The organism is Nonomuraea sp. NPDC059194 (genome assembly GCF_042754765.1).
Lineage (GTDB): Bacteria > Actinomycetota > Actinomycetes > Streptosporangiales > Streptosporangiaceae > Nonomuraea.
In genome coordinates, this window is record NZ_JBHZBH010000028.1 from 55,518 (window position 1) to 110,338 (window position 54,821).

The window sequence follows — 54,821 nt, forward strand, 5'->3', positions numbered from 1 at the left end:
GCGGCGTAGCCCCGCTCGGCGAACAGTTCGCGGGCGGCGGCGAGGATCCTGGTGCGGGTGTCGCGCCCCTGCTCGAGTGTGGTCATCGTGCCGCTTCCACCCCATGCCGCTGCGAATGGTCGCACCATCGTAGTGGGCGGCGGCGCCGTACGGGCTAGAAAACGATCACGGAACGGGCGACGACGCCCTCGCGGACATGGGCGACGGCCTGGTCGATGTCGGTCAGGGGGAGGCGTTCGGTGACCAGCCCGTCGAGGTCGAGCCGGCCGTTGAGGTACTGCGCGGCGAGCATGGGCAGGTCGCGCTGGGGCGCGGCGTCGCCGCCCTGGGTGCCCATGAGGCGGCGGGAGGCGAACAGCAATCCTGGCTCGATGGTCAGCGGGGTTCCGGCCGCGGGGCTGCCGACCATGACGGTGGTGCCGCCGGGCTGGGTGGCGGCGAAGGCCTGGCCGAGGACGCTGGCGACCCCCGTGGCGTCGAAAGCGTAGTCGACGCCGCCGCGGACGATCTCGCCGACCTGCTGGGGGAGGTCGGCGGCCCGCAGGGTGTGGGTGGCGCCGAGGTGGGCGGCGAGCTTGAGCTTCCGTTCGACGACGTCGGCGGCGATGATCGTGGTCGCGCCCGCCAGGACCGCGCCCTGGACGACGTTGAGGCCGACGCCGCCGCAGCCGACGACCAGGACGCTGGAGCCGGGGGTGACCGCGGCGACGTTCAGGACGGCGCCGACGCCGGTGATGACGCCGCAGGCGAGCAGGCACATCGCGGCGAACGGCGCGTCGGGTGCGATCTTCACGCACATCGCCTCGCTGACGACGGCGTACTCGGCGAAGGAGCCGATGCCGATGAACCTGCGGGTCTCCTGGCCGTCCATGGTGACCCTGGGCGCACCGCCCATGATCGCGGTCAGCCTGGCGGGGCCCGAGCACAGATGGAAGCGGCCGGCCCCGCAGTGACGGCACCTGCCGCACGCGCCGCTCATCGCGATGACCACGTGGTCGCCCGGCGCGACCGCCGTCACGCCGTCGCCGACGCTCTCGACGATCCCGGCGCTCTCGTGGCCCAGGATGAACGGCGGCTGCCGCACGACGGGGCTCTTGCCGTCGATCGCCTTGAGGTCGGACCCACACACGCCGGTCGCCTTGACCTGGACGCGCACCTCGCCGGGGCCGGGGTCGGCGATCTCCACCTCGCGGATCTCCATCGGCTGCCGGAAGCCGGTGAGGACGGCGGCGCGCATCAGCATGCGCCACACGCTAGCAAGCACATGCTTGGTTTAGAAGGCGTTGACACACTTTCGGCCCACACCTACTCTGACGCAAAACCAAGCGAGCGCTAGGCCAAAATGCGGAGGCTGGGTTGCGGCGGGAACTCGTGGTGCTGGCAACAGTGGTGGCGCTCGCGGGATGCGCGGCGCAGCAGAAGGCGGCTACTCCCGGCGGGCAGACCCCGGGGGTGACGGACACGACGGTCAGGGTCGGCGGCGTGCTCACCAAGACCAGCGCGAGCGGCTACTCGACCAAAGACGCCGAGATCGGGGCCAGAGCCAGGTTCGAGCGGGCGAACGCGGCCGGCGGCGTCCACGGCAGGAAGATCGAGTTCGTCGGCGCCGAGGACGACACCCAGGACGCCGCCAAGGGCGACGCCGCGGCCAAGAAGCTCGTCCAGAAGGACAAGGTGTTCGCGCTCGTCCCCGTGCACGCCCCCAACTTCGGCGGCGCGGTCTTCCTCGAACAGCAGGGCGTGCCCTGGTTCGGCTGGGCGACCGGCCCGCAGTGGTGCGGCACCAGGACGGGCTTCGGCTACAACGGCTGCCTGGCGCCCAAGCCGGGCGCGGGCTCGCAGACCTGGTGGGGCAACCAGATGGCCGACCTGCTCGGCGGCTCCGGCGGCAAGACCGTCTACGTGCAGACCTCCGACTCCAGCGGCAGCAAGTACGGCGGCAAGACCATCTCCCAGTCCTTCCAGGCCGCCGGATTCCGGCTCGTCGGGCTCAACTCGGCGCTGCCCGGCGCCGCCCCGCCCGCCGACTGGCTGCCGTACGTCGACAAGATCATGACGTCGGACGGCGGCGCGCCACCTGACATCGTCGTGTCGATCATCGCGGGCACCAAGTTCAACGTCGGCCTCTACTCCGCGCTGAAGAAGGCCGGATACAAGGGCGTGCTCAGCGACGCGACCAGCTACGACGCCGCCATCCTCAAGGACGCCGCCACGGCGCAGGCGCTCGAAGGGGTGATCGCGGCGCCGATGTTCGAGCCCTTCGAGTCGAGCGCGCCCGAGATCGCCCAGCTCAAGCAGGACGTGGAGAAGGTCGCCCCCGGCGCCACGCTCACCCAGCACCTGGCGATCGGCTACTGGTCGGCCGACATCTTCCTGACGATGCTGGAGCGGACCGGCAAGGACCTCACCCGCGAGAAACTCCTCGCCACCGGCAACGGCGCGTTCAGCTACGAGAACGCGGGCTTCGGCCGGATCCAGTACCCCAAGGACCACGACGAGCCCAACGGCTGCGGTGCGCTGGTCAAGCTCCAGGGCGGCGCCTACCAGGTCGCCAGGAGCATGAAGTGCTTCGACAACGTGCCGCTCAAGTAGATGCTCGCCTACGTCCTGAGCGGGCTGGTCACCGGCGCCGTCTTCGCGGTGATGGCCTCGGGCCTCACCCTGTCCTACGCGGCCACCGGCGTGTTCAACTTCGCCCACGGGGCGGTCGGTTTCCTGACCGCGCTGGTCTTCTTCGAGCTCAACGTCGGTCTCGGCTGGCCGGGATGGGCCGCGGCCCTGCTCGCCGTCCTGGGCTTCGCCCCACTGCTCGGGTACGGCCTGCACAAGGCGATGTTCAGGGGCCTGGCCCACGCGGGCGAGACCGCGCAGATCGTGGCGACCATCGGGCTGACGATCGCGCTGCCCGCGCTCGGGCTGCTGGTCGCCGACCTGGTCGCCGAGCCGTTCGGGCTGCCCGCGGCGGACGCCACCGCCCTGCCCCACGGCGTGGGGCCCTATCCGGCGGTCGCGGTGGCCTTCGGCTTCGACTCCGACCAGGTCATCACCTTCTGCGTCGCGGCCCTGGTGGCGGCAGGGCTGTGGCTGTTCATGCGGCACACGCCGTACGGGCTGCGGATGCGGGCCGCCGTCGACCGGCGCGGGCTGGCCGCGCTGCGCGGCATCGACGCCGACGCCACCTCGGCGCTGGCCTGGACGCTCGGCTCTGGCCTGGCGGGGCTGGCGGGCGTGCTGGCCGTCCCCGTGGTGGGGCTGGACTCGGGGGCGTTCACCGTGCTGCTGTTCGCCTCGGCGACGGCCTCGGTGTTCGGGCGGCTGCGCTCGATCCCGTGGACGTTCGCCGCGGGGCTCGGGCTCGGCGTGGTGCAGAACCTGGTCGCGGGCTACGCCGACTTCGCCGCCGAGATCACCGGGCTGCGCACCGCCGTACCGATGATCCTGCTGTTCGCCGGGCTGCTGCTGCTGAACAGGTCGCGCGAGCGGGTGGCGGGCAGCGCGGCCCAGGACGCGCCGCCGCCCGACCACCTGGCCGACCTGCCCCTCTGGCGGCGGCGGCTGCCATGGCTGGTCTCGCTGGCGGCGCTGCTGGCGTGGACGTTCACCAGGCCCGCCGACGACTTCGCCGTGGGCGTGGTGGCGCAGGGACTGGTGCTGGCGCTGATCTTCTGCTCGTTCGTGGTCGTGACGGGCATCGGCGGGATGGTGAACCTCGCGCAGGCCGCCTTCGCCGCGATGGCGGCGCTGACCTGCGGGTGGGCGCTGTCGTCCGGCTGGCCGTTGCCCGTCGCGATCCTGCTGGGAGTGCTGGCGGCGGCGGCTGTCGGCGTGCTGGTGGCGCTGCCCGCGTTACGGCTCGGCGGCAGGATCCTCACGCTGGCCACGCTCGCCCTGGCCCTCCTCGCCGACCAGGTGCTCTTCCAGGTCGACGCCTTCAGCAACGGGACCATCGGCTGGCCGCTGCCCGCGCTGTCGTTCGGGTTCGCGGACACCACCGATCCGCGCGTGCGGGTGGTGCTGCTGCTGGCCCTCATCGGGCTGGTCGGGATCATGGTCCGCAACCTGGAGCGGTCGGTGTCCGGCCGGGCGATCCTGGCCGTCAGGTCCGCGCCCGCCGCAGCGGCCACCGTCGGAATGTCGGGGGCGCACACGAAGATCATGCTGTTCGCGCTGGCGTCGGCGATCGCGGGGCTCGGCGGGGTGCTGTACGCGACGTCGAAGGGGTCGATCACGGCGACGGACCTTCCGGCGTTCGCCGGGTTCGTGTGGCTGGCCGTGGTGGTGCTGCAAGGGGTGCGCAGGATCGGCGGGGCGGTGCTCGGCGGGCTGGTCGCGGCTGTCCTCCCCGAGCTGCTGGCGGGGTGGGAGGTCTCGGCGCACGTGGGCGCGATCCTGTTCGGGACCGGCGGGATGATCCTCGCCAAGCACCCCGACGGCGTCCTCGCCCAGCTCGCCGAGGCCCGCCACCGCCGCCGCACCCGTGCCGCCGCGCCCACCCGCACTCCCGTCGACACCCGGTCCGCCCGCCGCTTGGGCAACGTCGCCGAAGTCGAGGGAGAGGGTGCGCGGGGAGCCGCGGACGCGACCCGGTCCGCCCGCCTCCCAGGCAACATTGCCGCAGTCGGGCGGGATACGGCGCTGGAGAACGTCGCCGAAGTCCGGCGGGAGGGGTCGGGCGGGCCTGCGCCGGTGCTCGCCCTCGAAGGGGTCGTGGCCGGATACGGCGACGTGACCGTCCTGCGCGGCGTCGACCTGGCGATCGGTCCTGGCGAGGTGGTCGCCCTCCTCGGCGCGAACGGCGCGGGCAAGTCCACCACCTGCGCGGTCGCCGCCGGGGACGTCCCGGTCACCACGGGAAGGGTGCTGCTCGACGGCCACGACATCACCGGCTGGCCCGCCCACCGGCGGGCCCGCGCGGGCGTGCTCCTGGCTCCCGAGGGGCGGGGCGTCTTCCCCGGGCTGACCGTCGAGGAGAACCTGCTGACCTGGCTGGCCGCGCCCGACCAGGTGTACGAGCGGATGCCGCAGCTGGCCGCCCGCCGTACCGTGCTCGCCGGGGCGCTGTCCGGCGGCGAGCAGCAGCTCCTCACGCTCGCGCCCGCCCTCGTCAGGCCGCCTCGGGTGCTGGTCGCCGACGAGCCGTCGCTTGGGCTGGCCCCGCTGGTCGTCGAGCAGGTCTTCGCCCTGTTCGCCGAGCTGCGCGCGCGAGGGGTGGCGTTGCTGCTGGTGGAGGAGAAGGCCACCGAGGCGCTGGCGGCGGCCGACAGGGTGGCCTTCATGCGGCTCGGTCGCGTCACGTGGACGGGACCCCGCTCCGAGGTGGACGCCGACCGGCTGACCGCCGCCTACCTGGGGGTGTCCTCATGAGCGCGTTGGCCGTGGAGGGGGTGTGCGTGGCCTTCGGCGGGGTTCGTGCCCTGTCCGAGGTCTCGTTCACCGTGCCGGAGGGGCGGGTCTGCGGTGTGATCGGCCCGAACGGCGCGGGCAAGACCACGCTGTTCGACGTCGTCTCCGGCCTGCGCCGCCCGCAGTCGGGGCGCGTGCTGCTCGGGGGCGCGGACCTGACCGGCGTCTCCGCGGTACGGCGGGCACGCGCGGGGCTGCGCCGTACCTTCCAGCGGACGCAGGTCTTCGGCCGTCTCACCGTGGCCGACAACGTCGTGGCGGCGATGGAGTGGCGGGGCGGAGGCGGCGGCGTGCTCGCCGACCTCGCGGGGCTGCCGGGCAGGCGCCGGGTGGAGGCGGCGCGGCGGGAACGGGTCGAGGAGGTCCTCGACCTGTGCGGCCTGCTGCCGTTGCGTGACGCGTACGCCGCCGCCCTTCCCGTGGGACAACGACGGCTGGTCGAGCTGGCCCGCGCGCTCGCCGACCGTCCGGCCGTGCTGCTGCTCGACGAGCCGACCTCGGGGCTGGACGCCGGGCAGACGGACCGGCTGCGCGAGGTCGTCGCGGCGCTCGACACCACGGTGCTGCTGGTCGAGCACGACATGGGCTTCGTCATGGACACCTGTGACGACCTCGTCGTCCTCGACCTCGGCAAGGTCATCGCGACGGGGCCGCCGTCCGCGATCAGATCCGACCCCGTGGTGCGCGCCGCCTACCTCGGCTGATTCCCTCGTGATCTACGGCTGGGCCGGGGTGCGGACGGCGGCGAGTTGCGTGGCCTGGGCGACGAGGCGGCCCTTGGAGTCCCACGCGTGCGCGGTCTCGTCCATCCGCTCGGCCGTCACGTCGGCGGCGGTCATCCGAATCCTGAGTGGTCCCGGCGCGGGCAGCCGCCTGATGTAGGCCGACAGCTGGATCGTGGGCGCCCAGCCGGACACGCCGAGGTCGAAGGAGACCGGCGGGAGCGCGTCCAAGGCGACCAGCAGCGACAGCGGGTCCCAGTCGGAGCCGTCGGCCAGGCGCTGCCAGCCCGCGATGACGCCCTGGCGGGCCGGCTCGCCGAAGGCGAAGGTGAGATGGGCGGGGTTGAGCCGCTGCTCGATGACCTCCATGAGCGACACCCGCATCCCCGCGCCCGGCGGCTCGGTGGGCTGCAGCCAGCACTCCTGCTCGTCGGGCAGCTCCACCGGATCGATCCCCGACCACCACGGGTCGTCCTCGGTGAGACGGCCGAGCGTGATCAGCGCCTCGACGATCGGGGCGCCGTCCTGTGACATGCGGGCGCGCACCTGGGTGACGGCCCTGCCGTTGCGCAGCGTCTCGACGTCGATCCGCACCGCCCCGAACGAGGGCGGCGAGATGAACGAGCCGCTCACGGCGGTCAGGTGCGGGTGGTCCTGCCCCGCGCTCTCGACGGCGGCCCTGCCCATGACGGCCAGCAGGTAGCCGCCGTGCGCCTTGCCGCCGACGCTCCACTTCTCGTCCAGCGTGGCGTCGAAGCCGCCATGCGCGCGGGGGACAACAGCGGTCGCATCCCTAAATGTCGTCATATGGTCAGATTGACGTCGTCAACCTGACGGTGTCAACCTGAGGGTATGAAGCGGGTACGCGCCAATCCTGGTGAAGGGGTACGGCTGCGCGAGGAGATCCTCGCCGCGGCCGAGGAGCTCCTGGTCGAGACGGGGCGCGAGTCGGCGCTGACGCTGCGCGCGGTCGCCGGCCGTACCGGAGTCTCGACCCCGTCGGTCTACCTGCACTTCGCCGGCAAGGAGGAGCTGATCGAGGCCGTCTGCCTGCGCGCGTGGGACGAGCTCGAACGGCGGATGCGCGCGGCCACGCGCGGCGTCGCCGACCCGTTCAGGGCGCTGGGCAGGTGCGGCAGGGTCTACGTGCGGTTCGCGCTCGACCACCCCGCCCAGTACCGGGTGCTGATGATGCGGCAGGGCTCGGGATCGGCGGCCGAGGCATGCTTCGGCTACATGGTGGAGGCGGTCTCGGCGTGCGTGGCGGCGGGCGTGCTGCGCGGCGACCCGCAGACGCTCGCCCTCGGGCTGTGGTCGGCGGCGCACGGCTGCGCGTCGCTGCTGATCAGCCAGCCGTCCTTCCCGTGGCCCGAGGGCCTCGACGCGTTCATCGACGACACCGTCAGGATGGCGGGCTTCGGTACGGCGGTCGCCTCCCGCCTGCCCCGCCACGGCATCTCCACCGAGGTCGTCGCCGAGCTCGACGCCTTCGCCGCCCGGCTCGCCGAGTAGGCGCCGCCCTGGCCCGCCGCCTCCTCGACCGCGACGGTCGGGACCACGTCGAGTGTCAAGGAGGCGACAGTTGCCGGACCCTGCCCGAACCCGAGGGCTACTCGGCAGCCAGCGCCTCCCGCACCGCCTTTGCGGCGGGAGTCGGGTCGTAGCCCTCGGGGACGCCTTCGACCAGGATGATGTCGCCCTCGATGTGCCGCGAGCGCAGCGGTGCGATCTCCCGGTATGCGGGTGAGTCCCACCAGGTGCGCGCCTCGGCGATCCCGGGGAAGCCGAGCATCACGACGGCCCCGGGCCAATTGCCCTCCTTCACCTCGTGCTGCATGGCGTGCACGAGGTAGCGGCCGCCGTACGGCTCGAAGGTAGCGGGGAGGCGCTCGATGTACTCAGCGATCTCCGGATGCGGAGCGGCATCCTGCAAGTGAGCTATGACATAGGCGGTCATGGTTCCTCCTCTGTTATGACGAACCCGCGGGCGCCGCTGTGACCGGCGGCGCCCGAAGGATGATGGCTCATCCCAGATCTGCGAGATCCACGGCATCAGCCATCGCACGGTATCCCGCATCGCTGGGGTGCAGATGGTCGCCGCTGTCGTAGGCGGGGTCGAGCTGATCCTCGTCGGCGGGCGAGGCTAGCGCGCGGTCGAAGTCGGCCACCGCGTCGTACTCGCCGTTTCTGCGGATCCAGGCGTTGACCTCGTCGCGCTTGGCCTCGCTGAGCGGCGTGTAGTACCGCGAGCCCTTCATGGGCGGGATCGTCCCGCCGATGACGCGCAGGCCCTTGGCACGCGCCCGGCGGATCAGCTCGCGGTGCGCGGCGATCATCTCGGCGGCCGAGACTTCGGTGTGCGGTGCGGCCATGGGCTGACGCGCCACGCTCATGCCGATGTCGTTGACACCCAGCACGACGATCACCGTGCCCACGCCGGGGCTGCCGAGGACGTCACGGTCAAACCGGGCGGTGGCCTTGTCGCCAAGCCAGGCGGAGTCGACGGTCAGGCGGTTGCCGCCGATGCCCTGATTGAGTACGGCACGCGGCCGGCGGGCGGCCACCAGCCGTTCGGCGAGCTCATCGGGGTAGCGGTTGTCGGCGCCGGGAGTGGAGCCGTAGCCGTCGGTGAGCGAGTCTCCGAACAGCGCTACGCCGTCGCGGCCCCGTGAGGCGCCCAGGACATCGATCCCGGACAGGTAGTACCAGGACACGCTGGATTCGGTGAAGGCCGCTGAGCCCTGGTCGGCCACGTGGTTCCCCTCGGCGCGGAAGCTCGCGGCCATCGCCTGGGCGTGGTAGGTCGCCGGCCCGGTCGGCTTGGCGAAGTGCAGCGTGACCGTGAGTCGTTCCAGTGCCGAGACCGGCAGGGCCACCGGGTCGCTGACCAGCTCCGCGCCAGCCGGGATGGTGAAACTCGCCGCACGTCCGGACGTCAGGCGCCGGAGCGATCTCGTCTTCACGGCGGCGCCGCCGGAGCTGCGGGCCACGGTGGCGGCGCTGACCGTCAGCGGGGCGGTGCCGTACACGTTGGTCAGCCGGATCCGGACGGCGGCGCCGGGGACGGTGGTCCGCACCACCTGCCGGAGGGTCTGGCCCGCGAAGCCCTGCTCGGACCAATTGGGAGTGAAGTTGGCGCCCGGGCGCTGGGGCGCGGCCGACCAGGCGGCCTTCCAGCCGAGCCCCGGCTCCGCCGAGGCGGGCTGCTGGGCGCCCAGTGTCGTGGTGAGGACCAGTGCCACGAGGATCCTGACGAAACGCACTAGCGATCTCCTCGCTGAACTCGAACGGTGAGGGTGATGATCAGGACGAAGGCGACGAAGGCCGTAAGCGTTCGGATGACGTTGAACATCTCCCACCGCTGGAGGATCTCGGCGTAGTCGGCCGGGGGCGTGCCGACGGCCCACACCTTGATCTGGCCGTTGATCGGCACGTTGCCGAACCGGGTGATCAGGAACGAGAGCACGGCCAGCACGCCCGCCACCCCGGCCAGATAGCGCCGAGCAAGCAGGGCCAGGGCCAGCGAGCTCAGGGCGGCCAGCGCCATGATGGTCTGCATGACGGGGCCGTTCATGCGCATGAGGGCGGAGTGGAAGGTCAGCCGCACGTCGAGCGGCACCGCGTTGAAGGTGGTCGCGACGTTGACGGCGCCGTAGCCGAAGGCGCCCGCGAGCAGGCCGGTGGACAGCAGACAGAGCGCGGTGACGAGGCGGATCACCATACCCGGAGCCCTCATGCGGCTGCCGCGCTCTCGATCGCGGCGAGCATCCGGGCCCGCTGCTCCGCGGAGATGACGCGGCCACGGGTCACCACGGTGTGGATGCGGGTGGTGTTGCGGATGTCGGCCAGCGGGTCGGCGTCCAGGACCACCAGATCGGCGGCCTTGCCGGGCGCGACGGTGCCGATCGAGTCGTCCAGCCCGAGCAGCTGCGCCGGTTCCAGGGTGGCGGCCCGCAGCGCGCGCAGCGGCGACAGGCCGGAGCGCACGAGGTTGGCCAGCTCGTCGTGCAGGCTGAAGCCGGGCACGACGAACGGCACGTCGCCGCCGTCCGTCCCCGCCACCACCGGCACTCCGGCCTCCTCCAGCTCGTTCACGAACGCCTTGCGGCGCTCGAACAGCGCGTACCGCTGGGCGGTGACCTCGGGCGTACGGCCAGCCTTGATGATGTTGTCCAGCGCCCACCGCCAGCCTTCGGCCACGGCGGCAGGCACGTACTTGAGCCGCCCGTCGTCCAGCACCTCGTCCGGCCGGTCCAGCACCTGGTAGACCGTCAGGGTCGGCACGACCCGGGTCCGGTTGCGCGCCAGCGTGGCGAAGACCGACGCCGCCTTGCCGGCGCTGTAGCCGGCGACCGCCTCCCACTCCAGCCGGTGGATCTCCTGCATCCAGCTGACGTAGTCGCTCTGGGCGAACTCCAGGCCGGCGATCCGGGAACGCAGCTCCCGCTCCCGCGTGGAAGTGTCGTACCAGGTGGAGTAGAGGTGCTCGACGCTGCACTGGCCGAGGCTGCTGGCCGTGGTCAGCGCGACCCCGTCGGGGCAGTGCCCGGCCAGCGGCATTCGGTGCCTGCGCGCCTCGTCGGCGACCACCCGGTACAGCTCGGGAGAGAGCCTGGAGTACACCTTGACGAAGTCCGCGCCGTCCCGCTTCGCCTGGCGGACCGCTTCGCGGGCCTGGGCTTCGGTCGCGACCTCGGTGAAGACCGACGGGTCGCCGATGGTCGGCGCGCCGTCGATGATCCGGCTGGCGATGACCGAGCGCGGCCCGAGCAACTCGCCCCGGTCGATCCGCTCGCGCCACTCGTGCAGCAGCGGGCTGCCGGACATCTCGCGCACGGTGGTGACGCCATTGACGAGGTACAGCGGAGGGGAGATGCGCTCGGAGGGAATGCTGTGCACGTGGGCATCGCACAAGCCCGGGATCACGAATTTGCCTGTCAAGTCGATGACTCGCGTGCCCTCTGGAATCTCAGGGCGCGGACCCACCGAGACGATCCGCTGTCCACGGATGAGCACGGTGCTGTTGCGCCGGTGCGGGCGCCCGGTGACGTCGACAACGGTCACTCCGGTGAGCGCGATCCAGCGCGCCTCCGATGCCGCTGCGGCTTGACCCGTGCCCACTGCGGTCCCGGCCATCACCATGATCGCTCCCGCCTTCAGCGCGTCACGCCTCTTCATTAACTCTGACATGATGTCAAACATAGTGACGGTGGCTAAGATTGACAATGTGTCCGAGATAACGCCCCCCAGACGCCGACGCCGCCGCGCCGACGCCGACCGCAGCGCCAGCGAGATCCTCAGGGCGACCAAGGATCTGCTCGCCGTGCAGCCGCACGCGAGCGTCGAGGAGATCGCCGTCGCGGCCGGCGTGAGCCGCCAGACCGTCTACGCGCACTTCAAGACCAGGGAGGCGCTGATCGGCGCGGTGTTCGACGAGATCGCCGCAGAGGCGGCGGCCCAGATGGACGCCGCCCAGCTGGACCGGGAACCCGCCGTGGACGCGCTCCTGCGCCTGCTCGACATCAGCTGGCGCACCCTCCAGCGATATCCGCTCCTGCTGACGGTCTCCACCCCCGCTGGCGACTCCGCCGCCGACGGCAAGCGGCACGAGTCGGTCTTCGACCACCTCGAACGGGTGCTCAGCCGAGGCCGGCAGTCCGGCGAGTTCGCCTCCGACCTTCCCGTACCCTGGCTCGTCACCGCCGTCGTCACCCTCGGCCACGCCGCCGGAGACGAGGTGCGGGCAGGACGGATGACACCCCAGCAGGCCAGCGACACCCTGGCCAGAAGCGCCCTGCTGCTCTGCGGGGCCGGTTGATCGTTCCGACTCGGGATGGGCGCGGCTGGTGAGAAGCACGATCGAGCCTGCGCCAGGGCGCCACCCAGGCGATGCGGTTTCACGCCACCAGCTCGCCGGCCTCGGTCCTCCGTTACCGCAGGTCAGGCTATTTCGTTGGAAACTTCTTCATTGCTACCGGGACCCCGTTCCTGCTGGCCGACGCGCTGGTCGCCAAGGGTGCCGCGCACGAGCCCGCGCCCGACTGGCAGGCGCAGGTCGTGGTCGACGGCCGCCTGGCGACGGGGCAGAACCCGGCCAGCGCCGCCCCGCTGGCGGAGCGCGTCGTCGAGCTTCTCAAGTAACCAAGCGTGCGCTAGGTTGGGTGAGTGGATCTCGACTTCACCCCCGCAGAGGAGGCCTTCCGCGCGGAGGTACAGGACTGGCTCGCAGGTCACGTGCCCCCGCGCCTGCCCTCCATGGACACCCGCGAGGGCTTCGAGGCGCACCGCGCGTGGGAGGCCACCCTGGTGGGCGCGCGCCTGTCGGTGGTCTCCTGGCCCGAGCAGTACGGCGGGCGGGACGCCTCCCTCATCGAGTGGCTGATCTTCGAGGAGGAGTACTGGGCGTCCGGCGCTCCCGGCCGGGTCAGCCAGAACGGCATCTTCCTGCTCGCGCCCACCCTCTTCGCCTTCGGCACGACTGAGCAGCAGGCCAGGCTGCTGCCGAGGATGGCGCGGGCGCAGGACGTCTGGGCGCAGGCGTGGTCGGAGCCCGAGGCGGGCAGCGACCTGGCGGCGCTCAGCTCGCGAGCGGTCAGGGTGGACGGCGGGTGGCTCCTCCACGGGCAGAAGACGTGGAGCTCCCGCGCCGCCTTCGCCTCCCACGGCTTCGGCCTGTTCAGGACCTCAGGCTCCCGCCACCACGGGCTGACGTACTTCCTCTTCCCGCTCGACGACGTGCACGTCAGGCCGATCGCCCAGATCGACGGCACCCACGGCTTCGCCGAACTCTTCTTCGACGGCGTCTTCGTGCCCGACGACATGGTCCTGGGCGAGGTCGGGCAGGGCTGGCGGATCGCGATGGCGACCACGTCGTCCGAGCGTGGCCTCACGCTGCGCAGCCCCGGCCGCTTCCTGGCCACCGCCGACCGGCTGGTGTCCCTGGCCCGCGACGCCGACCCCGTGCTGAAGGACAGGACGGCTCGGTGCGTGATCGACGCCGAGGCGTACCGGCTGCACACGTTCGGGGCCGTCAGGGGCGACCTCGGCGCGTCCACGAGCCTCGGCAAGGTCTTCTGGTCCGAACTCGACGTGCGGATGCACACCCTCGCCATGGAACTGCTCGGGCCGCGCGCGGCCGCGACGCCGTGGTTCGACGCGTACGTGTTCTCCCTCGCCGGGCCCATCTACGCGGGGACGAACGAGATCCAGCGCAACATCATCGCCGAACGGGTTCTGGGGCTGCCCCGATGAACTTCACCTTCACCGACGAGCAGCTCTCCTTCGGCGCGGCCGTACGGGAGGTGCTGCGTGACCACTGCCACCCTTCGGAGCGCGGGTCGGGCTGGAAACAACTGGCCGAGCTCGGGTTCTTCGCCGCGCTGGTGGATGAGGAGGCGGGTGGGCTCGGGCTTTCGCTGATCGACGTGATCCCGGCACTGGAGGAGACGGGCAGGGCGGCCGTGCCGGGGCCCATCGTGGAGACCCTGTCCGCCGCGCCCCACGTGGCCCTGGCCGGGCGGGCCGGGGCTCTGCCGCTTGCTGGGCGGATCGGCGTGGTCGTCGACGGGGTGGCGCTGGACGCCGACCTGGCCGAGGTGCTGGTGGACGCCGCCGGGGTCGCGCTGGTGGACCCGGTCCTGGAGCCGCTGGCCGGAATGGACCCGGGGCGGGTGCCGTTCGCCGTGCGCGCCTCGGGGGGCGTGCCGTTCGCTCTGAGCGCCGCAGGTCCCGAGGAGACGGGTGTGGTGCTGCGGCGGGTGACGGTCGGAGTGTCGGCGCAGCTCGTCGGGGTGGCCAGGGAGCTGCTCGCGCGGTCGGTCGACTACGCGAAGGCGCGGACGCAGTTCGGGCGGCCCATCGGGGCGTTCCAGGCGGTCAAGCACCAGCTGGCGGACGTGGCGATCGCAGTGGAGTTCGCCGCGCCGCTCGTCTATCGAGCAGCCCTCTCGGTAGATCACGCGGTGTCGCGCGTTGGGTCCGACCGTGCGGTGTCGCGCGCTGAGCGGGACCGCGCGGTATCGAGTCTTGGGCGCGCGGTCTCGGGTGTCGAGCGGCACCGCGCGGTCTCGAGGGTCGAGCGCGCGGACTTGGGTGTCGAGCGGGACCGTGCGGTCTCTAGTGGTGAGCGCGCCGTCTCGGGCGTCGAGCGGGACGTCAGCGCGGCGAAGGTCGCTGCGGGGGAGGCCGCCGCGCTCGCCGCCCGCGTCGCGCTCCAGGTGCACGGCGCCATCGGCTACACCGACGAGCTCGACCTGCGCTTCTGGCTGGCCAGGACGTGGTCGCTCACCGCCGCCTACGGCACCACCGCCGCCCACAGGGCACGCGTCACCGAGGCGGTGTTCGGCAGGTGAAGTTCGGCGTCCCCCTCGGGCTCATCCACCCGGCCGCGTGGAAGGACGTCGCCGTCGCCGCCGACGAACTCGGCTTCGAGTCGCTGTGGATCCCGGAACATCTCGTCTTCGCCACCGACCTGTCCCTCGCCGCCTACCCCGGCACGTCCGCGCCCGGCATCACCCCGCACACCCCGCTGTTCGACGCCCCCGCCTACCTGTGCTGGCTCGCCGGGCTCACCTCGAGGATCAGGCTCGGTACGGCGGTGCACCTGTTCGCCCTGCGCCACCCCTTCGTCTCCGCCCGCGCCTTCGCCACCCTCGACATCGTCTCCGGCGGGCGCGCCATCTGCGGCGTCGGGGCGGGCTGGTACCCGGGCGAGTGGATCGCCGCCGGAATCGACTTCGCCACCCGTGGACCCCGCCTCGACGAGGCCATCACGGTGGCCCGCCGCCTGTGGTCGGAGGAGTCGGTGGCCCACACGGGCAGGTTCTTCAGCTTTCCCGAGGTCGCCTTCGAGCCGAAACCGATCCAGCACCCGCTTCCCGTCCTGGCGGGCGGCGAGTCGGCGGCGGCGCTGCGCAGGGTCGCCACCCTGTGCGACGGCTGGATCAGCATGCCGCACACGCTGGAGTCGGCCGCGCCGCAACTGGCGCGGCTGGCTGAGCTGCGCGACGGGCGGCGCTTCTCGGTGACGGTCCACGTTCGCTCGCCGCCGTCGCCGTCGCCCTCGCCGTCGCCGGACGAGGTGGCGGCGTGGGCGGGGCTGGGCGTCGACCGGCTGATCGTACGCCCGTGGAGCCGCACCCGCGACGCCGTCGACCGTCTGATCGCCTTCGCCGCCGAGCATGGGATCTGAACCGTCGCGGCACCTGGTCAGGCGCGGTGGCGGCCCCTCCGGCCCTTGGTCGTACGGCCCGCCGCGTCCGGCTCAGGAGAGGCGGACACGCCGACCAGAGCGGGTTCCCGCTCGACGGCCTCCCACAGGGCTTCCCACGGCTCGGGAACGGGAACGGACTGCAGGCTCACCGGGGTCTGACCCGCCTGAACGTTCGCCCGGGCCTGGCCTCCTTGGACGGTCCCGTGGCCCGGAGTCGGCTGGAAGCCCGCCAGGGGCTGGCTCGCCTGGACGACGGTCCGGTTGCTCGGAGTCTGCTGGATGGTCGGCTGGGCCTGGCGCGGCTGGATGGTCTGGTGGCTCCGAGTCGGCTGGACGCTCGTCGGAACCTGACCTGGCTGGACCATCGCCTGGACCTGGCGCGACTGGATGGTCGCGTGGGCCTGGTTCGGCTGGATGGTCCGGTGGCCCGTCGGCTGGGCGGCTCGGTGGTCAGGGGCCGGTTGGGTGGTCGGGCGGTGGCGGCGACCTCGCAGCGGGGCATGGGAGGTGAACGTGGTGACGGGAGCGCCCGTGGACGTGGCCCGGTGGGTCCTGACCGGTTCCGTGGCGCGGTGGCGGCGGCCGCGGGCCGGGGCGTCGGGCCTGAACGTGGTGCTCTCCTCCACCGGGTGCTCCCTGCGGCGGCGTCTGCCCCGGTAGCCGTCGAGCGATCGCGCCTCGTGGGCGGCGGCGAACGAGGAACCCTCCCAGGAGCCCGGCACCTCACCCCCACGAGTGGTGCCGAAGCCGGTGCTCAGGGAGTGGTCGCTCCTGAAGGGGTTGGGCGCTCCGCCGAACAGGTCGAGGTCTGTGCTCAGGACGTCGTCGTTCCTGAACGGGTTGCCGCCGGTGCCGAAGAGGTTGAGGTCGGTGCTCAGGATGTCGTCCTGGCGAGCAGCGCCGAAGGCGTCGAACGGCGCGGTGGTCGAGGCCTCCAGTTCGGCCAGGACCGCGTTCGAGGCCTCCAGACCGGCGGCGAGCGCGGCGGCCGCGTCGAGGTCCGACCGCCCGGCACCGGGGAGGGCTGCGCCGGGGAGGGCTGCGCCGGGGTAGGCGGCGAAGCCGGTGGTCGCCACGCTGGACGAGGCCGCCAGGGCGGGAGCGGCGAAGGGCGCCGTCGCCTCAGCCACGGGAGACAGCTCCGGCGTCGTGGCCGACGGGGTGAACAGCGGCTCGACAGGGCGCACGGATCCGGCCCTGCGGCGACGCGTCCCCGCGGAGCGGCGGCGCCGACGGTCGGGCTGGAGTTCCGGCCGAGAGGCGGGCTGGAGTTCCGGTCGAGAGTCGAGTCGGCGGTCGGGCGCGGGACGGGTGTCGAGTCGGCGGTCGGCCGCGGGACGAGTGGGGCGGGAAGCGGCCACTGCTGCCGGCCGTACCCTCAGCTGGCGGGTGCGGGCCACGGCCAGCAGGCCGAGCGCGGCCAGCAGCACCGGCCCGATGATCGCGGGCGAACCGAGGCCGGGCACCGGGGACGTCGACGACGCGTCCTTGAACGCGGTGACGGGTTCGCGGGTGGTCGCCTCGGTGTCGGCGGTGGCGGGCTTGGCGTGCTTGCCCTTCTTGGCGCCCTGCGTCTTCTCCGTGGTCGTCGCGGGCGTTTCGGTCGATGGGGAAGGGGAGGGAGTCGCGGGGGAGGGGGAGGAGGTGGTGGTGGGAGAGGGGGTGGCGCCGCGCTCGCCTGCCACGGACACCGAGGGTGCGGACGCGGAGCTCTCTCGCCTGGGGATGAGCGCGGTGACGTCCGTCGGTTCGGGGGCGGGCAGCTGGAGCCTGTCGACCTGACTGGGCTCGGTGTCGGGCGGGAGAGACCCGTCGACCTCGGCCTCCTTCAGCTTGGCCGCGTCGAGCCTCTTCTTGATCTTCTCGGGGTAGCCGTAGCCGGCGACCTTGCTCTGGTCGCGTTCCTTGCGCTTGGCGACGCCGCCGTCGATGTTGCCCTCGATCGTGTAGATCGTGTCACCCTCGACCTTCGTGACGATGCCCACGTGGTCGATGTTGTCGATCTTGTTGGAGCCGCTCCAGTCATAGAAGACGAGCGCGCCCGGCTTCGGTTTGTGCCCCCACGCGTCGTTCTCCTTGAACCACTTCGCGTGCGCGACCGTGTAGGCGAACTGCCCGACCCACTCCTCGTAGCCCAGCTTGTGCGCGGCCCAGGACAGGAACATGTCGCACCATGGGGCGCCGCTGTAGTCGGCGTCGAACTCGACCGTTCTGCCGTACCAGTCGCCGAACTTGGTGTATGCGCCCTTGCCCTCCGCGTAGCCGAGTTCGCTTTCGAGGAGCTTGATGAGCTTGTTGGTCTCTGGGGTCATGGAAGTATGGAGGGACCTTCCGTGCACGATGGGGCTCGTGAGGTTGGAGGCTACCTTGGATACGGGCAGGTCAAGCACTCCCCAAGCACCCGTAAAGCCGCCGAGCGCAACAAAAGCGCAGGTCAAGAGCGTTCCAGGAAAGTCTCCCAAAAACCGACATATCCGGAAAAGATCTACCGAATGGGGTTCGGTAGGGTGTGCCGCATGTCGGTCGAACTAGGAACCGAGGAAACACGCCTCGCCGCCCTCTGCGCGCTTGCCCAGCAGACCCGTGATCTGATGGACGCGGTCGCGCTGACCGACGTCGCCGAGGTGGATCTCGCCGCCGCCACGGCGACCCTCGCCGCGGTCACCGAACGTCTTCGCGCCACGACCCGCCATACCCCCCAACCGTTCGAGATCGCCCCCGACGGCACGCTGAGGCACCTCGGCAACGCCGTCACCGGGGGCGCCAACCCGCACGCCCTGCCCCTGGTCATCGAGGTCCTCGGTGAAGGGGTACGCGCCGACGTGGTGTTCAGGCCGCTGCACGAGGGCCCGCCGAACGGTGTCCACGGCGGCATCTCCGCCATGATCCTCGACCACATGCTCGGCCAGGCGGTCGCCACCGCGGGCTCGCCGGGGATGACAGGCACGCTGACCGTCCGCTACCGCAGGCCGGTGCCGTACGGGACGGCTCTGGTCGCGACCGCCGAGTACACCCGCACCGAGGGCCGCAAGACGTGGGCCGAGGGCCGCATCGCGCTGCCCGGTGGCGAGGTGCTGGTGGAGGCCACGGGCCTGTTCATCACCCCCTCCGCGTGGATCGGCATCTGACCCCTTTTCATCCCGTACGGCAGGCACGGGAGGGCGCCGCCGCCGTCACCGGCAGGCGCCCGTCTCCGGCGCTCCTCCAGCAGGACTTCGCTCCCCACCGCCACGGACGGCCCCCCGGAAGATCGTCACTCACGGTGACCGTTATGGATTCGTTGTCAACCGAGGGTGAGTCTTCCGGGTCCAACCCAAAGTGAAGATCTTGTACGGCACGTTCGCGTTCGTCCTGCTGGCGCAGCTGCTCAGCGGTGGCTTCACGTCGGGCCCGGCACCTCTTCGAGCGGCATGGCCGACCGCGGAGCCGACCGGCGACGGCGGGGCCCCGACCGGCACGTGGCAGCTGGAGTTCGCCGACGGCAGGCGGAAGAGCCTGTCGGTCGCCCGGGCCACGTCCTCCCCCTGGGCCGCCGCCCCGGTCGCGATCAGCGGTGACGGCCTGCACCTCGCCTATGTCCGCGCCGGCGACCGGCGCGTCGTCGTCGCCTCGCTGGTGGGCGGCGCGGACTTCGTCGGCCCTTCGGGCGAGCACGTCAGGGCGATGTGGCTGTCCGAGGACGGTGGTCGGCTGCTCGTCGACCACCACGACGAGCGGCTCGGCGACGGGAGGCGCGCGCAGGACCTCCCCGACCTGCTCGTCGAGGTCGGCTCCGGCCGTACCGTGTCGATGCCCGCGGGCGGCGAACCGGCCGGGTTCAGCGCCGACGGCGACGAGGTGCTGTCGCGGCGGGTGCTGACCGGCGGCGCCATCCAGCTGACGGCGCACCGGACGGACGGCACGGCCGCCTCATGGATCCCGCCGCAGGACGTGGCGCTCACCGACCTGGCGCTGTCGGCGGACGGGACCACGCTGGTGACGTTGGACGAGGGCAGGCTGCGCCGCTACGACCTGGCGTCGGGGCGGTGGCTCGGGGGAGGGGCGTCGCTCGACCCCTCGGCGTACGGCATGGCGTGGCGGGCGGGCGTGCTGACGGCGAAGACCGGCGCGCGTGACGCGTCGAACGGGTGGAACGCGAAGGTCCTGGCCGTCGACCCCGCGGCGGGGGCGACGCGCGAGCTGGACGGGTACCGGCTCCCCGAAGGGGCAACGGCGGTGCAGCGCTGATCTTCACCGGGGCGGTCAGTAGCCCGCCCCCGTCAGCAGGCCGCCGTCCACGGTGAACTCGCTGCCCGTGCAGTAGCTGGACCGGTCTGAGGCGAGGAAGGCCACCACGTGCGAGACCTCGACCGGCCTGGCGAAGCGCTTGATCACCATCGACTTCATGAACGCCTCAGCGTCGACCTCGGTCATCAGATCGGGGTTGGCGACCATCGGCGTGTTGATCGCGCCGGGGTGCACGGAGTTGACGCGGATCTTGAAGGGCGCCAGCTCGCGCGCCGCCGCCTTGGTCACGCCGCGCACCCCGAACTTCGAGGCGGCATAGGCGGACAGACCTGACGCACCGATGAACCCCTCGATGGAGGAGATGTTGACGATCGAGCCGCGTCCGGCCGCCTTCATGGGCTCGATGACGGACTTGACGCCGAGCCAGGTGCCCTTGAGGTTGACGTCGACGACCTGCTCGAAGTCCGCCAGTGACATGTCGCTGATGCGGCCGTATTTCAGGATCCCGGCGTTGTTGACGAGCACGTCGAGCCGACCGTGGGTGTCGACCGCGGTGGCGACGGCGCGCTCCCACTCGGCGGGGCTCGTCACGTCGTGATGGACGAAGGTCGCGCCGGTCGCCTCGGCCAGCGCCTTGCCCTCGTCGTCGAGCACGTCGCCGAAGACGACCCGCGCGCCCTCCTCGGCGAACAGCCGCACGTGCGCCGCACCCATGCCGCGCGCACCTCCGGTGATCAGCGCGACCTTGCCGTCAAGCAGTCCCATCGGTGCCTCCGCGAAAACGTTGACCGGCGGCGACGGCGATCGCGGCCGCCTCCATGGATCGGTAGACGGGTATGCCCGCCTCGGCGGCGATCGCCCTGATCCGGTCCTCGACGCCGGGCGGGGCGAACTCGCCGTTCCTGGTGACGAGGGTGACCCTGACGCCGTCGACCTGGGCGAGGTGGCGGGCGTAGTCGAGCAGCGGGTCGGCGGTGGTGCCGTAGGTGAAGAAGCTCTGCACGTTCACGTGCGCGACGACGTCCTGGTACGGCAGGCGGCCGACGACCGTGGCGATCACCTGTTTGACGAGGTCGGGCCTGCCCCGGGGGCCGACGGGGACTTCGAGGGGGTTGGTCAGCGAGCTTCCCACGCCGAGGCCGAGCGCCCTGAGGTCGTCGAGCACGTCGTCGGGCAGGGGGTCGAGGGTGAGGCCCGCGTCGTCGAACGCGTCTGCGGCCAGGACGCCGGCGCCTCCGCTGGGACCGACCACCAGCACCCCAGCGGGGCCGAGGTCTTCTTGGTGAGAGCCGTTTTCGAGGGTGTGGCGGGCGGTCGTGGGGCTGGGGTTTTTCGTGGGGCGACGGGGGCCGGGGTCTTTCGCAGGGCGGGGGCCGGGGCCTTCGGAGGGGCGGCGGGCGGTTGCGGGGCTGGGGTTTTTCCGGGGGCGGGGGCTGGGGTCTTCCGGGGGGCGGAGGGCGCGGGGGCCGGGGTCTTCGGAGGGGCGGCGGGTGGGGAGTCGGTGGGCGTGGGCCTGGAAGTAGGCGAGGGTGCCGATCAGGGCGTCCTGGGTGGTGACGAGGGTGGCGCCGGTCTGGTCGGCGAGGGCCTGCCAGATCCGGGAGTCGCTCACCATCCCCCCGGTGTGTGACGCCGCAGCCCGGCGACCCTGCCCGCTACGCCCGCCGACCAGCAGCACGACCGGCAACGGGCACCCGGCCAACGCCGAGAACAGCGCGGGCCCGTCGCGCGGGTCCTCGACGTACAGCCCGACGACCGACGTCGACGGGTCGGCCGACAGCCAGCGCAGCAGCTCGGCGGGCGTCACGTCGGCCGCGTTCCCCACGGTGGCGACCCGGCTGAACGCCAGACCGCGCCGCTCGCCCACCTTGATCACCTCCCCGGCCAGCCCACCGCTCTGCGAGATCAGCGCGACCGTGCCCGGCGGCCCCAGCCCGCCCCCGACGAACGTCTGCCTCCCCGCCGGGCAGTAGACGCCCATGCAGTTCGGCCCGAGCAGCCGCGTTCCGGCCTCGCGGGCCGCCGCGACCAGCGCGGCCTCCAGTTCCGGGTGCCCTGCCTCGCCGAAGCCGCCGCTCATGACCTGCGTGTACGGCACGCCGCGCGCCTGCCGTACCACGTCGGCGCATCGGGTTGCGGGAACGGCCACCAGCGCGTAGTCCGCGTCGGCGGCCGACAGCGAGGGCACCGCGGGCACCCCGCCGACCGAGGCGGCCGAGGGGTGGACGGCCACCACGTCCGCGCCCGCCGCCAGGTAGAAGTCCAGGAACATGTTCCCGAAGTTCGGTCTGCTCGTGGACGCGCCCACCACGGCCACCCTGCGCGGCTCGAACAGCGCGGTGAAGTCCTGCTCGGTGATGTCCTGCGGGGTGATGTCCTGCGGGGTGATGTCCTGCGGGGTGATGTCCTGCGGGGTGAAGTTCTGTGCGGTGATGTCCTGCGCGGTGGGCGGGACGGGGGTCGGGGAGGCCGAGGGGAGGTAGCGGGCGTCGACCGCCACCACGCCCGACGGGCTCGCGATCACCGGGTTGAGCTCGAACTCGCCCAGCTCCAGCCGTTCCCACAGCCCGCCGCGCCCGCCGATCGTCAGCAGGAGCTTCACCACCGCGTCCACGTCGACGGGCGGCGAGCCGCGGTAGCCGTACAGGAGGGGGGAGCCGCGCAGCGACGCCAGCATGCGCCGCGCGTCGGTCTCGGTGATCGGGCACAGGCGCAGCGCGGTGTCGCGCAGCGCCTCGGTCCACACCCCGCCGAGCCCCGCCAGCAGGACGGGGCCGAACGCCGGGTCGCGGACCAGCCCGACGATCAGCTCGACCCCGGCGGGGGCCTGCTCCTCGACCAGGAAGCCGTCGCCGAGCCGCGCGCGCATCTCGGCGACGGCCGGGCCGAGCGTGTCGTGGGTCAGGCCGAGCCGTACCCCTCCCGCGTCGGACTTGTGCAGCAGGCCCGCGGACTTGAGCACCAGCGGAGGGGTCAGCGTCCCGGCGAGCGCGGGGTCGGCGACGCCGCGCGGCACCGGGACGCCCGCCTGCCTGAGCAGCTCCTTGACCCGGTGTTCAGTCCACAAGGTGCTGGTACGTCTCTCGGATCTCGCGCCGCAGCAGCTTGCCGGGGCCGCCGGAGGCGTCCGCGGAGTGCGGGAGCGACTCGGCGACCACGATCACGTCGGGCTGCTGGTGCGGTGGCAGGACGTCGGCCAGCGCCAGCGCGATCTTGGAGGAGTCGATCGCCTGCCCGGCCCTGGGCACCACGGCGAGCAGGATCCGGCCGTCGCCCACCCCCACCGCCCCGGCCTCGGCCACGGCGTCGAGCGCGGTGGCCGCCTCCTCGACCTCGGCGGGCTGGGTCCAGACACCGCCCTTGAGTATCGCGTCCTCGCGCCGCCCGAGCACCCGTAGCACGCCGTCGGCCGACAGCGCGCCGAGGTCGCCGCCGACGTACCACTCACCGCGCAGCACCTCGGCCGTCCTGTCGGGCAGCAGGTCGTAGCCCGCCATCCGGTGCGGGCCCGCCAGGTTGATCTCGCCGACGGTGTCGACGACGCGGGCGCCCGACGGGTCGATGATCGCGACGGCGCAGCCCGTACGGGCCCTGCCCGAGGCGCCGAGCGGTGTCGAGCCGTCGTCGACCCGGCCCATACAGGTGTAGGGGGCCTCGGTCTGGCCGTAGTAGGAGTAGACGCCCGCCCCGGGTAACCGCTGCTTGATCCGCGACAGCAGCGACGCGGTCAGCGGCTCCCCGCCGAGCATGATGACGCTGATCGAGGACAGGTCCACCTGCTCGTGTTCGGCCGAGCCCAGCAGCGCCGTGTAGAAGGAGGGGATCTGCGAGACGTGGGTGACCCTCTCGCGCGGGACGACCTTCAGGAAGTTCGCGGGACCCCAGTCCTGCTCCAGCACCAGCCGCATCCCGGCGTAGAGCGCGGGTCCGACGATCGCGGGGAAGCCGATGCCCCAGATGATCGCGCCGGTGCCGAACACCGAGTCGGGCGTGCGCGGCACGTCGAGCCAGAGCTGCGCCGTCGCCAGGGACGAGGCGTGCGTGTGGACGACGGGCTTGGGCAGCCCGGTCGTGCCCGAGGTGTAGTAGAGCGCCAGCGGGTCGTCGAACGCGCCGCCGAGCGGCGGCTCGCCCTCCTCCTGCGAGGTCAGCTCCTCCGCGTCGATCCAGGTGGTGATCTCGGGCAGCGAGGGCCTGATCTCCTCGACGATCCCCGCCACGGTGGCGTCGTGGACGAACGCCGTGCAGCCCGAGGCGGCGACGACCGCCCGCATCGTATCGACCGGCCAGTAGGGGTTCAGCGCCGCCGTGATGGCGCCCACCTTGGCCTGCGCGAGATAGACCTCGGCCACCGTCAGGGTCTCGTTCAGCAGCGCGGCGACCCGCTGTCCTGGTCGTACGCCCGCCGCGAGCAGCGCGTGCGCGCGCCGGTTGACCGCCCTGTTCAGCTCGTCGTAGGTCAGGCTCCGCTCGCCGCAGTAGGTCAGCGCGACCTTGCCGGGCGTGCGCAGCGCTCCCGCCGTCAGGATCGCGTAGGCGTAGTTGCCGTAGGGCGTCATCGAGAACCTCCCGGTGCGTAGAGAACGAAGAGGTTTCCTGAGGGGTCGCGCAGGACCGCGCGCGTCTCGTGCGGGCCCGCCTCCGGCTCCCTCGCCACCGCGCCGCCCCTTTCCAGGAAGTCCTGTACGGCCTGCGGCACGTCGTCCACCCTGAGGCAGAACGCCGTCGCGCCGGTCAGGTGCTCGGCCGGACCCGCCAGGCCGATCCCGCCCTCCAGCAGCGCGAACCTGTCGCCGTCCCGGAACTTCACCGGCAGCCCGTAGAACGCGACCGCCTTGCCGACGTCCTCCACGGGGATGAAAACGTTCACCTGGGCCTCCATTGCGGCAGTTCGTCGCGGAACGTCACCCGCACCGGCATCCCGATGCGCACCCGCTCAGGCGGGCACTCCACCACCTGACCGAATGCGCGCGCCCCCTCCGGCAGATCAACCCAGGCCAGCACGTACGGCTCCCGCCCCCGGAACTCGGGCACGAACGAGCGGTGCACCACCGTGAAGGTGTGCACGACCCCGTCGCCCGAGACCGGCTCGAAGACGAGGTCCGCTCCGCCGCACCACGGGCACGCGGGGGCGGGCAGGTGGACCCGCCGCTCGCAGTCCGTGCATCGCTGAATGACCAACTCGCCGCGCGCGCAGGCGGCCCAGTAGTCGTCCATCGCCTGCCAAGCTAGCGCACGCTTGGTTGGCCCACAAGACCTCCTTCGTAGGGGCGCAGGGGCGTCGTCTGAGTGGCCTCCTGCGACCGCGTGGTGGGTGCGGCTGTGGGCGGGGCGTTGTGGCCGTCCCGGGTCAGGAGTCGTCGGCGGGGGCGGCCTCCAGCGGCGGGGGCTCGGGGGTGACCTGCGGGGTGTGCGGGGTGGAGGCCGGGTCGGGGATCGCCTCGGGCGGGGTGATCCCGGCCGTCGTGGAGGAGGCGCTGGGAGCCACGCCCGTGGGAGCCATGCCAGTGGGAGCGAGGCCGGTCGGGGACGCGGCGGTGGCGGGCGCGGTGGTGGGGGCTGGGCCGGTAGAAGCGAAGCCGGTGGGAGCGAGGCCCGTGGGAGCCGTGCTGGGGGAGGACGTCCTGGTAGGGGACGTGGCGGTGGGGGAGGACCTCGTGGGGGAGGGCTCGCACGGCGGCCCGTCCACGGGGGCCTCGCTGATCTGCGGGCCGTTCGCCGCCGCCCGCTCGGTCTGCACGATCAACCCGAGGTAGACCCGCTTTCCGCACGCCACCTGTCCGGGAGCGCGCGACAGCGGCACCGTGTAGGCGGTCCTGCCCGTCAGCTCCTGGACGGCCTCGTGGACTGTACGGGCAGGCCCGTCGCCTTCCCTGCGGGTGTAGCTGACGCGCAGCCGTACGGGACCTGTCCCTTCGGCCGCGACCTTCACCGTCCCCGCGGACCCGCTCCACGCGACGATGTCGGCGGACTTGACGGCGGGCGACAGCGCGCCCGCCCTCGGCGGCGCGCTGGTGGGCGGCGCGGGCGGCGACGCGGAAGCCGAGCGAGACGGCTGGGAAGGCGGGGGAGTGGGCGGCGGGGGCGTCGCAGAAGAGCGAGACGGCCTGCTCGACACCGCCCCGGTCCGCGACACCGCGGGTTTCGGCGCGGCCTTCCTGGTCGTCGGCTTCGAGTCGACCGGGGTCGCGCCCAGCTCGAACGGCGACTTGGGGGGAGGCGCGAGGAAGGCGCCAGGACCCGGTGGCAGCCGTCCCCCGCTGATCAGCAGCGCGATCAGCGTCGCGGCCAGCGCCCCTCCCGCGATCCACAGGTGCGGCGGCAGGCGCGGCACCCGCCACTCCCGCACCAGCGACCCCCTGGCGGGCGTCTCCTGCGGCGAGCCGGGATCAGCCAGCGGGTAGCGCAGCGCGAGCAGCGTCGCCAGCTCGCCCAGATGCCGACGCCCCCGCTGCTCCCACTCGGCGCCGAACCCGGCGACGGCCGCCTGCTCCAGTTCGGCCGCGAACTCCCTGGCCGAGCGCGGCCTGCTCGCGGGCTCCTTGGCCAGGCCGCGCCGTAACAGGTCGCGGACGGCCTCGGGCACCACCTCGACGGGCACCTGCTCCGCCAGGTGCTTGTCGCGCAGCGCCGCCACGTCGGGCGCCCGGTAGGGCTGCCGTCCCGTGATGGACTCGAACAGCACGCACGCCGCCGCGTACAGGTCGGCGAGCACGCCGGCCGTCCCCTTCGTCCACAGCTCGGGCGCCATGTACGGCGGGCTGCCCGCGGGCACCCCCGGCTCCTCCACGTGGACGGCCAGCCCGAAATCGGCGAGCTTGCTCGCCCCGTCCGCCTGGACCAGCACGTTCTCCGGCTTCACGTCCCGATGCGCGATGCCCCGCTCGTGCGCCGCGGCCAGCCCCAGCAGGGTCCCCTTCAGTACGGCCAGCGCCGCCTCGGGGCTGGTCCTGCGGTGCTCGGCCAGGATGGCCCGCATCGAAACGCCGTCGACCAGCTCCATCACGGCGGCGGTCCTGGTGGGCGTCTCGACGTACTCGTAGAAGCGCACGACGTTCGGGTCGTCGATCTCCACCAGGCCGGGCGTCTCCGCCCTGAACCGCTCCATGAACTCGGCGTCCCTGCGCAGAGTGGCGTTCAGGTACTTGATGGCCACGTAGGCGCCGGTCGACTCGTAGGTGGCGAGGAACACCCGGCCGGTACGGCCTGCCCCCAGCTGACGTACTTCGCGGTAACCCGGAACCAAACCAGCCCCCATGCGCAGCGCGTGTCACTGGTTCGACGGTCTCACCCGGGGTGCCGGTTGTCACGAGTCACACAATTTCGCCCACTGTAACCATTCGGCAGCCGTCAGTGCCGGGTCGTCACGCGGCTCTTGGAGAGCAGGTAACCCATGGCGACCATGCCGATGCCAAGGACGAGGTGCAGCCAGTTGTCCGCCATGTTGACGGGCACGAAGTTGGCGGCGCTCTCCTGGTCGACGAGCAGCCCGTACAGCCACAGCAGCAGGTAGATGATCCCGCCGCCGATGAGGTAGCCGCGCGCCCCTGCCCAGCTACGGGACAACACCAGGCCCGCGACGCCGAACAGCAGGTGGACGACGTTGTGCAGCACCGACACCTGGAACACCCCGAGCAGCATCGCGCCCGACTGGTGTCCGGCGAAGCCCAGGTCACCGTAGTGCGTGGTGATCCCGGGAACGAAGCCGAGGATGCCGACGAGGACGAACACCGCGCCGACGACGAGCGCGGCGAGCTGGACGGGTGATCCGGCGGTGGGTTTGCGTCGGGTGTCCATGAGACCCTCCTCAGGACTGAGGCTCACCGATCGCCTACCCCGATGTGGCCGTTTCACGCGAATTCGTCCAGGTCGGAACGTCATGACGGTTTATCCGAGGTGCGAAGGCGGGATTCCTGGGGATATGACGGTCGGCGCGTGAGAGGGGGCGTGGTGACGGCTCCAGCGATCGGGGTCGAGGAGGAGTTCCACATCGTCGACACCGGCACCCGGCATCTGGTCCCACGGTCGGCTCTCCTGCTGGAGACGCTGCCGAAGGATCGCTTCACCGTGGAGATGCAACGCGCCGCCCTCGAATCGCACACGCTGCCCTCTCCCCACCTGCGGGAGGTCGCCCGCGATCTGACCGCGCTGCGGGCGGCGACGATCGCCGCGGCGCGCGACCTCGGCCTCGGCGTCGTGGCGGCGGGCAGCGCGCCGCTGACCGACCTGAAGAAGATGCTGGTCACGCCCGACCCCCGCTACGAACGGATCGCGCGCGACTACCAGCTGCTGGCCCGTGAACAGCTGATCTGCGCCACCCAGGTGCACGTCGAGGTGGGCGACCCCGACCTGGCGATCGCGCTCTCGCACCGCCTCGCGCCGTGGCTGGCGCCGCTGCTGGCGCTCAGCTGCAGCTCGCCGTACTGGCTCGGGAACGACACCGGATACGCCAGCTACCGGACGCTGGTGTGGTGGCGCTGGCCCACCGCAGGGCCGATGGCCAAGTTCGAGTCGGCCGCGGAGTACGAGCAGATGATCGAGGAGCTCATCAGGTCGGGAGTGATCTGCGACGTGGGCATGGTCTACTTCGACATCAGGCCCTCGGCGCACGTGCCCACGGTCGAGCTGCGGATCTGCGACTCCTGCACCAGAGTGGACGACATCGTGCTGATCGCGGGGCTGTTCAGGGCGCTGGTCGTCAGGGAGCAGGCGGCGATCCGCCGCGACCCCCACGCCCGGGTGCACCTGGAGACGGTGCGCGCGGCGACGTGGCAGGCGGCGCGGTCGGGTATGGAGGGCGAGCTCATCGATCCCGCCGAGGGCGTGCGCGGCCCAGCCGCGTGGGTGGTCGAGCGGATGGTGGCAGGGCTGCGGCCGCAGCTGGAGGAGGCGGGCGACTGGGAGCTGGTCCCGGCGCTGGCGCGGGACGCGCTGGGCAGGGGCAGCTCGGCGGCGCGTCAGCGCAGGGCCTTCGCCCGCAGGGGCAGCCTGGCCGACGTGGTCGACCTGCTCATCGCCGAGACCGGTCAGGGCAGTGCGCTGTTGACGGCGGCCACGTAGCGGTAGAAGGCCCTGGTGCGGTGCGCCGGGTCCTCGACCCACGCGCGGCTCAGGTCGCCGTTGGCGAAGAACCGTTCCCGCTGCCCCCTGCTCACCTCCAGTTGCACGCCCATGCCCCTGCGGTTCCTGTTGGCGATGTTGGCGGGGCTGTCGCCGTCGAGCTCCTTCGGCGTGGAGGCGGCGACGGTGAACCCCGCGGCGCGCAACGCGGTCGCGACCTTCTTGGCCAGCTTCCTGTCACGACCGCCGACGTAGGTGGTCGCCTTGGTGTCCCCCGTCGCGTGCCAGGAGACGGTGTAGTCGACCGCCGCCGCCACCTTGCGCCCCCTCGGCTCGTCGAAGCGGGTGGAGGTGATGTGCAGGACCCTGTTGCCGGACGGCTTGAGGCCCTCGAAGGAGTAGAAGGCATGCCGGCTGCCCGCCGCGTGATCGGCCAGCTGCGACGTCGGCGCTTCGATCGCGCCGCCGTGGATGGCGATGTGCGCCACCTTGGCCTTCCTGGGCAGCCGTTGGACGCGCCGGTAGTCCTTGCCCTCGCTCTCGTGCGCGGCCAGGTCGGCATAGGTGGTGTAGGCGTCCGGCGCCTTCGCGGCCTGGGCCACCGGCGCGGCGCCGAGCGCGAGAAGGCCGGTGACGACGGCCGGGATGACTCTTCGCATACGCCACACTATTCCGCAGCTCTTTCACGGGGCTTACCGCCGGGTTTCTCCGGCGTCCCGGTCCTGATCCACCTGCGGCCTTACTCGACGAGTGCGGCGATGTCTTCCGCACTCAACCGCAGAGCGCCTGCGGCGATGTTCTCTTCCAGGTGGTCCAGTGCGCCGGTGCCGGGGATGAGCAGGATGTTCGGAGACCTGGCCAGCAACCAGGCCAGGGCCACCTGCGGCACGGTCGCGCGATGGCGGGCGGCGACCGCGTCCAGACGCTCGGCCGTGAGCGGCTGGAAACCGCCGACCGGGAAGAAGGGGACATAGGCGATGCCGGCCTCCGCGCAGGTGTCGACGAGCGCGTCGTCATCGCGCCTGGACAGGTTGTAGAGGTTCTGGACGCAGGCGATCGGCGCGATCTTGCGAGCTTCGGCGAACTCGACGGCAGTGACGTTGGAGATGCCCAGATGGCGGATCAGGCCCTCCTCGCGCAGCGCGAGCAGGGTCTCCAGGGGCGCGGCCAGCGGTGTCTCGTCACGGTCGAGGTCACCCATCCGCAGGTTCACCACGTCCAGGCGGTCCACGCCGAGCGAGCGCAGGTTCGCCTCGATGCCGCGGCGCAGGTTGTCGGGGGTGAGGCCGGTCTTCTGCGCCGCCGGCAGGGCGAGGTCGGAGCCCTCGACCAGCGCCCCCACCTTGGTCACGATCACCAGGTCGTCAGGGTAGGGATGCAGCGCCTCCCGGATCAGCTCGTTGGCCGCCACCCCGTCACGTGCGTAGTAGTGCGAGGTGTCGATGTGGTTCACCCCGAGTTCCACGGCCCGGCGCAGGATGGCCAGCGCCGTCTCCCTGCTGGGCCGCTCGCCCCTCGGCCAGCCGGTCAGCTTCATCGCGCCGTACCCGACCCTCGCGACGCTCAGGTCGCCGCCCAAAGCCCATCGTCGCGTCGTCACGATCGCCCACCCTGGGCCGGCCCACGCCCTTGGCCGCGATGTGTGGTGCCACAGAGGATCTGCTCGCGGAGGATGTCCGCATGGCCGCAGTGCTGGGCCAGTTCGCGCAGCAGGTGGAGGTAGACCCACCGCAGCGGCAGCGGGCCCCGGCGGTTGCCCCGCACGACGTCGTCCAGTGTCAGCTCCGCCGCGGCCTGACGGGACGCCGCGCAGGCCTCCTGGTAAGCCCGCTGGACGGAGGAGATCGTGTCGCCGTCATCGAGATCGAACGACTCGTCGGGCGAGCCGGGAATGCCGATCTCGGTGCGGGAGCGGCACGTGATCGCCTCGTCGAACCAGACCTTCTCGACGAACGTGGCGTGCTTGACCAGGCCGAGCAGCGTGGTCTTGGACGTGACCAGCGAACGGCGCGCCTGCTCCTCGCTCAGCCCGGTCAAGCTGTCGTTCAGCGCGGCTCGATGCTCGTCGAGGAACGCCTCGAACTGATCGCGGAGCGCTGCGTGGAAGACGGCGGGTTCCGCCGACGGCGAGATGACCATGACCGCAAACATAGACGCTCGCGGCGGGGCTCGGCGCAGTGCGTCACTCTGGCTCGGCTCGTACGGCCTGCCGTATCTTTACCGAACAAGAACCTCTTTGCGGGGGAGCGTTTATGGACAGTCCGGAAGGTCGGGTCGTTCTCATCATCGTGATCGCGATGGTGCTGTTCTTTGTCGGGAAGCGTTTCCAGCAGAGCTTGGACACCTGGCGAGGGTGGGGGAAAGCGGTGACGGAAGCCGCCAACGCGGCGAAGAACATCCCGGGCGCCCGCTCGAAGGCTTGGTCGGCGTTCTGGAGCATGGTTCTCATCGGCGGGGGGACGCTTGCCCTGCTCGCATTGATCGCGAACGCCATCCAGGCGGAGTAGGGCCTGCTCGGGCGGGTATCCGAGCAGGCATGCCGTACACACCCGACCCTGAGCACCGCCGTCCCGACGGGACGGGTGACGCGGTCGTCGAGGGTCTCGGTCGCCTGTCCGAGGCGCTGGAGACCACCGAGCGCGCCCGCGGCCACCTCTACTCCTTCCACCAGCTCACCGGGACCGCGGACCGGACCCTCGACGACGTGGTCGAGCTGCTGACATCGGCGGGCCATGAGGAGCTGGCGCGGCGGATCCGCACCGAACTGCTCGGGCGGGAGGTCCTGCCGGGGCGCTGGACCTTCGAGATCGTCGAGGAGTACGACGACGGCTACTACCGGACGTTCAGGGAGCTCGAACGGCAGGCCAGGGCCGAGCTGCTCGACGGCAGGCGGCACGTCCACGAGGCCGAGATGCGGCAACGCCGGCAGACCTGAACACGTCCCCGCGGCGGTGGAACCTGCCCCAGGGGGAGGTCCCACACTGGGACGCATGATGAACATCGGGGAGTTCGCCGAGCTGACCGGACTGAGCGTGAAGGCCCTGCGCCTCTACGACGAGCAGGGCCTGCTGCCGCCCGCCTCCGTCGACGAGTGGTCGCGGCACCGCCGCTACAGCGCCGCCCAGTTCGAGTCCGCGCTCAGGCTCAAGGCCGCCCGCTCGGCCGATCTCCCGCTGGCCGAGGCGCCCAAGCTGCTCCAGGACCCGGAGACCGCGGCCGCGACGCTGGCCGTACACCGCGCCAGGCTGACGGCCGAGCGTGAACGGCAGGACGCCGCGCTCGCAGCCCTCGACCAGCTGCTGGCGGGCGCCGTGGAGTGGCAGATCGAGGTACGGCAGGCGGACGAGCAGCACTGGGCGGGCGTGATCCTGCCACCGGAGGTGACCGACGACGAGCACGCCAACGAGCTGTTCGCCGGGCTGTGGCGGCGCCTGTCGGCGGCGGGCAACGCGCCGACCGGGGCGTACTGGACCACGATCAGGGCGACGGAGGGCAGCGAGACCGAGACCGAGGTGATGTGCTGCTGGCCGGTCGCGGAGCTGCCCCCTGCCGACTGGGACGACGTGCGGCGCGGCACGATCGAGCCAGGCAAGGAGATGGTGGTCCGCTGGCGGTTCGAGCGGGATGTCCCGGTCATCGACGGCGCGGTGCATCCGGCGGTACTCGCCCTGCTGGCGGCCGTCGAGAGCGGTGGGGTCAACGTGTCGCTCGCCGACGTGCGGCAGATCGGCCTGCTGGAGGACGGGGCTCCCGTCGGCGTGGAGGTGGCGGTCCGCCTGCAGCCGTAACCCGAAGTCAACCCGGATCTTGACCTGGAGGGAACGCTTCGATACCGTCCCGGTCGAGCCGATCAGGCGGTTAATGTCCGATCCGTATTACGCGGTTACGGGCTGTCCTGAGGCGATCGAGTTGGGAGTGCCGTGCGGGTTTTCGACCAGTTGGGCATGAAGGGCGAGTTGACCGGGGTGCCCACGCCGCTCACCGCCGTCTCGAGGGACGGCGGCCGCGATCGCGGCTGGTAGGAGCCTGTCGTACGGCAGGCGGGAAACGCCGCGATCATGACGTACGGCGACTGCCGAGACGCCATACTCGGGAGCGCGCATGACTGCCCGCGTCAGGACCCGTGCGAGGGGATGTCGGGTCACATCGGGCAGGCATCACGGTCGATCGTGTCGCACGGCAGGCGCCCGCTATGGGGGTTCACACGCGGGCCGGGCACTGAAACAGGGGGACACATGGTTATGCAGCTCTACGTCGCCGAGTCCGACGCGCTGGGATCGACGCTCGAATCGTTGGCGCGGGAGTGGTCGGCGCGGACCGGCGTGGTGGTCGAGATCTGGGCGCTGCCCCGGTCCCCGGTGCCGAGTGGGGTGGGCGAGGCCGTCCGCTACACCATCAAGACCGTGTTCGCCCAGATCGAGATGTACGGCGGGACGCGGAGGCTGTCCATCGCCGTCACGTCGAGGGGTGACGGGCTCCGGCTGACCATCAGCCATGACGGCGAGGGGTTCCCCGAGCCGGCCGGTGACCGCTTCGCCGTACCCATCGCACGGTTCGCGGCGCTGCGCGGCAAGTTGACCGTCAACGACGTTCATGGGGCGGGCACGACCATAACGGGAGCGATTCCGCTGTAGCGGGAGACGGGCGGCTCGGCCTCGGTGAACTGCGGAAATGCCGCTTAAGCTGAGAAAGGTGACACACAGGCGAAGGTGTGCGGGGTGGGCGGCCGTGAGTGCGGGGGCGCTGCTGATCACCGCCTGCGGCGCCGCCGACCTGCGAACGGGGCAACTCGCTGCCCCACCCTCCGGAGCGAACCCAGCGCCGCCCGCGTCGCCCGCCTTGCTCGCACCCCCCGCCCCGCTCGCGCCGCCGTCGGCCCGGCTCGCGCCGACCCCGTTCGGCGCGACTCCAACGCCACCGACGCCCGCACCCGGGGTGACGCCTCCGACCCCCGCTGTGACGATGTCGGCGGCCCCGCCCGTCCAGCCCGCGCCAACGCTCACCCAGGCGCAGATCGACAAGGCTGTCACCCGGCTCGACGGCGTCATCCGGGACGCCATGGCCAAGACCGGCGTGCCGGGCCTGTCGGTCGCGGTCGTCCACAAGAACCGAACGCTGTATCTGAAGGGATACGGCGTACGGCGAGCGGGTGACCCGCAGCCCGTCAGCCCCGACACGGTCTTCCAGCTCGCCTCGGTCTCCAAGCCGCTGGCCTCCACCGTCGTCGCCGGGGTCGTGGGCGCCAAGACGGTCGCCTGGGACGACCCGGTGATCAAGCATGACCCGGGGTTCGCGCTCAAGGACCCGTGGGTGACCAGGCACGTCACCCTGGCCGACCTGTTCGCCCACCGCAGCGGACTCCCCGACCACGCGGGCGACCTGCTCGAAGATCTCGGCTACGCCCGGCCGTACATCCTCGGACACCTGCGCTACGAGCCACTGGCGCCCTTCCGCGTGAGCTACGCCTACACCAACTTCGGCCTCACCGCGGCGGCGGACGCGGTGGCCAAGGCCCGCGGCGTCACATGGGAGGAACTGTCGGCCCAGGTCCTGTACCGGCCACTGGGCATGAGATCCACCAGCTCGCTCTTCTCCGCCTACGCCAACGCGCCCGACAGGGCCTTCCTCCACGTCAAAGTGGACGGCCGCTGGGAGGCCAGGTACACCCGCGACCCCCAGGCGCAGTCCCCGGCGGGCGGCGCGAGCTCCACCGCCCGCGACCTGATCTCGTGGATGCGGCTGCAACTGGGGAACGGGACGTTCGACGGCAGGCCGGTCATCGATCCGGCCGCCCTCGGCCAGACGCACCAACCGCAGATCGTCTCCATACTGCCCATGAGTCCGTCCGGCGCGGCGAAGTTCTACGGGCTCGGCTGGAACGTGAACTACGACCAACTGGGACGGCTCCGGCTCAACCACTCCGGCGGGTTCGATCTGGGCGCGGCCACCACGGTGACGCTGCTGCCCACGGAGGGGCTGGGCATCGTGGTCCTCACCAACGGCGAACCCGTCGGCCTGCCGGAAGTCGTGGCTGAGACCTTCTTCGACATCGCGCAGCACGGCAGGCAGACGGTCGACTGGCTCACGTTCGTCGGCGGCCTGTTCAAGAGCCTGGACCAGGCCGGGCGATCGACGATCGACTACGCCAGGCCGCCCGAGAACGGCAGGCCCGCGCGAGCCGACGACGTCTACACGGCGACCTACGACAATCCCTACTACGGGCCGACGCAGATCACCTCCTCCGGCCGGGGCGGGCTGGTGATGCGGCTCGGCCCCAAGGGGATGACGTTCCCGCTGCGGCACTACGACGGCGACACCTTCAGCTACGCCACCCAGGGGGAGAACGCGGTGGGACTGTCCGGCGTACGGTTCGTCGTGCGGGCGGGCCGGGCCACCGCGGTGACCGTCGAGCACCTCAACCAGAACGGCCTCGGCACCTTCACCCGCCACCCCTGAACCCGCCACTCCCAAGCCCGCGGCCCCAGTTGCGGGCGGCGGGGGTGGGTGGAAAGGCCGCCGGCTATGGGAGGCGGAGTTCGGCGAAGACGGCGCGGTGGTCGGTGCGGGGGACGTCGCGCACCTCCACCCTGGCCACCCCCACCCGCTGGTCGGCCAGCACGTGGTCGATGCTGATCAGCGCCGGAATCAGCCTGCCGTTCGGCCACGTCGGCGTCAGCCCCTTGCCCACCTTCTCGGCCGCGTCGATGTAGCCCTTGCCGAGCAGGTTCCGCAGCGCCCGGTGGTCGATGCTGGCGTTGAAGTCCCCGGCCAGCACGCGCACCACGTCAGGCGACGGTGGAGGCATCGCCGCCAGCGACGCGTTCCATTCGGCGGCCATCCGGCCCAGCGGCGGGTTCGGGTGGATCGCCACCACCTGTGCCTTGGCCCCCGAAGGCAGGCTCACCGTGGCTGCGGGCATGTTGTGCCCGATCGGCGTGAACAGCCCCTTCAGCTCGGTCAACGGGTGCTTGGCGAACAGGCCGCTGCCCGTCGCCCCCCACGCCGGCTGGAGCACCCGGTACGGCATGAGCGTGTCCAGCCCCGCCGCGTCGAGCCGCCTGACCGTCTCGGGCCCCAGTTCGAGCGCGCTGAACACGTCCGGGTCGAACTCCCGTACCAGAGAGACGACCGCCTCAGCGTCGGCCCTGGAGAACAGGTTGATCGACAGCACCTTGAGCGCGGGCCCCCGCGCGGTGAGCGGCTCCGCGACCACCCGTGGCACCAGCGCCGCGGTCAGGGCCACGCATGCGGCCAGCGCCAGCACGGCGGCCGGCCTCCTGCGGACGGCCAGGATCAGCGTCACGACCACCCCGACCGCCAGCGCGTACGGCGTGAGCGTCATCAGCTGGGTCAGGAACGATCCATGCTCCAGCCCGAAGGTCCTGATGACGGCCCAAGCGGCGAGCAACGTCGCCACCAGCCACGACATCCACCGTCTGCGCTTGCGGCCCGGCGCGGACTCGGCTGCCCGCTGGCCCTTCTCGGCGGTGATGCTCACGCGAACCCCTTGCTTCGGCTCATGCCATGACAGCTTGGGGGACGGAAATGAAAGGCGGATGAACCGCCGCCGCAGGGGATGAACCAGCCATCACACATCGGCCTCTAGGGGAGGACACCGCACCACCCCGATGAGTTGGCCTCCATCGCGACGCCGTCCCGGAGTGACTGGGGGCTTCGGGAGGAGGCCGCCGTCACGGAGCCGAGTGCAGTAGGCGGCGCTGGAGCGCGTGGTCGATCAGCCCGATGAGCATGTCCCTGCTGGACCCCTTGTCGCGCGCGTCGCACAGCAGGATCGGGACCGCCGGATCGAGCTGGAGCGCCATCCTGATCTCCTCCACCTCGAACAGGTCCGCCCCCTCGAAGCAGTTGACCGCCACGATGAACGGCGTGCCCCGCCGCTCGAAGTAGTCGACGGCCGCGAAGCAGTCGGCCAGCCTGCGGGTGTCGGCGAGGACGACCGCGCCGAGCGCGCCGAGTGCCAGTTCGTCCCAGAGGAACCAGAACCGTTCCTGCCCGGGCGTGCCGAACAGGTAGAGCACGTAGTCGGTGCTCAGCGTGATGCGCCCGAAGTCCATGGCCACGGTGGTGGAGCGTTTGGCGGAGACGCCGGAGACGTCGTCCACGCCGACGCCGCGTTCGGTGAGCAGTTCCTCGGTGCGCAGCGTCCGCGTCTCGGAGACGGCGCTGACCATGGTGGTCTTGCCCGCGCCGAAACCGCCCGCGATCAGGATCTTGACCGCGTTGGGCATGCGGCGCCGTTCAGAGAGAGCGAAGACCATCGAGTACCGCCTTGTAGACCTGCGGGTCATGGATGTCGGTGTCGGGCTGGGGGTGCTGCACGTCGATCAGGTCCTGCTCCAGGAGGTCGCCGAGCAGGACGCAGACCGCGCCGGGCGGCAGGTCCAGGTGGGAGGCCAGTTCGGCCACCGCGATCGGTGCCCTGGACAGTCGCAGGATCGCCGCGTGTTCGGGGTCGAGCCCGAGGCCGGGCTGTTCGGCCACCGCGATCGCCTGGGTGATCAGGTCGAAGGCGCCGCGCGCCGGTTGGGTGCGCCCTCGGGTGATCACGAAAGGACGCAGCAGGCTGGGATCGATCTCGTGCTCGGGCGTGCCTGAGCGGGTCATCAAGCAACCTCACCTTCTCCCGGGTCGATGCCGTTGGCGGAGGCGAGGCGGTCGTTGGTGGACAGGTGTTGACCGACCTTCGCGATGAGCATCTCCATCTCGTAGGCCACGAGGCCGAGGTCGGCGTCGTGGGCGGTGAGCGCGGCCAGACGGGCCCCGTGACCGGCGACCGTCACGCGCAGGATCAGGTGCTGCCATTCCACGAGCGTCTGCTTGACCTGTCCGCCGCCCGCGTAGTCGGTGGCGGCCTTGGCGAGGCTCTGCAGGCTGGCGGCGACGGCCGACAGCCGGTTGGCGTCGGCGGGATCCAATCCGTCGGAGGCGGCGAGCACGAGCCCGTCGCTGCTCAGGACGATCGCGTGCGTGATGTCGGAGACCCGTTTGGTCAGGTCGTTGAGCAGCCAGTTCAGCTGGGCCGTGGTCATGTCGACTCCTGGTCGCCGTAGGGGTCGCGTTCGCCGAGCAGGCGCTCGGCGGCGGCGCGGCCGCGGACGGTGCCCCGCTGGAGGGCCGCCAAGCGGGTGCGCAGCTCGTCCTCGTCGTCCGCGATGCCCGGGGTGGGCTCGTCGGGCCACGCGCTGGTGGCGGAGGGGGCGGGCTGGTCGCGCAGTTCGGGAACGAGACTGGTCTGGGGCACGCGCAGGGGAAGGCCTCCAGGGGTGAAGAGCGGCCGGTCGGCAGTCGGGGGCGTCGTCTGCGGCGGGGGCGGGGCGGTGGGCGTGGTCCGCTGACGGACCGGCAGAGCGAAGGCGGGGGCAGTCGAAGGTGTCGGTGCCGAGAGCGGGGGCGCGGTCCGATCCGGGCGTGGAACGGCGGGCGTCGTCCGCTGCGGAAGATGAGGCGGCGGTGTGGCCCCCTGCTGGACAGAAGACCGAGGACGCGGACGCGCAGGCGCGGTCGGGGCCGTCGTCTGCTCAGGGGACGGGGCGTCGGGGTCGAAGGGGTCGCCCTGTTCGGGCTCCTGCAGCAGCGCCAGCGGCACCAGCACCACCGCCGCCACCCCGCCGTACGGTGAGGACTTGAGCGTCACGACGATGTCGTGCCTGGCCGCGAGTCTGCTGACCACGTAGAAGCCGAGCCGCGCCGCCGTACCGGTGATCTTGAATTCGGGTGGGTCGGCGATCTGCCTGTTGGCCTCGGCCAGGTCGGCGGAGGACATGCCGAGGCCACGGTCCTCGATCTCCAGCACGTACCCGTTGGCCACGTGCTGCCCGCTCACGGTGACGGCGGTGTTGGGCGGGGAGAAGGACACCGCGTTGTCGATCAGCTCGGCCAGCAGGTGGGTGAGGTCGCCGACCGCCTTGCCGAGCAGGTGGCTGTCGTCGAGCGGGTTGATCGAGACCCTGCGGTAGTCCTCGACCTCGGCCAGCGCGCCGCGCACCACGTCCAGCAGCGGGACCGAGCGCCGCCACGTTCTGGCCGGGGTGGCGCCGGCCAGCACGAGCAGGTTCTCGGCCGCGCGCCTGGTCCTGACGACCAGGTGGTCCAGCGCGTACAGGTCGGTCAGTTCCTCGGGGGTGGTGGCCCGGCGCTGCATGACGTCGAGCGCGTCGAGCTGCCGCTTGACCAGCCCCTGGGTACGGCGGGCGAGGCTGGTCAGCGTGTTGCGGGTGCTCAGCCGCAGCTCGGCCTGCTCGACGGAGACCCTGATCGCGGTCTCCTGCACGGTGTTGAACGCGCGCGCCACCTCGCCGATCTCGTCGGGCCCGAACGCCAGCGGCGGCGCCTCCTCGGCCAGGTCGACGTTCTGGCCGTGGCTGACCCGCTCGACCACGCCGGGCAGCCTGCGCTCGGCCAGGTCGAGCGCCGCCGCCCGCAGGCGGTTCAGCTGGGCCAGCAGGGCCCTGGTGGTGGTGACCGCGAGCACGATCGAGGCGACGACGGCCACCAGGCCGAGCCCGCCCGCGATCAGGAGGCGGACCAGCACGCCGACCGCGACGGGCGCCGCCCGGTCGACGAGGTGGTCGCCGCCGTCCTGGATCATCGTGTTCAGGCCGGACAGTGAGCCGTCGGCGGCGGTCCGCCACTGCTGGGCGGTGATCGGCGCGCTGCCCGTGGGGTCGGCGGACGCCATGGTCCGCTCCAGCGCGCGCAGCTGGGTCACCGAGGCGCCCGCTCGCCATTCGCGGAAGGCCTGCTGGTCCTCGGCGGGCAGGGCGGAGGCGGCCTGGTCCAGGGCGTAGGCGGCGATGATGCTCGCCTTGGCGACGGCGGCCTGGTCGTCGCGGGTGAAGCCGCCGCCGGCGAGGATGCCGCTGACCAGCGCGTCCTGGCGGGACAGGAGCTCGCGCGCCCTGCTCATCGCGGTGAGTGTCCTGCCGTCCTTGTCGATCTGCTCGTCGCCGAGGACGGCCAGCGCCGTGTCGTACATGGGGTAGAAGCTGTCGATCAGCCCGTCGTAGGCGGCCTGTGCCTGCTTGCGGTTCTGCTTTCCCGCGTCGATGCTCCGGCGCAGCTCGGGCAGGGTGGCCAGCTGCCGCAGCACCTCGTGCGAGCGGGTGATGAGCGCGTCGGCCGCGGCCCACTGGGTCGTCGAGGAGCGCGCGGACGTGTCGAACGCCTGCCGTAGCCGGTCGTTGTCCTCGCGCTGGGCGCGCAGCTGCTGGGTGAGCGCCGTTCCCGAGCCGAGAGCGTCGATGGTCAGACGCCGTTCGCGCTGGAGCCCCCACAGCAGGGGCTCGCTCGGCTCGACGACGTTGGCGTCGATCGTGGTGGCCCACAGCAGGTTGACGCCGTCGGAGACGGTGACCCATGCGCTGAATCCCCAGAGGGCGACCAGGGAGACGAGCATCGCGACGATCTTGCTACGGACCCGGGTTGCCCGCCATCGCCGGTGTTTGCTGTGGCCTGCCGGGCCCTTGTCAGGGCCGCGGGATGACCGCGTTTGTCGCACACCAGGGGAATGTGGCACTCGGCACACCTTAGCGATCAGACAAAAGTGGCTCAAGATCTTCTGTGAATTGTGTCAGGACTTCCCGCCCTTCAGGTCATCCGCAAATCCCTGGTCAGCTGCCGATCAGGTGGGACCGCACCTCGGCGGCGTGCCGTACCAGCGTGATGAGCACGTCCCGGCTCGACGCCCGTTTCCTGGCGTCGCAGATGACGATGGGGATCGACGGGTTGAGCTGGAGCGCGTGCCGTACCTCGTCGAGCTCGTACGTCGTCGCCCCCTCGAAGGCGTTCACCGCGACCACGAACGGCGTGCCGCGCTTTTCGAAGTAGTCGATCGAGGGAAAGCAGTCGGCCAGGCGGCGGGTGTCGGCCAGGACGACGGCGCCCATCGACCCCTCGGCCAGCTCGTCCCAGACGAACCAGAACCGCTCCTGGCCCGGCGTGCCGAACAGGTAGAGGACGTAGTCGCCGCTCAGCGTGATGCGGCCGAAGTCCATCGCCACCGTGGTGGTGCTCTTGGCCGCCACGCCCGAGGTGTCGTCCACGCCGACGCTGCGGTCGGTGAGGGTCTCCTCGGTGCGCAGCGGCTTGATCTCGGAGACGGCGCCGACCATGGTGGTCTTGCCCGCGCCGAAGCCGCCCGCGACCAGGATCTTGATCGCGGTCGGCATGCGCGGGTGGTCAGAGCGAGCGGAGACCATCGAGCACCGCCCTGTACATGTTCATGTCGTTCATGTCCGTCTCGTAGTGGGGGTCTTGCGCGGCGACGAGGTTGCGCTCGTACAGGTCTCCCAGCAGCACGCGGATCGTGTTGATGGGCAGATCCAGATCCGCTGCGATCTCGGAGACGGACTTCGGCTCGCGGCACATCCGCAGGATCGACAGATGTTCGGGATCGAGCCCCGCCTCGGCGCCGGGGGGTGACCTCAGGGTGAGCGCCATGGAGATCAGGTCGAAGGTGCCGGTGGTGGGCTGGGTCCGTCCGCGGGTCACCACGTAGGGCCGGATGATCTCCGGGTCGACCCAGTCGTCGTCAGCGGGCGCGTCCGGTCCGTTCACCGTTCACTCCCCGCGATGCGCGCCTCTGAGGTGAGGTACTGGCCGACGCGGGCGACGAGCATGGCCATCTCGTAGGCGACCAGCCCGATGTCGGCGGCCTGCCGGCACAGGACGGCCAGGCAGGCCCGCTGCCCGGCCACGCTGACGATCAGGAACCCGGACTTCCACTCGACGACCGTCTGCCGGACCGCGCCGCCGCTCACCTGCTCGGCGACGCCTCCGGCCAGGCTCTGCAGCCCGGAGGCCACGGCCGACAGGTGCTCGCCGTCGGCTCGCTCCAGCCCCGCCGAGGAGGCCATCAGCAGCCCGTCGGAGGAGAGCACGATGGCGTGTTCGGTCTCGTTGACCCTGCTGACGAGGTCGTCCAGCAGCCAGTTCAGATCCCGGCCCGCACTGCTCGTCACGTGTCATCCCCCGGCCGGTCGTCCCGCATGAGCTTGGCCGCCTCGGTTCTGCCGAGCCGGCTGCCGCGCTGCAGCGATCCCATCATCGCGCGGATCTCCTCCGGCGAGCGCTGGTCGTCCTCCTCCTCGGGGCCTGGTGGCGTGGCGGGAGTCTCGTCGCGCAGGGCGGGAGCAAGGTTGGCCTGGGGCACCCGAAGCGGCAGCCCCGACGGCGTACGGCTGGCCGGCGCCGCCTCCGGCATGCCGGAGGCCGGTGGCGCGGTGGTGCCAGGGGTTTGCGGCGCTGCCAAGGTCTGGAGCGGAGCCGGGCGGGTGGCCGTGGCGACCGCGCTCTGCCGGCGCGGCAGCTCCGTCGGCAGGTCGCTCTCGGGTTGCGCCGGGCTCGTCTCGACGAGCTGCTGCGGGAGCAGCACGACTACCGTGGTCCCGCCGTACGCCGAGGCGCGCAACACCACCTGGATCCCGTGGCGCTCGGCCAGGCGGCTGACCACGAACAGGCCCAGCCGCGCCGTCGTGCCGGAGATGCGGAACTCGGGCGGGTTGGCGATGCGCTCGTTGGCGGCGGCCAGGTCCTCCGGCTTCATGCCCAGACCGCGGTCCTCGATCTCCACCACGTAGCCGTTGGCCACGAGCTGCCCGCTGACCTGGACGGTGGTGTAGGGCGGGGAGAAGGAGGCGGCGTTCTCGATCAGCTCGGCGAGCAGGTGGATGACGTCACCGACGGCCCGGCCCACCAGCACGACGTCACCCATCGGCATGAGCGTCACGCGGGTGTAGTCCTCGACCTCGGCCAGGGCCCCGCGCACCACGTCGACCATGGGCACCGAGTTGCGCCAGGTGCGCGCCGGTGAGGAGCCGGACAGCACGATGAGGTTCTCGGCGTTACGCCGCATGCGGATGGCCAGGTGGTCCAGCCGGAAGAGCTCCTTCAGGTCTTCGGGGTCGGTCTCCCGCCGCTCCATCACGTCCAGCACGGTGAGCTGCCGGTGCACCAGTCCCTGGGTACGGCGGGCCAGGCTGAGCAGGATGTCGCGGATGCTCTGCCGGAGCTCGGCCTGCTCGGCGGCGATCCGGATGGCGGTCTCCTGCACCGTGTTGAACGCCTGGCCGACCTGGCCGATCTCGTCGGTGCCGAACTGCAGGGGCGGCGCCTCGACGGCGACGTCGACCTGCTCGCCGTGACCGATGCGTTCGACCACGCGGGGCAGCCGTTCGTCGGACAGCTCGTGCGCGGCGTCACGCAGCTTCTGCAACTGGGCGAAGAGCGCTCGGGCCGTGGTGACGGACAGGATGATCGACGCGATGACCGCGATGAGCCCGAGGCCGCCGGCCAACGCCAGCCGTACGATGACACCGGTCGCGACGGGGGTCGCGCGGTCGACGACGCGGTCTCCGGCGCCGAGCACCGTCGCGTTGAAGTCGGCCAGGGCCCGTTCGGTCGTGCTCTTCCACTGGTCGGCGCCGAATGGGATGGCGCCGGTGGCGCCGCCCCCCTCGGCGAGCAGGGTCTCGAGGCTCGCCAGCCGGGTGAACACCGGGCCCTCGACCAGTTTCTCGTAGGCGGCCCGCTCGGTGTCCGGCAGATCGGCGGCGGCCTGCTCGGCGACGATACGCCACGCGCCGACGGTCTTGGTGAACTGGGCGTGCTCCTCGACGCTCAACTGTCCTTCGGCGAGCGCTCCGGCCAGCAGGGCGTCCTCGCCGGCGAGGATCTCGCGCGCCCTGCTGAGCGCCAGCAGCGTGCGGATGTCCCTGGCGACCGTCTTGTCGTCGAGCGTCGCCAGCGAGCCGTACATCTGGAAGACGGAGTCGATGACGTCGGCGTAGGCCACGCTCGCCTCGATCCGGGTCATCCGCCCGGCGTCGACGGCCCGCCTCGTCGAGGCGAGGCTGCCGAGCTTCGAGAACACCGCGGCGAGCCGTTTCTCGCCGTCGTCGTCGGTGGCCCACTTGACGACGTCCGCGCGCGCCAGCTCCTCGAACTCCGCCCTGGTCCGGTCGGCGCGCTGGCGCTGGCTCTGCAACTCCTTGCGGGAGCGGGAAGACCGTTCGCCCAGCTCGATCATCGAGGCTCGGCGCTCACGCTGGAGCTCGACGAGCAGTGGCTCGCTCGGCCCGATCACGCTGCTGTCGAGCTGCGCGACCCAGAGGAGGTTGACGCCCTCGCGCAGCGTGACCCAGGCCGCGAACGCCCACAGCGCTGTCAGGGAGAGGAGCAAAGCCGTGACCTTGGTCCGCAGGCGTGAATTGCGGGGGGACATAGTACCTACTCTGCGAAGTCATGTGATCGCACACCGGCGCGGGCAACCGTGGGCACCTTAGCAAGAATCGTGATCTTCGCTCAAATTACAACCCTTTTTTCCTAGCGGTAATCCATATTTTGCGAAGATCGCGTATGGGTATAGTCGTCGCGTGAGCGGTCCCAGCCCAGAGGCATATTTCGACATCCGCAACGATCTCGCCGACCGCTTGCTCAAGGGGTCGCACCAGCTGGCCGGGGTTCCGGAGCCGGACAGGGCGGCCGTCCTGCGGGCCGCGCTCGACGCGGTGCCCGAGGCGGCCACGCTGCTGCGCTCCTCGCCGGTCCTGTACGCCGACGGCGAGAGCTCGGCCAGCAGACTCGCCTTCAGCTGCCTGTCGGCCGCCGCCACGTTCCCGCGTGCGCCCCGTGACCAGATCGCCGACCTCGGGGCGTTGACCGCCATCCTGTTCGGCGTCGACGACATCGCCGACAGCGTCGCCGGGCAGTGGTCCGAGCGCGACTTCGCGGCGTTCTCCGGCGCCCTTCCCTCGATCCTGTACGGCGAGGCCGACCCGGACGCCTTCGACGGCCCGGCGGGGGAGATCCTGGCCGTCTGGACGCGGTGGTGCGCCCGATTCCGCGCATACCCCGGCGCGGCGGCCCACGTACCGAATCTGGCCCGTCAGCTGGAGCTCGCCGGTACGGCCATGGCCCGCGAGCGCGCGTGGTCGGCGGGGCGGCCGTGGCCGTCGTACGAGGAGTATCTCGCCAACGGGTTGCTCACCATCCTGTACCCCACCTGGTGGGCGGCCGCCCTGGCCACCTGCGGTCCCGTCCCCGCCGATGCCGCGCACTGGACGTCGGTCGAGGCGGCGACCCATCTCGGCGCCTCATGTGTACGGCTGGCCAACGACATCAGGACCTTCGAGAGGGAGAAGGCCGAGGGCAAGCCCAACTCCATCAGCATCCTGCAGCGCACGGGCCTGAGCGAGGAGGCGGCGGTTCCCCTGGTCGCGGCCCGCGTCGACGAGCTGCAGACGGCCTTCGCGGCCGAGCTGGCGAAGGTGCCCGCCGAGCTGGAGGAGATCGCCGAAGGGCAGCGGCGAAGCGTGGCGTTCAACGGCCGCTGGTACATGGCCAGGGACACCCACGCCTACACCGTTCACGAACTGGCCGGAGACGTGGACAGCCACGGGGGTTAGCCCGATTCGGACAGACGGCCTGATCTGCCCCATACACGCGTTCACTATGCTGCAGTTGCAGCTCGGGGGAACTGATGAACGTGATCAATGGGGGACAGGCTCGGCGTGCCGGGCCGGCCGGCGTGATGCGCTCGCCACGGGAATGGCCCATCCAGGCCAGGATGACGCTCACCGCGGTGCTGGTGACCGGCGTGCTGGCCGGCGCCTTGTACGTGGTTCTCCTGATGCTGGTGAGGCACGATGCGATGGCCGGTGCGCGGCAGACCGCCGATCGGGTCGCGCACCGGATCGCCGTGGACGCCGAGGCCGGCCGGCTGGTCAATCCGCTCGTCATGACCCGGCCCGAGGAGATCGCCCAGGTGGTCGACCGGCGGGGCAAGGTGGTCGCCGCCAGCGAGGCGATCGCGGGGCAGGGTCCCATTCCGGCGAAGCTGCCGACTCCGCTGGAGATTCGCAAGGAGAGCTCGGTCTGCGGCTACCCGCGAGCCGGCGACCCGTGCATGCTGGCCACGACCTTCCGCGTCTTCCTCGGCGGGACACCGTTCACGATCATCGCCGCGGTGCCTGAGCCCGGTCTCCTGCCGCGGCCGGTGATCGCGGCGGTGTTCGGGACCGCCGCGATCGCGACGGTCACGCTGCGCGGTGTCTCCATGTGGTGGTCGGTGGGCCGCACGCTGGAGCCGGTCAAGGCGGTCCGCACGGAAATGGACCAGATCATCACCGCGACGGACCTGCATCGCCGCGTTCCGGTCCCTGGCCAGGCCGATGAGATCCAGCGGCTCGCGATCAGCGTCAACGCCACACTCGACCGCCTGGAACGCGCGGTCGAGCAGCAGCGCAGGTTCGTCTCCGACGTCTCCCACGAGCTGCGCAGCCCCATCACCGCACTGCAGACCGGGCTGGAGTCCGCAGCGATGTGCCCCGAGGAGACCGATGCTTCGGACCTCATCCAGCACGCGCTGGCGGCGACGGAACGCCTGCAGAACATCGTCGAAGACGTGCTGGTGCTGGCCCGTCGCGAGGCGCGCATCGCGCAGGAGACCGAGCGGTTCGACCTGGCGGCCCTCATCCGCCAGGAGGTGGCCCGCCGTCCCCGGCGGGTGCCGGTCAACGCCAAGGCGGACGATCAGGTGGACGTCGAAGCCAACCGCACCGGGATCATCCGGGTCATCACCAACCTGCTGGACAACGCGGCCAGGCACGCCGACTCCGTCGTCGAGGTGCGGGTGGCCCGTGACGGCGGCCACGCCGTGGTCGAAGTGCGGGACGACGGCGACGGCATCCCGGCCGCCAGCCGCGAACGCGTCTTCGAGCGGTTCGTCCGGCTGGAGGAGGGCCGTCGGCGGGATCCCGGCGGCAGCGGTCTCGGACTGGCCATCTCACGGGAGATCGTCCGCGACCACGGCGGCTCGCTGACCCTCGCCGACAGTGAAGAAGGGGCGTGCTTCGTCCTTCGCCTCCCCGCCGTCAGCCCCGGACCGGCTCCAGCCTCAGCATGACCTTCTCCTTGGGCCGCACCGACGCTCCCGGCACGGGGGTGAGCCGCTTCGGGTTGGTCAGCACCGGCCGGTATCTGCTCAGCAGGTTGGCGATCACGAGCGGGGCTTCGAGGTAGAACAGGTGCTGGCCGAGGCAGACGTGCGGGCCGGCGCCGAAGGGGAAGTAGCTGTAGCGGTGCCGCCGTTCGGCATTCTCCGCCTTCTCCGGCGCCCAGCGCTCCGGGTCGAACTCCAGCGGCCGCTCCCAGAACTCTCCGAGCCGGTGGGTCGCGTACGGGCTGACCAGCACCTGGGAACCGGCCCTGATCGGGACGCCGCCGATCTCGGTGTCCGCCACCGTCTGGCGGGGGATGATCCAGCCGGACGGGTAGAGCCGCAGCAACTCCTGCAGGACCATGCGGAGATACCTGAGCTTCGCGACGTGTTCGGGCCGGACCGGGCCCTCGCCCACGACCTCGTCGATCTCCTCCCGCAGCCTGGCGTTCACGTCGGGGTGCTCGTGCAGCACCGACCACAGCCAGGTCAACGACATGGCCGTGGTCTCAGACGCGGCGCCGTAGATGCTCACCAGGTCGTCGCGGACCTGCCGCAGGTCCGCCTCGCCGTCCTGCTCGATCCTGGCCCTGATCAGCGCGGAGACCACCTCTTTTGAGCCGGTGTCCTCCTGGCGCGCCTGCTCGATCAGCGGGTAGACGATCTCGTCGATCTTCTTCACGGCCGCGAGGAAGGCCCGGTCGCCCGGGACCTTGACGGAGTAGGGCACGAACGGGAACAGCAGCCGGAAGCCGATGGACGTGGCGCAGGTGGCGAACTCGGGCGCGAGCCGCTCGGAGGCCTCGCGGGTGATCCGGCCGCCGAAGAGCACCTTGATGACGGCCTGGTTGACGATCGTCGTCATCTGGTACCCGCCGTCGACGAGCCGGCCGGTCCGCGCGTAGTCGTCGAGCTCCTGGATGCACTCGGCGATGATGTCGGCCATGTCCTCGCCCAGGGAGGCGGTGTACCTGGCCGTGAACAACGGCTGCAGGATCTTCCTGCTGGAGGCCCAGCCCTCGCCCTCGCCCAGGATGCTGTGGCCGACCACGCGCCGCAGCGGCCGCCAGAACATGCCTTCGCGCACGAAATTGGTCCAGTCGGTTTTCAGCACCTGCTGGACGTGGTCGGGATGGGAGACCAGGTACGGCCGGAAGGGGCCGAGGTCGATACGGACGACCTGGCCCCCGGCCTCGGTGCCCATCTTGGACAGTTCGGTGACGGGGTCCCTCACCAGGCGAGGCAGGGCCCGGTGGAAGGGAAGCACTCGCGGCATCGTCACGGCAGTGCCCGCGTCTAACGACATGGCGTCCGTCCCCACTTCAGAAGCGACCTGGACCTCTCCCGGCATCCATAACTCTGTGTGAGTATCACACCCGCCCATATCTGATCAAGGTATGACAGATCAGGCAGTCGCCCTTTCCAGATATCGCCCCGAGTGAAACAGCAACGGCTCACCGTCCGTGTGGCCGAACTGCTCGACCTCGCCGATGAAGATCAGGTGGTCACCGCCCTCGTGGACGGTCACCGTACGGCAGGCGAAGCTCGCCAGCGTGCCGTCCAGCAGGGGGAGCCCACACGCCGCCGCCGTCGTGGCCACCCCCGCGAACTTGTCGGCCGCAGGCGCGGCGAACCGGCGCGACAGCTCGTCCTGGCCGGCCCCGAGCACGTTGACCGCGAACCTGCCCGCCCGCAGGAACAGGGCCGCGCTGGGCGCCCGCAGGGACAGGCACCACAGGACCAGCGGCGGGTCCAGCGAGACGGAGGTGAAGGAGTTGACCGTCACCCCTGCTCGCCGCCCGTCCCGCAGCGCGGTGGTGACCACCGCCACCCCCGTGGCGTACTGGCCGAGGGCCGCCCGCAGCGATCTCATGACAGGGCCTTCAGGTAGTCGCGGGCCTTCACCGGGTCCATGAACCACTCGTCGAAGTCGGAGGGGTCGTCGAAGCCGTTGACGAACCTGGAGGCGATCTGCGGCACCTGGCCCGCCGCCCCGAGCAGGTCGAGCACGTGCGGCGGCGGGGGCGCGAGCAGGGCGTTGGTCCACGCGGTCGCGTGCCTGGCCTGCGCCCAGTAACGCTCGAACGTGGCGGCCATCCACGCCGCGTCGAACGGCCGGTCGCCGTGCTCCAGCACGCTGTCGAGGTAGGCGGCCGCGCACTTGGCGGCGTTGCCCGCGCCCTGCCCGGTGATCGGGTCGTTGAGGACCACCACGTCGGCGACGCCGAGGACCTGGGCGCCCGAGGGCAGGGTCGCCACGGGCCGCCGCACGACGGGGGCGAAGCGTCCCGACAGCACCCCCAGCTCGTCGGTCAGCTCGACCCGCGCGCAGCGGGCGGCCTCACGCGGGAGGAAGGTCTCCAGCAGGCGGCGACTCGTGGCCAGGTGCTCGGCCGGGGTGCGCACGTCGCCCCAGCAGTCCATCGGCCCGCCCGGCACCCCCTCGAACACCATGATCTCGCAGGGCCCCGACAGCGTCAGCGCGGGGAAGACAAAGTACTCCCCGACTCCCGGGACGAGGTTGAAGCAGACCGCCGAGTGGCCAGGACGCGGTGCGAGACCGTGCACGTAGGTGAGTGCCAGCGCCCGCTGGGGCCTGTCGTACGGCGAGCGGGCGGCGTCGCGCTCGAACAGCGAGGCGATCTGCCCCTTGCCCGCGGCCACCAGCACCAGGTCGTAGCGCGCGGCGTAGCTCTCCAGGTCGGCGACCGTCGCCTCGTGCACGACCAGCTTGCCGCCGAGCCGTTCGACCTCCGCCATCCAGGCGGGCATCTTCAGCCGCTGGTCGACCGAGCGGGCCGGGACGTCCAGCCTGGCGGCCCAGTCGATGGCCGGGCCGTGCGGGCCGGGCACGGTGAAGGCGATGCCCTCGATCGGCGGGCTGGAGTCGGCCCACAGGTCGAGCCCGACGGCCCGCTCGTGGCCCAGGGCGGTGCCGAACATGGCCTGGCTGGAGGTCACCCGGCCTTCGCCGATCTGCTCGGGCGAGCGATCGGTGACCACGGTGACGTCGTAGCCGTTCTTCAGCAGGCCGACGGCCAGGTGCAGGCCCGCCTGCCCGGCGCCGACGATCAGGATGTCGCGCATGAAAGCACGTCCCTTCAAGGGGTGGGAGGGTGGGATCGGTAGGCGCCTGGTAAGACCGTACGGCCGGCGCCAGGGGCCGAGCCATCCGCTCAGCGCGGATACCGTCCACCTTCCGCACGATCTTCCGAGTGGCGCCCACCTTCGGCACGGTCGCCGCGCAGCGTGGCCGAGGGCGGCAGGCCATACCTCGCCCGATAGGCGGCGGCGAACCTCCCCTGATGGAGGAAGCCCCAGCGGGCGGCGACGCCGGTGACCGTACAGCGGGCCGGATCGCCCGCCGCCAGCTCCTCGTGCACCCTGTCCAGCCGCACCTCCCGCAGATAGGACATGGGGGTGTGGCCGAGGTGGCGGCGGAAGCCCTCCTGCAGCGAGCGGCCACTGACCGCCACGGCCCTGGCCACCTGCTCGGTGGTGATCGGCTCGTGGGCGTGCTCCCTGATGAACTCCACCGCCCTGCCCACGACCTTGGGCAGCGCGGGCGGCGTGGGGGCGAGCAGCCGTTCGCGGTAGGTGGACGGCTGCATGGTCAGCAGCGAGGACAGCATGGCGCTTTCCAGGTGCGCGACGGCCAGCGGCTGCGCGGCCAGGCCGTCGTCGTGTTCGGCCTCCCTGACGATCAGGTCGGCCATGCCGCGCCACGCGCGCGCCCAGCCCGTGCTCAGGTCGAGGCCCAGATCGAAGACCAGCGGCCGGTCCAGCGGCGCGTCCAGCAGCTGTTCCAGTGCCCGTTCGACGGCGGCCCGCTCGAACTTGACGATGAGCTGCGGGCAGCCGGCCGCCCAGCGCATGTCGAGATACTCCGTCGGCGAGGGCAGCGACGCCAGCTCAGGGGTGGAGACGATCTCCTGGTCGCCGCAGCGGATCAGGCTGCGGCCCGCCAGCGGGATCTGCACCAGGTAGAACGACTCCAGCTCACCCGGCTCGATGCGCACCGCTGCGGCGTAGTCGAGATAGCTGATCCGCACCGACCCCAGTTGCGCGGAGTTGAAACGCGCCGACAGCAGTGAGTGATCGCCCGCCAGGTCGAGCCGGTGCGGGCAGAACACCCGCGCCACCTGCTCGCGCACCTCGTCCAGATCGGTGCTGCGGAACAGGGGTCTGTTGGCGAGCAGGACCTTTCCCATCCGAGTGGCTCCCGTGCTCGTGCTCCGAGGGGTTCACGCTGATCGTGACGGGCGTGGGGGCGGTCGTCCACGTACTTGTACACAAAAGGGCTCGGCGTGTTATGCGGACGCGAGGTTGGTTCAGGACGAACATGGAATCTCAACGCTGTTCAGGGGTGATGGACGTGGAGCTCCGCCTGCTCTCCCGCGCGTACTCCGTCTGCCGGCTGCCGGCCGGCTCCGCCGCGCCCGCCCCGCCGCGCTCGGCCGAGCTGTACGGCGTGACCGTCACGGCCGAGGAGGTCTCGATCGTGTGCGCCACGGGCGACGAGCCGCCGGAGGCCAGGGTGGAGAGCGGATGGAGCGCGCTGCGGGTGGCGGGCGAGCTGGACTTCTCGCTCGTCGGCATCCTGTCCTCGCTGACCGCGCCGCTGGCCGAGGCGGGTGTCTCGGTGTTCGCGCTGTCCACGTTCGACACCGACTACCTGCTGGTGCGGACGGCCGACCTGCGGCGGGCCTCGAAGGCGCTGGAGGCGCGGGGGCACGTGATCAGCGGTGCCCTGTGATCCCTGTATAGTCTGACTCGTCAAGCGATGCGAGGAGGTGAGCCCGATGACCGACTTCAGCCCTGTCCGGGCACTCCTGGGAGCCGTGCTGGTCTGAGCCCCCGCCCAGGAGCGCCTATGTCACGCCAGCTTCTGGACGAAGGAACCATGACAGTCAAGCCTTTTCAGATCACCGTTTCCGATGACATCCTGACCGACCTGCGCGCCCGCCTGGCCCGCGCCCTCTACACCACCGCCTCGGACGACACCTACTGGGCGGCCGGCGTCGACCCCGGCTACCTGCGCGAGCTCGTCTCCTACTGGGCCGACGGCTTCGACTGGCGGGCGGCCGAGCGGGCGCTCAACGCCTTCCCCCACTTCGTCGCCGACGTCGACGGCAGGCGCGTGCATTTCGTGCACCTGCGCGCCCGGCGGGCCGAGGGCGCGCCCGAGCCGCTGCCGCTGGTCCTGACGCACGGCTGGCCGAGCAGCTTCGTCGAGATGCTGCGCGTCGCCCCGATGCTGGCCGACCCCGCCGCCTATGGCGGCGACCCCGCGGACGCCTTCGACGTGGTCGTCCCCTCACTGCCCGGCTTCCTGTTCTCCGACCTGCCGCGCGGCCACTTCACCCGCAGGGGCGTCGCCGAGACCTGGCACACGCTCATGACGAAGACCCTCGGCTACCGGCGCTTCGGCGCGTTCGGCGGCGACATCGGGGGCGGGGTGACGCAGTGGCTCGGCGCCCTCTATCCGGGCGAGGTCGCCGGCGTCCACATCACCTCCGCGGTGGTGACGACCGGCTTCGAGGAGAACCCGCCGACCCCGGAGGAGCAGGCGTTCCTCGACTCGCTCGACGCCTACGACGTCACCGACCAGGGCTACAGCGAGATCATGTGCACCAGGCCCGACACGATCGCCGCCGCCCTCATGGACTCTCCCGCCGGCCTGGTGGCCTGGATCGTCGACAAGTACCGCGACTGGAGCGACTGCGGCGGCGACCTGGAGAAGAGCTGGGACAAGGACACGATCCTGACGGTGGCGACCCTCTACTGGGCGACCGGCAGCATCGGCTCGTCCTTCCGGCAGTACTACGACTACGCCGGCAACCGGCCCGTCCCCCGGATCGGCGTGCCAGGAGCGGTCACGGTGAGCAACGAGCCCGCGTTCGCGAACTTCCCCCGCAGTCTCGCCGAACGGCTCTACGCCGACCTGCGCCACTGGAGCGTCCCGCGGCGCGGGGGGCACTTCATGGCGCACGAGGAGCCCGAGCAGGTGGCACGGGAACTGCGCCAGTTCTTCGGCACCCTGAGGTCCACCGCCTGAGTCTCCTGAACGAGGCGACGGGCCCGGTGGCCCGTCGCCTCGTCATTCAGCGGGCCAGGCCGTTCAGGATCGGCACCAGCTGCTCCTCCTCGTAGTCGAGGTGGGCCTCGAGCTCCGTGGCGAGGGTGTCGACCTCGGCCACGAGGACATCGTGGTCGAGGTCGTCGTCCGCCAGCAGCTCCTGCAGCCGCGCCAGCAGCCGGGCGACCACCTCGTGCTCGTCACGCAGCCGCTTCATGGCGGGGGCGAGCTCGGGGTGGTCGCGCTCCAGCGCGGGGAACATCCCGGCGTCCTCGTTGGTGTGATGGTAGTGCAGCCCCTGGCACAGGGTCAGGCAGTTGACGCGCAGCTGCGCCCCCAGCCCGGGCCCCGACGCGGCCACCTCCTTGCGGATCAGTGCGAGCTCCCTGCGGAACGCGCCGTGGATCGTCTTGAGCACCTCACCCATGGGCCCGGCGGGCGGTCCCGCGTGGATCGGGTGGAGGGCGACGACCGGGATGACCCTGCCGGTCCTGGCCTGGTACTCGGCCCATCCCCGGTCCGCCTCCACCGCGCGGGCGAACAGCCGGTCCCGCTCCTCGCCCTCCAGCACCACCGCGTCGGCTTCGTAGGTGAAGGCCCCGTCCTCGACGGTGGCGCGCGGGTGGGCGAGAAGGTTGTGGTACCAGGCCGGGTGGGCGTTCTGCCCCATCGCGGAGGCGATGACCAGCAGCCGGTCGCCGTCGGGCAGATAGCCGACCGGCGTCGTACGGCTGGCACCCGTCCTGGCGCCCTTGGTCGTGAGCAGGAGCAGCCGCGCCCCGTCGAAGGCGGCGACCTGGCCCTGGTTGGCGCGGAACTCGTCGATGATCTGCTGGTTGAAGTCGTTGGTCATGCTGTGTGTCTGCTCCAGATGTGGATGAGATCGTGGAAATGCCCGCGAGGCATGGAACGTCGACGCGTCGACGCGGGAAAAGGCCGCACGTGTGTACGGCGATGCGGGGAAGGCGCGCGGAAGCGCTACGCGGTCAGCCGCGTCCGGTGAACTGAGAAGTCACGACATCATCCCCCTGATACGGCGCCTCCATGCCACCGCCGTCCTCCGGGCCGGTGGCACGCGACATGAAGGTCATTACAGGCCCATCCGGCGAACCATGTCAAGGCGGATCGGAGGTAGAAGAACCTCTACCCCAGGTCGGTAACCAGCCCCACAGCCTTTCCCGAAGATGGCGGGCAAGGTCACCAGGACGATCAAGGGCTGATGAGTCGAGCCACGACCCCCTGGCCGGCGATCAGTGGGCCGGTCACCACCAGGTGGCTTTCGTGCGCGAGGAGATGTCAGGCGGCTTTGAGCGAGATCGGGGTGCGGCCCAGGAGGGTCCGCGAGGTGCGGGTGAGGTGGGCCTGGTCGGCGAATCCCGCCGTCGCGGCGGCCGAGGCGACCGACGCGTGGCCGAGGTGGGCGACCGCCGTGCGCAGCCGCGCCCACTGCCGCAGCCGGACGAGCGGGATCCCGACGGACTCCCTGACCAGCGCGCGCAGCCGCGGCGCCGACAGCCCCACCTCGCCCGCGATGGCGTCGATGGACGCCAGGTCGGCCGCTCTCTCCACCGCGTGGGCCACCCGCGGGTCGAGCGCAGGGCCAGGGCCCAGGAGTCTGACGAGCTCGGCCCTGGCAGGGTCGGCGCCGGAGGCCAGGGCGGCCCGCAGCCGCCGTACGGCATGCGGGTCGAGCGCCGTCATCTCCCGCCGGGGCCGCAGCAGCCACGGATCCACGAACAGGGCGGTGTAGGCGGAGGTGACGGAGGCGCTGTGGGCGAGCTGCGGCGGCACGAGCAGTCCGGCCGCCGAGACGCGTTCGGCCTGGGCCTGCCCCCGGTCCGGCAGGACCACCTTCCACGCCGGATGCAGGTGACGGGCGACGCTCGCGGGGCCGTCCTCGGCGAACACCGTCAGCCCGCCGGAGGCGAACACCAGCCGGCGATCGTTTCGTTCAAGCGCCGTGGTGGGCGCGGGGATGAGCATCGCGTCATGCACGATATCGCCAACATCGCTGACATCGCGGCCATCGCACTGGCGCTCTTCCTGATCGTCGTGGGGACCTCCCACTTCGTGTTCCCCGGCTACTTCCGCACCCTCGTCCCCGGCTGGTTCCCGTGGGCGGGCCTGGCCGTCGCCGCCAGCGGCGCGGCGGAGATCGCCGTG

General features: G+C 71.5%; 55 protein-coding genes (2 of these 55 cut by a window edge). 22 read left to right on the forward strand and 33 right to left on the reverse strand.

Going from position 1 to position 54,821, the window contains the following annotated elements:
- Together ACFXJ8_RS29585 and ACFXJ8_RS29590 are read right to left on the reverse strand one after the other, a co-directional pair.
- Window positions 1–86, reverse strand: the start of a protein-coding gene (locus tag ACFXJ8_RS29585) for a TetR/AcrR family transcriptional regulator (RefSeq protein WP_379647247.1). It extends 445 nt beyond the left edge of the window; only the first 86 of its 531 coding nucleotides appear in the window; the start codon lies at window positions 84–86; the stop codon falls past the left edge of the window.
- A 68-nt stretch (window positions 87–154) separates the two neighbouring features.
- The gene (locus ACFXJ8_RS29590; RefSeq protein WP_379647248.1) at window positions 155–1,243 is read right to left on the reverse strand and encodes an alcohol dehydrogenase catalytic domain-containing protein; all 1,089 of its coding nucleotides are present in this window, start codon (window positions 1,241–1,243) and stop codon (window positions 155–157) included.
- 113 nt (window positions 1,244–1,356) lie between these two features.
- Here ACFXJ8_RS29590 and ACFXJ8_RS29595 point away from each other — a divergent pair, with 113 nt between their 5' ends.
- The 3 genes from ACFXJ8_RS29595 to ACFXJ8_RS29605 are packed head-to-tail and all read left to right on the forward strand — an operon-like array spanning window position 1,357 to window position 6,107.
- Window positions 1,357–2,592, forward strand: a complete 1,236-nt coding sequence (locus ACFXJ8_RS29595) for an ABC transporter substrate-binding protein (protein WP_379647249.1) — start codon at window positions 1,357–1,359, stop codon at window positions 2,590–2,592.
- Entirely contained in the window at window positions 2,593–5,364 is a 2,772-nt protein-coding gene (locus ACFXJ8_RS29600) for an ATP-binding cassette domain-containing protein (RefSeq protein ID WP_379647250.1), read from the forward strand.
- A complete protein-coding gene (locus tag ACFXJ8_RS29605) occupies window positions 5,361–6,107 on the forward strand; it encodes an ABC transporter ATP-binding protein (protein ID WP_379647251.1) in 747 nt (248 codons plus the stop codon). The genes ACFXJ8_RS29600 and ACFXJ8_RS29605 overlap by 4 nt, the downstream gene beginning before the upstream one ends.
- A gap of 12 nt (window positions 6,108–6,119) precedes the next feature.
- Here the strand turns inward: ACFXJ8_RS29605 and ACFXJ8_RS29610 are convergent, their stop codons facing one another.
- Window positions 6,120–6,932 carry a thioesterase family protein gene (locus ACFXJ8_RS29610; RefSeq protein ID WP_379647252.1) on the reverse strand — a complete coding sequence of 271 codons (813 nt, stop codon included), beginning with the start codon at window positions 6,930–6,932 and terminating at the stop codon, window positions 6,120–6,122.
- A 45-nt stretch (window positions 6,933–6,977) separates the two neighbouring features.
- Between ACFXJ8_RS29610 and ACFXJ8_RS29615 the strand changes: the two genes are divergently transcribed.
- Window positions 6,978–7,637: a TetR/AcrR family transcriptional regulator gene (locus ACFXJ8_RS29615; RefSeq protein ID WP_379647253.1), complete on the forward strand. Its 660-nt coding sequence runs from the start codon at window positions 6,978–6,980 to the stop codon at window positions 7,635–7,637.
- 97 nt (window positions 7,638–7,734) lie between these two features.
- On the opposite strand, the gene ACFXJ8_RS29620 is transcribed toward ACFXJ8_RS29615, so the two are convergent.
- From ACFXJ8_RS29620 to ACFXJ8_RS29635, 4 genes are all read right to left on the reverse strand, one after another.
- Window positions 7,735–8,082 carry a DUF1330 domain-containing protein gene (locus ACFXJ8_RS29620; RefSeq protein WP_379647254.1) on the reverse strand — a complete coding sequence of 116 codons (348 nt, stop codon included), beginning with the start codon at window positions 8,080–8,082 and terminating at the stop codon, window positions 7,735–7,737.
- A 67-nt stretch (window positions 8,083–8,149) separates the two neighbouring features.
- Window positions 8,150–9,388: an SGNH/GDSL hydrolase family protein gene (locus ACFXJ8_RS29625; RefSeq protein WP_379647255.1), complete on the reverse strand. Its 1,239-nt coding sequence runs from the start codon at window positions 9,386–9,388 to the stop codon at window positions 8,150–8,152.
- Window positions 9,388–9,846 carry a DUF1772 domain-containing protein gene (locus ACFXJ8_RS29630; protein ID WP_379647256.1) on the reverse strand — a complete coding sequence of 153 codons (459 nt, stop codon included), beginning with the start codon at window positions 9,844–9,846 and terminating at the stop codon, window positions 9,388–9,390. The genes ACFXJ8_RS29625 and ACFXJ8_RS29630 overlap by 1 nt, the downstream gene beginning before the upstream one ends.
- A gap of 11 nt (window positions 9,847–9,857) precedes the next feature.
- Window positions 9,858–11,315, reverse strand: a complete 1,458-nt coding sequence (locus ACFXJ8_RS29635) for an amidohydrolase family protein (protein ID WP_379647257.1) — start codon at window positions 11,313–11,315, stop codon at window positions 9,858–9,860.
- Window positions 11,316–11,352: 37 nt separating this feature from the next.
- Between ACFXJ8_RS29635 and ACFXJ8_RS29640 the strand changes: the two genes are divergently transcribed.
- From ACFXJ8_RS29640 to ACFXJ8_RS29660, 5 genes are all read left to right on the forward strand, one after another.
- Entirely contained in the window at window positions 11,353–11,943 is a 591-nt protein-coding gene (locus tag ACFXJ8_RS29640; RefSeq protein WP_379647258.1) for a TetR/AcrR family transcriptional regulator, read from the forward strand.
- A gap of 71 nt (window positions 11,944–12,014) precedes the next feature.
- On the forward strand, window positions 12,015–12,266 hold the full coding sequence (locus tag ACFXJ8_RS29645) for a hypothetical protein (protein ID WP_379647259.1): 252 nt from the start codon (window positions 12,015–12,017) through the stop codon (window positions 12,264–12,266).
- Window positions 12,267–12,290: 24 nt separating this feature from the next.
- Window positions 12,291–13,376: an acyl-CoA dehydrogenase family protein gene (locus ACFXJ8_RS29650; protein ID WP_379647260.1), complete on the forward strand. Its 1,086-nt coding sequence runs from the start codon at window positions 12,291–12,293 to the stop codon at window positions 13,374–13,376.
- The gene (locus ACFXJ8_RS29655) at window positions 13,373–14,476 is read left to right on the forward strand and encodes an acyl-CoA dehydrogenase family protein (RefSeq protein WP_379647261.1); all 1,104 of its coding nucleotides are present in this window, start codon (window positions 13,373–13,375) and stop codon (window positions 14,474–14,476) included. Before ACFXJ8_RS29650 ends, ACFXJ8_RS29655 begins: the two co-directional genes overlap by 4 nt.
- Window positions 14,473–15,315 (forward strand): TIGR03619 family F420-dependent LLM class oxidoreductase, encoded by an 843-nt coding sequence (locus ACFXJ8_RS29660; protein WP_379647262.1) that lies wholly within the window; start codon window positions 14,473–14,475, stop codon window positions 15,313–15,315. The genes ACFXJ8_RS29655 and ACFXJ8_RS29660 overlap by 4 nt, the downstream gene beginning before the upstream one ends.
- Before the next feature lie 17 nt (window positions 15,316–15,332).
- Here the strand turns inward: ACFXJ8_RS29660 and ACFXJ8_RS29665 are convergent, their stop codons facing one another.
- Window positions 15,333–17,648, reverse strand: coding sequence for a CHAP domain-containing protein (locus tag ACFXJ8_RS29665; protein WP_379647263.1), 2,316 nt, complete (start codon window positions 17,646–17,648; stop codon window positions 15,333–15,335).
- Window positions 17,649–17,852: 204 nt separating this feature from the next.
- Here ACFXJ8_RS29665 and ACFXJ8_RS29670 point away from each other — a divergent pair, with 204 nt between their 5' ends.
- Window positions 17,853–18,464, forward strand: coding sequence for a PaaI family thioesterase (locus tag ACFXJ8_RS29670; protein WP_379647264.1), 612 nt, complete (start codon window positions 17,853–17,855; stop codon window positions 18,462–18,464).
- 199 nt (window positions 18,465–18,663) lie between these two features.
- Window positions 18,664–19,563, forward strand: a complete 900-nt coding sequence (locus tag ACFXJ8_RS29675) for a hypothetical protein (protein ID WP_379647265.1) — start codon at window positions 18,664–18,666, stop codon at window positions 19,561–19,563.
- A 15-nt stretch (window positions 19,564–19,578) separates the two neighbouring features.
- Here ACFXJ8_RS29675 and ACFXJ8_RS29680 read toward each other — a convergent pair whose 3' ends face one another.
- The 7 genes from ACFXJ8_RS29680 to ACFXJ8_RS29710 all read right to left on the reverse strand — a co-directional run bounded on the left by ACFXJ8_RS29680 (window position 19,579) and on the right by ACFXJ8_RS29710 (window position 27,360).
- Window positions 19,579–20,328 (reverse strand): glucose 1-dehydrogenase, encoded by a 750-nt coding sequence (locus tag ACFXJ8_RS29680; protein WP_379647266.1) that lies wholly within the window; start codon window positions 20,326–20,328, stop codon window positions 19,579–19,581.
- Window positions 20,315–22,630: an acetate--CoA ligase family protein gene (locus tag ACFXJ8_RS29685; protein WP_379647267.1), complete on the reverse strand. Its 2,316-nt coding sequence runs from the start codon at window positions 22,628–22,630 to the stop codon at window positions 20,315–20,317. The genes ACFXJ8_RS29680 and ACFXJ8_RS29685 overlap by 14 nt, the downstream gene beginning before the upstream one ends.
- Window positions 22,620–24,122: an AMP-binding protein gene (locus tag ACFXJ8_RS29690; RefSeq protein ID WP_379647268.1), complete on the reverse strand. Its 1,503-nt coding sequence runs from the start codon at window positions 24,120–24,122 to the stop codon at window positions 22,620–22,622. The genes ACFXJ8_RS29685 and ACFXJ8_RS29690 overlap by 11 nt, the downstream gene beginning before the upstream one ends.
- Window positions 24,119–24,433 carry a VOC family protein gene (locus ACFXJ8_RS29695; RefSeq protein ID WP_379647269.1) on the reverse strand — a complete coding sequence of 105 codons (315 nt, stop codon included), beginning with the start codon at window positions 24,431–24,433 and terminating at the stop codon, window positions 24,119–24,121. The genes ACFXJ8_RS29690 and ACFXJ8_RS29695 overlap by 4 nt, the downstream gene beginning before the upstream one ends.
- Complete coding sequence (locus tag ACFXJ8_RS29700) at window positions 24,430–24,780, reverse strand: Zn-ribbon domain-containing OB-fold protein (protein WP_379647270.1); 351 nt, start codon at window positions 24,778–24,780, stop codon at window positions 24,430–24,432. The genes ACFXJ8_RS29695 and ACFXJ8_RS29700 overlap by 4 nt, the downstream gene beginning before the upstream one ends.
- A 133-nt stretch (window positions 24,781–24,913) precedes the next feature.
- Window positions 24,914–26,821 (reverse strand): protein kinase, encoded by a 1,908-nt coding sequence (locus ACFXJ8_RS29705; protein WP_379647271.1) that lies wholly within the window; start codon window positions 26,819–26,821, stop codon window positions 24,914–24,916.
- Between the two features lie 92 nt (window positions 26,822–26,913).
- On the reverse strand, window positions 26,914–27,360 hold the full coding sequence (locus ACFXJ8_RS29710; protein WP_379647272.1) for a DUF4383 domain-containing protein: 447 nt from the start codon (window positions 27,358–27,360) through the stop codon (window positions 26,914–26,916).
- 153 nt (window positions 27,361–27,513) lie between these two features.
- On the opposite strand from ACFXJ8_RS29710, the gene ACFXJ8_RS29715 reads away from it, so the two are divergent.
- A complete protein-coding gene (locus ACFXJ8_RS29715) occupies window positions 27,514–28,623 on the forward strand; it encodes a glutamate--cysteine ligase (RefSeq protein ID WP_379647273.1) in 1,110 nt (369 codons plus the stop codon).
- On the opposite strand, the gene ACFXJ8_RS29720 is transcribed toward ACFXJ8_RS29715, so the two are convergent.
- The 3 genes from ACFXJ8_RS29720 to ACFXJ8_RS29730 all read right to left on the reverse strand — a co-directional run bounded on the left by ACFXJ8_RS29720 (window position 28,590) and on the right by ACFXJ8_RS29730 (window position 30,762).
- On the reverse strand, window positions 28,590–29,282 hold the full coding sequence (locus tag ACFXJ8_RS29720) for a poly-gamma-glutamate hydrolase family protein (RefSeq protein WP_379647274.1): 693 nt from the start codon (window positions 29,280–29,282) through the stop codon (window positions 28,590–28,592). The two genes, ACFXJ8_RS29715 and ACFXJ8_RS29720, sit on opposite strands and share 34 nt — an antisense overlap.
- An 80-nt stretch (window positions 29,283–29,362) precedes the next feature.
- Complete coding sequence (locus ACFXJ8_RS29725) at window positions 29,363–30,223, reverse strand: oxidoreductase (RefSeq protein WP_379647275.1); 861 nt, start codon at window positions 30,221–30,223, stop codon at window positions 29,363–29,365.
- Window positions 30,220–30,762, reverse strand: coding sequence for a DinB family protein (locus ACFXJ8_RS29730; RefSeq protein WP_379647276.1), 543 nt, complete (start codon window positions 30,760–30,762; stop codon window positions 30,220–30,222). The genes ACFXJ8_RS29725 and ACFXJ8_RS29730 overlap by 4 nt, the downstream gene beginning before the upstream one ends.
- A 113-nt stretch (window positions 30,763–30,875) precedes the next feature.
- On the opposite strand from ACFXJ8_RS29730, the gene ACFXJ8_RS29735 reads away from it, so the two are divergent.
- The 5 genes from ACFXJ8_RS29735 (at window position 30,876) to ACFXJ8_RS29755 (ending at window position 35,079) form a co-directional block, all read left to right on the forward strand.
- The gene (locus ACFXJ8_RS29735) at window positions 30,876–31,130 is read left to right on the forward strand and encodes a hypothetical protein (protein ID WP_379647277.1); all 255 of its coding nucleotides are present in this window, start codon (window positions 30,876–30,878) and stop codon (window positions 31,128–31,130) included.
- A 29-nt stretch (window positions 31,131–31,159) separates the two neighbouring features.
- Entirely contained in the window at window positions 31,160–31,558 is a 399-nt protein-coding gene (locus tag ACFXJ8_RS29740) for a hypothetical protein (RefSeq protein ID WP_379647278.1), read from the forward strand.
- Window positions 31,559–31,613: 55 nt separating this feature from the next.
- Window positions 31,614–32,411: a MerR family DNA-binding transcriptional regulator gene (locus tag ACFXJ8_RS29745; protein WP_379647279.1), complete on the forward strand. Its 798-nt coding sequence runs from the start codon at window positions 31,614–31,616 to the stop codon at window positions 32,409–32,411.
- Window positions 32,412–32,858: 447 nt separating this feature from the next.
- Window positions 32,859–33,257, forward strand: a complete 399-nt coding sequence (locus ACFXJ8_RS29750) for a hypothetical protein (RefSeq protein WP_379647280.1) — start codon at window positions 32,859–32,861, stop codon at window positions 33,255–33,257.
- Window positions 33,258–33,585: 328 nt separating this feature from the next.
- Complete coding sequence (locus ACFXJ8_RS29755) at window positions 33,586–35,079, forward strand: serine hydrolase (protein ID WP_379647281.1); 1,494 nt, start codon at window positions 33,586–33,588, stop codon at window positions 35,077–35,079.
- A 64-nt stretch (window positions 35,080–35,143) separates the two neighbouring features.
- On the opposite strand, the gene ACFXJ8_RS29760 is transcribed toward ACFXJ8_RS29755, so the two are convergent.
- The 9 genes from ACFXJ8_RS29760 to ACFXJ8_RS29800 all read right to left on the reverse strand — a co-directional run bounded on the left by ACFXJ8_RS29760 (window position 35,144) and on the right by ACFXJ8_RS29800 (window position 43,864).
- Entirely contained in the window at window positions 35,144–36,121 is a 978-nt protein-coding gene (locus ACFXJ8_RS29760) for an endonuclease/exonuclease/phosphatase family protein (RefSeq protein WP_379647282.1), read from the reverse strand.
- 193 nt (window positions 36,122–36,314) lie between these two features.
- Complete coding sequence (locus tag ACFXJ8_RS29765) at window positions 36,315–36,902, reverse strand: ATP/GTP-binding protein (protein ID WP_379647283.1); 588 nt, start codon at window positions 36,900–36,902, stop codon at window positions 36,315–36,317.
- Window positions 36,883–37,248: a DUF742 domain-containing protein gene (locus ACFXJ8_RS29770; RefSeq protein WP_379647315.1), complete on the reverse strand. Its 366-nt coding sequence runs from the start codon at window positions 37,246–37,248 to the stop codon at window positions 36,883–36,885. The genes ACFXJ8_RS29765 and ACFXJ8_RS29770 overlap by 20 nt, the downstream gene beginning before the upstream one ends.
- Complete coding sequence (locus ACFXJ8_RS29775) at window positions 37,248–37,673, reverse strand: roadblock/LC7 domain-containing protein (RefSeq protein WP_379647284.1); 426 nt, start codon at window positions 37,671–37,673, stop codon at window positions 37,248–37,250. The genes ACFXJ8_RS29770 and ACFXJ8_RS29775 overlap by 1 nt, the downstream gene beginning before the upstream one ends.
- A complete protein-coding gene (locus tag ACFXJ8_RS29780; RefSeq protein WP_379647285.1) occupies window positions 37,670–40,039 on the reverse strand; it encodes a nitrate- and nitrite sensing domain-containing protein in 2,370 nt (789 codons plus the stop codon). Before ACFXJ8_RS29780 ends, ACFXJ8_RS29775 begins: the two co-directional genes overlap by 4 nt.
- 214 nt (window positions 40,040–40,253) lie before the next feature.
- Complete coding sequence (locus tag ACFXJ8_RS29785; protein ID WP_379647286.1) at window positions 40,254–40,841, reverse strand: ATP/GTP-binding protein; 588 nt, start codon at window positions 40,839–40,841, stop codon at window positions 40,254–40,256.
- A complete protein-coding gene (locus tag ACFXJ8_RS29790) occupies window positions 40,822–41,199 on the reverse strand; it encodes a DUF742 domain-containing protein (protein WP_379647287.1) in 378 nt (125 codons plus the stop codon). The genes ACFXJ8_RS29785 and ACFXJ8_RS29790 overlap by 20 nt, the downstream gene beginning before the upstream one ends.
- Complete coding sequence (locus tag ACFXJ8_RS29795) at window positions 41,196–41,603, reverse strand: roadblock/LC7 domain-containing protein (RefSeq protein WP_379647288.1); 408 nt, start codon at window positions 41,601–41,603, stop codon at window positions 41,196–41,198. The genes ACFXJ8_RS29790 and ACFXJ8_RS29795 overlap by 4 nt, the downstream gene beginning before the upstream one ends.
- Complete coding sequence (locus ACFXJ8_RS29800; RefSeq protein WP_379647289.1) at window positions 41,600–43,864, reverse strand: nitrate- and nitrite sensing domain-containing protein; 2,265 nt, start codon at window positions 43,862–43,864, stop codon at window positions 41,600–41,602. The genes ACFXJ8_RS29795 and ACFXJ8_RS29800 overlap by 4 nt, the downstream gene beginning before the upstream one ends.
- A 151-nt stretch (window positions 43,865–44,015) precedes the next feature.
- On the opposite strand from ACFXJ8_RS29800, the gene ACFXJ8_RS29805 reads away from it, so the two are divergent.
- Together ACFXJ8_RS29805 and ACFXJ8_RS29810 are read left to right on the forward strand one after the other, a co-directional pair.
- Window positions 44,016–45,047, forward strand: a complete 1,032-nt coding sequence (locus tag ACFXJ8_RS29805) for a terpene synthase family protein (protein ID WP_379647290.1) — start codon at window positions 44,016–44,018, stop codon at window positions 45,045–45,047.
- 161 nt (window positions 45,048–45,208) lie between these two features.
- Window positions 45,209–46,546, forward strand: coding sequence for a sensor histidine kinase (locus tag ACFXJ8_RS29810; RefSeq protein WP_379647291.1), 1,338 nt, complete (start codon window positions 45,209–45,211; stop codon window positions 46,544–46,546).
- On the opposite strand, the gene ACFXJ8_RS29815 is transcribed toward ACFXJ8_RS29810, so the two are convergent.
- From ACFXJ8_RS29815 to ACFXJ8_RS29830, 4 genes are all read right to left on the reverse strand, one after another.
- Window positions 46,515–47,885 carry a cytochrome P450 gene (locus ACFXJ8_RS29815; RefSeq protein WP_379647292.1) on the reverse strand — a complete coding sequence of 457 codons (1,371 nt, stop codon included), beginning with the start codon at window positions 47,883–47,885 and terminating at the stop codon, window positions 46,515–46,517. The two genes, ACFXJ8_RS29810 and ACFXJ8_RS29815, sit on opposite strands and share 32 nt — an antisense overlap.
- A 99-nt stretch (window positions 47,886–47,984) precedes the next feature.
- Complete coding sequence (locus ACFXJ8_RS29820; protein ID WP_379647293.1) at window positions 47,985–48,452, reverse strand: flavin reductase family protein; 468 nt, start codon at window positions 48,450–48,452, stop codon at window positions 47,985–47,987.
- Window positions 48,449–49,666: a styrene monooxygenase/indole monooxygenase family protein gene (locus ACFXJ8_RS29825; RefSeq protein WP_379647294.1), complete on the reverse strand. Its 1,218-nt coding sequence runs from the start codon at window positions 49,664–49,666 to the stop codon at window positions 48,449–48,451. Before ACFXJ8_RS29825 ends, ACFXJ8_RS29820 begins: the two co-directional genes overlap by 4 nt.
- Window positions 49,667–49,755: 89 nt before the next feature.
- Complete coding sequence (locus ACFXJ8_RS29830; protein WP_379647295.1) at window positions 49,756–50,790, reverse strand: AraC family transcriptional regulator; 1,035 nt, start codon at window positions 50,788–50,790, stop codon at window positions 49,756–49,758.
- A 164-nt stretch (window positions 50,791–50,954) separates the two neighbouring features.
- Between ACFXJ8_RS29830 and ACFXJ8_RS29835 the strand changes: the two genes are divergently transcribed.
- Window positions 50,955–51,335, forward strand: coding sequence for an ACT domain-containing protein (locus tag ACFXJ8_RS29835; protein ID WP_379647296.1), 381 nt, complete (start codon window positions 50,955–50,957; stop codon window positions 51,333–51,335).
- Window positions 51,336–51,482: 147 nt separating this feature from the next.
- Entirely contained in the window at window positions 51,483–52,637 is a 1,155-nt protein-coding gene (locus ACFXJ8_RS29840) for an epoxide hydrolase family protein (RefSeq protein WP_379647297.1), read from the forward strand.
- 46 nt (window positions 52,638–52,683) lie between these two features.
- On the opposite strand, the gene ACFXJ8_RS29845 is transcribed toward ACFXJ8_RS29840, so the two are convergent.
- Both ACFXJ8_RS29845 and ACFXJ8_RS29850 read right to left on the reverse strand, forming a co-directional pair.
- Entirely contained in the window at window positions 52,684–53,511 is an 828-nt protein-coding gene (locus ACFXJ8_RS29845) for a nitroreductase/quinone reductase family protein (RefSeq protein WP_379647298.1), read from the reverse strand.
- Window positions 53,512–53,954: 443 nt separating this feature from the next.
- Window positions 53,955–54,653: a helix-turn-helix domain-containing protein gene (locus tag ACFXJ8_RS29850; RefSeq protein WP_379647299.1), complete on the reverse strand. Its 699-nt coding sequence runs from the start codon at window positions 54,651–54,653 to the stop codon at window positions 53,955–53,957.
- On the opposite strand from ACFXJ8_RS29850, the gene ACFXJ8_RS29855 reads away from it, so the two are divergent.
- Window positions 54,648–54,821, forward strand: the 5' portion of a protein-coding gene (locus tag ACFXJ8_RS29855; protein ID WP_379647300.1) for a hypothetical protein. 234 nt of this gene lie beyond the right edge of the window; only the first 174 of its 408 coding nucleotides appear in the window; the start codon lies at window positions 54,648–54,650; its stop codon lies beyond the right edge, outside the window. The genes ACFXJ8_RS29850 and ACFXJ8_RS29855 overlap by 6 nt on opposite strands.

Coding starts and splice junctions, on each gene's coding strand:
- ACFXJ8_RS29800 (WP_379647289.1), bottom strand. CDS start 43,864: ATGTCCCCCCGCAATTCACGCCTGCGGACCAAGGTCACGGCTTTGCTC.
- ACFXJ8_RS29720 (WP_379647274.1), bottom strand. CDS start 29,282: ATGCGAAGAGTCATCCCGGCCGTCGTCACCGGCCTTCTCGCGCTCGGC.
- ACFXJ8_RS29610 (WP_379647252.1), bottom strand. CDS start 6,932: ATGACGACATTTAGGGATGCGACCGCTGTTGTCCCCCGCGCGCATGGC.
- ACFXJ8_RS29810 (WP_379647291.1), top strand. CDS start 45,209: ATGACGCTCACCGCGGTGCTGGTGACCGGCGTGCTGGCCGGCGCCTTG.
- ACFXJ8_RS29630 (WP_379647256.1), bottom strand. CDS start 9,846: ATGGTGATCCGCCTCGTCACCGCGCTCTGTCTGCTGTCCACCGGCCTG.
- ACFXJ8_RS29620 (WP_379647254.1), bottom strand. CDS start 8,082: ATGACCGCCTATGTCATAGCTCACTTGCAGGATGCCGCTCCGCATCCG.
- ACFXJ8_RS29710 (WP_379647272.1), bottom strand. CDS start 27,360: ATGGACACCCGACGCAAACCCACCGCCGGATCACCCGTCCAGCTCGCC.
- ACFXJ8_RS29840 (WP_379647297.1), top strand. CDS start 51,483: ATGACAGTCAAGCCTTTTCAGATCACCGTTTCCGATGACATCCTGACC.
- ACFXJ8_RS29680 (WP_379647266.1), bottom strand. CDS start 20,328: ATGGGACTGCTTGACGGCAAGGTCGCGCTGATCACCGGAGGTGCGCGC.
- ACFXJ8_RS29700 (WP_379647270.1), bottom strand. CDS start 24,780: ATGGACGACTACTGGGCCGCCTGCGCGCGCGGCGAGTTGGTCATTCAG.
- ACFXJ8_RS29730 (WP_379647276.1), bottom strand. CDS start 30,762: ATGGTCATCTCGCCGTCGGCGGAACCCGCCGTCTTCCACGCAGCGCTC.
- ACFXJ8_RS29745 (WP_379647279.1), top strand. CDS start 31,614: ATGATGAACATCGGGGAGTTCGCCGAGCTGACCGGACTGAGCGTGAAG.
- ACFXJ8_RS29600 (WP_379647250.1), top strand. CDS start 2,593: ATGCTCGCCTACGTCCTGAGCGGGCTGGTCACCGGCGCCGTCTTCGCG.
- ACFXJ8_RS29815 (WP_379647292.1), bottom strand. CDS start 47,885: ATGTCGTTAGACGCGGGCACTGCCGTGACGATGCCGCGAGTGCTTCCC.
- ACFXJ8_RS29735 (WP_379647277.1), top strand. CDS start 30,876: ATGGACAGTCCGGAAGGTCGGGTCGTTCTCATCATCGTGATCGCGATG.
- ACFXJ8_RS29825 (WP_379647294.1), bottom strand. CDS start 49,666: ATGCGCGACATCCTGATCGTCGGCGCCGGGCAGGCGGGCCTGCACCTG.
- ACFXJ8_RS29775 (WP_379647284.1), bottom strand. CDS start 37,673: ATGACCACGGCCCAGCTGAACTGGCTGCTCAACGACCTGACCAAACGG.
- ACFXJ8_RS29785 (WP_379647286.1), bottom strand. CDS start 40,841: ATGGTCTCCGCTCGCTCTGACCACCCGCGCATGCCGACCGCGATCAAG.
- ACFXJ8_RS29780 (WP_379647285.1), bottom strand. CDS start 40,039: ATGCTCGTCTCCCTGGTCGCCCTCTGGGGATTCAGCGCATGGGTCACC.
- ACFXJ8_RS29590 (WP_379647248.1), bottom strand. CDS start 1,243: ATGCTGATGCGCGCCGCCGTCCTCACCGGCTTCCGGCAGCCGATGGAG.
- ACFXJ8_RS29690 (WP_379647268.1), bottom strand. CDS start 24,122: ATGACGCCCTACGGCAACTACGCCTACGCGATCCTGACGGCGGGAGCG.
- ACFXJ8_RS29740 (WP_379647278.1), top strand. CDS start 31,160: ATGCCGTACACACCCGACCCTGAGCACCGCCGTCCCGACGGGACGGGT.
- ACFXJ8_RS29605 (WP_379647251.1), top strand. CDS start 5,361: ATGAGCGCGTTGGCCGTGGAGGGGGTGTGCGTGGCCTTCGGCGGGGTT.
- ACFXJ8_RS29830 (WP_379647295.1), bottom strand. CDS start 50,790: ATGGGAAAGGTCCTGCTCGCCAACAGACCCCTGTTCCGCAGCACCGAT.
- ACFXJ8_RS29755 (WP_379647281.1), top strand. CDS start 33,586: ATGTCGGCGGCCCCGCCCGTCCAGCCCGCGCCAACGCTCACCCAGGCG.
- ACFXJ8_RS29670 (WP_379647264.1), top strand. CDS start 17,853: ATGTCGGTCGAACTAGGAACCGAGGAAACACGCCTCGCCGCCCTCTGC.
- ACFXJ8_RS29615 (WP_379647253.1), top strand. CDS start 6,978: ATGAAGCGGGTACGCGCCAATCCTGGTGAAGGGGTACGGCTGCGCGAG.
- ACFXJ8_RS29770 (WP_379647315.1), bottom strand. CDS start 37,248: ATGACCCGCTCAGGCACGCCCGAGCACGAGATCGATCCCAGCCTGCTG.
- ACFXJ8_RS29765 (WP_379647283.1), bottom strand. CDS start 36,902: ATGGTCTTCGCTCTCTCTGAACGGCGCCGCATGCCCAACGCGGTCAAG.
- ACFXJ8_RS29635 (WP_379647257.1), bottom strand. CDS start 11,315: ATGTCAGAGTTAATGAAGAGGCGTGACGCGCTGAAGGCGGGAGCGATC.
- ACFXJ8_RS29645 (WP_379647259.1), top strand. CDS start 12,015: ATGCGGTTTCACGCCACCAGCTCGCCGGCCTCGGTCCTCCGTTACCGC.
- ACFXJ8_RS29655 (WP_379647261.1), top strand. CDS start 13,373: ATGAACTTCACCTTCACCGACGAGCAGCTCTCCTTCGGCGCGGCCGTA.
- ACFXJ8_RS29705 (WP_379647271.1), bottom strand. CDS start 26,821: ATGGGGGCTGGTTTGGTTCCGGGTTACCGCGAAGTACGTCAGCTGGGG.
- ACFXJ8_RS29665 (WP_379647263.1), bottom strand. CDS start 17,648: ATGACCCCAGAGACCAACAAGCTCATCAAGCTCCTCGAAAGCGAACTC.
- ACFXJ8_RS29750 (WP_379647280.1), top strand. CDS start 32,859: ATGGTTATGCAGCTCTACGTCGCCGAGTCCGACGCGCTGGGATCGACG.
- ACFXJ8_RS29820 (WP_379647293.1), bottom strand. CDS start 48,452: ATGAGATCGCTGCGGGCGGCCCTCGGCCAGTACGCCACGGGGGTGGCG.
- ACFXJ8_RS29845 (WP_379647298.1), bottom strand. CDS start 53,511: ATGACCAACGACTTCAACCAGCAGATCATCGACGAGTTCCGCGCCAAC.